We start from the raw sequence: 57671 nt of genomic DNA on the forward strand, positions 1-57671 counted from the left end.
GCGTATCGCCCCCAACAACAGTATAAGCTAAGCCTGTTGCTACACCAATTTGGTTCTCTTTTTCTGCTTGACCATGGTGGAATCGGTGTTTTCCTAATAGGTCTTCTAGATTTTTCGCTGTAATGACAACACGTTTTTTGTCACCTGATACTATTTGTTTTGCCGCTTTACGGCACAATGAAGCAACTTGACGTTCTAAATTACGTACACCCGCTTCTCGCGTATAATAACGAATTAAGTCAAGTACTGCATCATCTCGGATTTGCAGCTGTGCTTTTGCTAAACCGTTTTCTTCCATTTGCTTTGGTATTAAGTGATTCTTTGCGATTTCTTGTTTTTCTACTTCTGTATAACCAGCAATCGAAATAATTTCCATTCGATCACGTAATGGCCCAGGAATTGTACTTAAATCATTTGCGGTTGCAATGAACATAACATTCGATAGGTCATATGTTTCTTCGATATAGTGATCACTAAATGTACTATTTTGATTAGGATCCAATACTTCTAACATAGCTGCTGCTGGATCACCACGGAAATCATTCGACATTTTATCAATTTCATCCAATAAGAAGACAGGATTAATCGTACCTGCTTTTTTCATACCTTGTATAATTCGTCCAGGCATTGCACCGACATACGTTCTTCGATGGCCACGAATTTCGGACTCATCGCGAACACCACCTAATGAGATTCGGACAAATTTTCGATTTAGTGATTCAGCAATCGATTTTGCTAAAGATGTTTTACCTACTCCCGGAGGTCCTGCTAGGCACAGTATTGGTCCACGAAGTGAATTTGTTAATTGTTGGACAGAGAGGTATTCTAAAATACGTTCTTTTACCTCTTCTAAACCTTCGTGATCTCGATTTAATATCTTTTCTGCAACATGGATATCACGACGATCTTCAGTAGCTGTTTTCCACGGAAGAGAAATAAGCCAATCTAAATAGTTTCGAATCACACCGCTCTCTGCAGAAGCAGCTGGAATTTTGTCATAACGACCTAATTCCTTTAAGGCAACATTCATTGTATCCTCTGGCATTTCAGAAGCTTCAATACGTTTTTTAAGTTCTTCAACTTCTGCTTGTTTTCCTTCGCGGTCTCCAAGTTCATCTTGGATTGCTTTCATCTGCTCACGTAAGTAGAATTCTTTTTGCGTTTTTTCCATCGCACGCTTAACTTTGGTATTAATCTTCTGTTCAAGATTTAATACTTCTTGTTCATCATGCAATCGTTGAATTAAGATATTGATTCTTTCTTTTACATCTATCATGCGAAGAATTTCTTGTTTTCCTTGCATTTTTAATGGTAAATATGATGCAATAGTATCTGCGAAACGACCAGGCTCTTCAATATCTGCTACTGTTTCATAAGAATCGTTAGAAATTTTACTAGATGCTTTTGAATATTTTTCAAAATGAGATAATAATGTACGCATCAATGCTTCTGTTTCAATATCAACTTCTTTTGAATCAATTAAATTTTCCAGATCCACCGACATATAGTCTTCATGATCTATACATTTCTTAATTCTTGCTCGGTTGAGACCTTCCACGAGCACTCGTAATGTTCCATTAGGTAATTTCAACATTTGCTTCACATAAGCAACAGTTCCCACTTCATATAAATCATCTTGCACCGGATTTTCGACACTCATGACTTTTTGTGTCACAAGAAATATCAAATTATCATCTGCCATCGCTTTTTCCAATGCTTCAATAGAGCGTTCACGACCTACATCAATATGTAATAATATCGTTGGATAAACGAGTAACCCTCTAAGTGGTAAAAGTGGTATGTCTTTCGTTCTAGTTACTTCTGCCATACGGGTGATCACCTCCGACTGATTGTGTGAAATTTCATCTTTTTATTGAATATCCTAGGAGCTTTTTTAACTACGCTATAAGTATGTTACAGAATACTCTTTTCATGCACAATAATAAGTTTTAAAAAAAGCTGACCATCGAGCAAGTGCTGATTGGCACTTGATCGAAGCCAGCTTTTCAATCAGATTTTATGCAGACGTTTTTTCGTTATCTGGATCTAACTCTGTCCCATCCTTTAAAAGGAGTTTCGGACGAGCTTTATCTGTAACGGTTTCTTTCGTAATAATACATTTCACGATATCATCACGAGAAGGTAATTCGAACATTACATCTAACATAATATTTTCGATAATTGAACGTAAGCCACGTGCACCAGTTTTACGTTCAATAGCTTCTTTCGCGATTTCATATAATGCGTCTTTTTCAAATTCAAGTTCTACATTATCTAGTTCTAACATCTTTTGATATTGCTTAGATAATGCATTTTTTGGTTCTGTTAAAATTTGAACAAGTGCATCTTCATCCAGTTGCTCTAAACTAGCCAATACTGGTAAACGACCGATAAATTCAGGGATTAAACCGAATTTAAGCAAATCTTCAGGGATTAAGTGCTTCATCATATCTTTGTCATTAGTATTATGTTTTTTAACATCAGAACCAAATCCAATTACTTTTTCACCCATACGGCGTTTGATAATTGACTCAATTCCATCAAAAGCACCACCTACGATGAATAGAATATTCGTCGTATCTATTTGAATGAACTCTTGATGAGGGTGTTTACGACCGCCTTGAGGAGGCACGCTTGCTGTTGTACCTTCAAGGATTTTCAGTAATGCTTGTTGAACACCTTCACCTGACACATCACGTGTAATAGATGGGTTTTCTGATTTACGTGCCACTTTATCGATTTCATCGATATAGATAATTCCTTTTTCAGCACGTTCAATATCATAATCAGCAGATTGAATTAGTTTAAGAAGGATATTTTCAACATCTTCACCTACATAGCCAGCTTCTGTTAAAGAAGTAGCGTCAGCAATCGCAAATGGTACGTTGATAATACGCGCTAGGGTTTGAGCTAATAATGTTTTACCACTACCAGTTGGTCCGATTAACACGATATTAGATTTAGATAGCTCTACGTCATCCACTTTACTGTTAGAATTAATACGTTTGTAGTGATTGTAAACAGCTACAGATAATGCTTTTTTGGCACGTTCTTGTCCGATGACATAATCATCCAAAATATCTAGTATTTCTTTTGGCTTTGGTATGTCTTTTAGCTCAACTTCTTCTTCAGTACCAAGTTCTTCAACAACAATTTCAGAACAAAGATCGATACATTCATCGCAAATATATACGCCTGGTCCTGCAACTAGTTTACGGACTTGTTCTTGTGGTTTACCACAGAATGAGCATTTTAAATTGCCTTTTTCATCATTAAATTTGAACAATTATTTCACCCCTATTCAAGCAACAATGTTACAAGATTCTTTCTATATTATCAAATATAATGATTTCATGTAACAATTTCACTCTTTAATATGTATTATTCTAAATTTTCTAATTTTATGTTAAGAAAACAAGGTACGGATTTAAAACCCGTACCTTGTTCAGGTTTACTAATTGAACTGTATTATTCAGTTACTTTAGCGTTTTCAACTAATAATTCAACTGTTTTACGAATTTTCACGTCATGTTCAAGAACAGATGTACCACCTAGAACTGATTTGATTTGTTCTGCATCCATTTTGAATTGTTCAGACATTTTTTCTAATTCAGCGTTGATGTCTTCTTCAGTTACTTCTACTTTTTCTGCTTCAGCAATTGCTTCAAGAACTAAAGATACGCGTACGCGGCTTTCAGCATCGCCTTTCATTTGTGCACGAAGAGCTGCTTCATCTTGACCTGAGAATTGGTAGTAAAGGTCAAGGTTCATGCCTTGCATTTGTAAGCTTTGATCGTATTCTTGTAACATACGGTTGATTTCTGTTTCAACCATTGCTTCTGGAATATCAATTGTTGCGTTTTCAGCAGCTTTTTCAACTAAGTCGTCGCGTAAAGCTGTTTCAGCAGCGCTTTCTTTTTCAGTAGCAGTTTTTTCTTTTAGTTTAGTGCGAAGTTCAGCTAAAGTTTCAACTTCTGAATCGATTTCTGAAGCGAAATCATCATCTAATTCTGGAAGTTCTTTTGATTTAATTTCTTTTAAAGTTACTTTGAAAGTAGCTTCTTTACCAGCTAATTCAGCAGCATGGTATTCTGCAGGGAATGTTACAACTACATCTTTAGATTCGCCAGCTTTTACGCCTACTAATTGTTCTTCGAATCCTGGGATGAATGAACCTGAACCGATTTCAAGTGAGTAGTCGTCACCTTTTCCGCCTTCGAATGCTACACCATCTTGGAAGCCTTCGAAATCGATTACAGCAGTGTCGCCTTCTTCTACAGCGCCATCTTCTTTAACAACTAATTCTGCAAGACGAGTTTGTTGGTCTTTTAATTGTTGTTCGATTTCTTCATCAGTAACTGAAGTTTCTTGTTTAGTTACTTCTAATCCTTTGTAGTCGCCAAGAGTTACTTCTGGTTTAACAGTTACTTTAGCAGTGAATTTGAAGTCTTTGTTTTTGCCTAGGTCTTCCATTTCGAAATCGATTTCTGGTTGATCTACAGGTTCAATTCCTGATTCATCGATTGCTAAAGGATAGTTTTCGTTCACTAAAAATTCTAAAGCATCTTGGAATAATGATTCTACTCCAAATTTCTTTTCGAACATTGGACGAGGCATTTTACCTTTACGGAAGCCTGGTACGTTAATTTGTTTTACAACTTTTTGGAAAGCTTTGTCTAAAGCTTCGTTTACTTTTTCTGCAGGTACTTCTACTGTTAATAATCCAAAGTTACCTTCTTGTTTTTCCCATTTTACTGACATTTATAATACCTCCAAAATTAATTTCAAATGTTGGACAATTCATTCGTTAATACGACTTTCACAACTGTTTTAGTATATCATAGATAACTATAGTTTCAACTGATTTCATACATCAAACAGCTCAGACTGCTCTTCTAGCAGGTTTAATAAGTCCATAAAATCATAATCTGTTTCTTTTACTTCACCAAACATAGCATGTACAAAATCAATATATCCTTCTACTATCTCTTCTGATTGATAATGGAACCATTCAAAAGGATACGTCACAAACATATGTCTTGCCAATAGATATTGCACCATTTCTAATGTAGATGGTTCCCGTTCTAATGCACTTTCAACAAGTTTTAAAACTTTCTTTGCGACAGGCATCTCGTCAGGAAACTGTAGTTGTGATGGATTGACAGTACTCACTTCATCAAACTTTTTCACTTGCACTTCAAGATCTATTTCTTGCTGTACGAGTAAGTACAATGCAAAACTTTGAATCATTGGATGAGCTCGTTCATCTTCAATAATAGCAACCATTTGCTCTTTTAATGGACGAATATTCACTTCACGAACAGCTTGCAACTGTTGCATTTGCAGTAAATTCGTTTGAGAAAAAAATTGATCTGCTTCGAATTGTTCGTAAGCTATCTCAATCTCAATCACCACTCCATCCGCTTGTACTTCATCTTGCTTATCAGCAATCATTGCATTTAAGTTTTTGATATGAATAAATTTATCCTGAGATTCAAGTGGAATAACGTCTTCTTCAAGCAAAGAGTCAATTAATGTCTCCACTTGCTTAAATTCCTTCAATTCCATCAAAACTGTCAAATAAAGTTCCATGGTTTCTATGTATAACTGTGGACCAATGGCTAGCAATTTCTCGCAAATAACTTTCGCTTCTTGAAAATTGCGTATTTCATACAAAGCGAAGGCATAAACACTTAATAGGCTTTCATCACCTTCAGTATATTGCAATGCCTCACGCAACGAAACAACAGCTTTATCATATTGATAATTCTCAGCATATCGCTGTCCTTCTGCAATTAGCCTTTCTATTGTTCCGGGGAACACAATAACATTTTGATGCTTTTGAAGTTTTCCTCTTTTTCTTCGCAATTGTGTTCACTCTCCCTAAAATCATCATAGCATATTTTCATTTAGAGCTAAAACAATTTCACACGACAAAACTAATTGTTTTTTAATGTTCTAAAAAATTGCTAGTCTTTATTATTATGGTTGAAAGTGATATCGTTTATGCCATCTAAAATAAGTTTTATTTTCAGGGTATAATTCTATTTTCTGACCATCTTTCAATTGATATTTGCTATATTCTTCTGGAGTTATTCTTTGTGAAATATGCAATCTCCCTCTACCATCAAAAGTGATTAAACCTTCTTCATATAAAACTGCATGATTTGCACAAAGCAAAATGCCATTAAATGGATCTTTGTTCTCTTCTAATATACTTTCTTTCATCGATTTTGCATGTGTTGCGTGCATCATTTTCAGATGATGAATTCCACAAATCGAGCAAGTTCCATTCCATAATTTTAATTGTTGCTCCAAAAATACGGATTGATTGTGTTGCAAAACATTTTTCACATGATCTTCTAATCGATCTAAGAGAGTAAACAGAGGATTCGTTTGTTGAACTGCATCAATTGATAACGATAGTTGTTCTTCACCCGTATTTATTTCGTTTAACGAACGGATTAATTTTGAAAATAGTAATGCCATTTCCTCGTGACAAGGATACAAATAACCACCATTGCCACTACCATCTTCTTGAAATGGAGCATATTTTGCTGGAAGTAAAGGTTTAATGTCTTTCCAAAAATCACGGATGATTAGTGGTACTTCTAGCGGGTAATATTTTGTGTGAACGACATGACCTTTCTCTTCTGTTTGGAGACGGAAAAGAATCGGTTTTACTCCCTCTTCACAGTCACTTTGAGCAATACTGATGGCAACAATTGCCCCTTTTACATAATGAAAAATGCAATCTCCTTTTTTCACTTGTCGCATTCTTGCCCAAAAATGAGGTTCAAGCCCCGCCCTATCATAAATAGGAGACCAAATTACCTCTAAACCTCTATCTTCTTCATAGGTTTCCCCTTGCATAACGATATAGCTGCTCATCGAAAACCCTCCTCACATACGAATATTATCTATTCCTATTATAACGATAAGAAATTCGTTTAGGAAAAGATCTGACACCTACTGTTATCCCAACAGAAAAAGCTAGCCCAAAAGTTAACCTTCTGGAATGGCCTCTTCCTGTATTTGTTGTGCCAAAGAATAAATCCATACACCATCTATTTTTTCCTTTATCACTAATTGATTGTCTTCTAAGTAGTCGAGGTAGCCAATTATTTCTGACATAACAAGAGAAAACTCTGTATTATATTTTGACTTATAATATTGCTTTGCTAATGAGCTAGCTGTTTGTGATTGTTTAGCTAATAACGCCAACATTCTTTCAGCTTTGCGATTCATCGATTCAAGTTTTTGGTTAATCAATTGCTTATGATTTTCTATTATATTTCGATGCCCTGGAAAGACAAGCAATGCATCAATTTCTGCACATTTAGTTAATGATTGACGTTGTTGGACTACTGATTTTAAGCGAACGCCATTTTGATCAGGATCTATAATTGCATTTGTTGAAGATTCTTTTAAAACCAAATCTCCAGTAAACAGCCATTTTCTTTCTTTATCGTACAAACTAATAGAATCTGGTGAATGACCGGGTGTTTCAATGACTTCCAAACCACTAACAATATCTCCTGCTTGAATTGGAATATAGTTTGCCATTAATCTTTTTTCATCTAGTTCTTTTAATGTCTGTCTTAGTTTTTCTAATCGGGGCTGTGCATCTTGAAGACAATCCATTTCAGCATAAAGATCATTGAAGAACTGATAACGCATATGAAAGAAATCTGCATCCATTGCTAATCTTGAAATGGCAAGTGGATGTGCATAAATTGGGATATCTTTCACAGCTAATATTCGCTTTAGCAGCCCGACATGATCTTCATGATGATGAGTTAATATGATGCGGTCGATGTCAGATAACTTGTACCCACGTTCTGCTAATACTATATTAAAAAAATCCCAACAGCCTTCATGATTGATACCAGCGTCAATTAGAGATAATGATTCTCCGTCATTGATGATAAAAAAGTTGAACGTTCCTAGAGGTCCATAAGATGTTGGGAATATAATTGGATATACTTGATGCTCTTGACTAGAAATTATTTGCAAAACATTTCACTTCCTTATTATGAAGTCAGATAATACATCTTCCCTAAGAATTTTAGCATTATTCGAACCAGCTTATTGGCCAACACGTTCGGATACTGACTAAATACGGTCGACTTGATTGGACTTGCGATTTGTCGTTGAACCATCCAAATAATTACCTTGCGATCAGCGTGTTTAAAGATGCTTTTAATGGTACCTATCAGGTGCAATAGGTTGGCTGTGGTGTGATGTTTATCATTTCCATTATTACACTAAACGTAACAAAGGGGAAAATATACAGTATTGGTCAGAATGGAATTTATTCTCCCCCAACTATTGCTTTTAGCGAATAAGTCAAAAACCCGGAAATTTCCTAATCAAAAGGACTCTCCGGGTTTTATATTTTAGATAAGCAATTTTTTATTTAGTCATTTTCTTTTAAATTATAATCGCGTTTATTCATACCAAATATATAGAATAGGATTGTCATAAGTGCTAAGAAGATAATCCCTACGATTAATGAAATACGTGTATCATCGTTGATCCACATGCCGACTAATACGACTAACAAGAAGATGATGGTTGCATAGTTACTTACTGGTGCGAAAGGCATTTTAAATGGATGGTTTACCATTTCTTTGGCGTGTACTTTTCTAAAACGAATTTGAGCAATCAATAATGCAAACCATGGAATCATCCCTGGAAGAACACTTGCACTATATACATATACGAAAAGTTTTGATGGTGCAATAAAGTTTAAAATAACACCGACAACTAAACCAATTAAAACAGCGATTGTACCCCAATATGGGACACCATTTTTAGATACTTTCGCGAATGCTTTAGGTGCTTGTCCGTTTATCGCTAATGTATACATCATACGTCCAGCACTGAAAATACCACTATTACATCCAGACATTGCAGCTGTAATAACGACAAAATTGATAAAGCCAGCAGCTACTGTAATACCTACTTTTGCAAACGTTACAACAAATGGACTTCCTACTTCTTTTAATTGATCCCAAGGATAAACTGTTACGATTACGAAAATAGCACCAATATAGAAGATTAAAATACGCCAAATAATTGAATTAATTGCTTTTGTGATTGATTTTTGAGGATCTTTCGCTTCACCAGCTGTTATACCGATTAATTCAACACCTTGATAAGCTGCTACCACTAGTGATAATGCAAAGAAGAATCCTTTAAAGCCACCTGCAAAGAAACCACCATGTGACCATAAGTTTGAAATTCCAATTGCGTGTCCACCATTACCAAGACCAAAGAAGATTAATCCAAATCCAGCAATAATCATTAAAATAATTGTTATAACTTTGATAAATGCAAACCAAAATTCAAATTCACCAAAAGACTTAACAGATACTAAGTTAGCAGCCCCTAAAATAATCATAACTACAATTCCGGGTGCCCATGCAGGTATATCTGGGAACCAATATTGCATATAAGAACCTACAGCAATAACTTCTGACATCCCAACGATTACCCATTGGAACCAGTTACTCCACGCAGTTAGATAACCTGCAAGTGGATGAATATATTCATGAGCAAATGTCGCAAATGAACCTGTTGTTGGTTCAAGATAAAGCATTTCTCCCATAGCACGCATAATAAAAAACACAAAAATACCGGCGATTGCATAAGCAAGCATAACCGATGGTCCAGTCCAACTAATTGTACTTGCTGAACCCATAAACAAACCTACGCCTATTGTTCCACCAAGTGCGATCATTTGAATATGTCTTGCTTCTAAACCCCTTTTCAACTCTTTGTTAGCCATAATTTCCCCTCCTAATGTTTAACACAGATGCACATGTTCGTTACTTTATATTTAACGTAAAGAAATCACAGCTTTCTAATCCTTAATTCATTGTTATAAAAAGCATAAAGGTATAAAACAAAACTATATTGTGTTGTAGAACAATTAATTTACGTCTTTAATTTTAATAAATTTTCTACAGAAATACAATTGTATTTCTCAAAAATACATAATTTTTCGCTAAAAATATAGAAAAAAACATTAATTTTATTAAAAATGAATGATTAAAATAGTTGTTTTATAATTTAATAACTGAATCGATTTCATAAATATATTTCTAAATAAACAACTCAATAATTCAGATGATATTTCATTTCCAGTATTTACTTAGTATGCCGCTCCAGACGGCGCTTTAGTGCTAAGCGATCGTTGAGCCTCCTCGGAAGCCCGTACCGTGCTTCACTGCGGGGTCTCACCTGTCTCGCTTTCCCGCAGGAGTCGCCATCTTCCGCTTCATAGACAATTTTCTAATTGATATGGCATATAAGAATGCCCATTTAATGTTCGTGTTTTTTATTAAATCTTTGAATTATGAAATTGATTTAACTTTAATAATATTTTATAAAAAATAAATTCACAGAATTAATCCCCGAGAATAAATACCATATTTCAGGGAACAACTATTAAAAGCAATTACTACATATTTCGTATCTTCGAAAGAGGTGAAAAGATGGAATTATTCCCGATAATCCATACAAACTTCTGGGATGCTGTTATAGCGATACCCGTTATCATGATTCTTACTCAAATATTAAAAATCATTTTTCATATTCCTAAAAAGTACGTTCCAACAATCCCCTTGATACTTGGATTATTGATTTCCGTCTTTATCAGTCATCGCCAGAATCTAATTGCAGGTTTATTCATGGGATGGTTTTATGGCTATGCAGCAATTGGAAATTACGCAGCACTCAAAACAACGATTATTGCTTATCTACAAACTAAAAAGAAAAAGAGAATGGCTGAGTAAAATAGATCTATCTTTACATTCTCTACTATTATTTTACAAATTAGTTCTTTTAATTTTACAACGCTTCTTTCATGAATTAAGCTTTTATTGAGAAACTGCTATTTATGTTCTAAAGTAGCAATTCAAGGAGGAACTTTTAATGCATAACATCCAAGATATTATGGAAGCTAGAGATTTTATTTTAAGTAAGACGGATCAATCTCCTAAAGTAGGTTTGATACTAGGATCTGGACTTGGAAATCTAGCTGATGAAATTGAAAATCCAACCAGCATCCCCTATAGCGAAATACCACACTTTGCAAAATCTAGTGCTATTGGACATGCTAATGAACTTGTCATTGGTACTTTAAACGGGAAGACAGTAGCAGCAATGAAAGGTCGCTTCCACTATTATGAAGGTTTCACTTTAGATGAAGTAACTTTCCCTGTTCGTGTCATGAAAGCACTTGGCATTGAAAATTTAATCGTTACTAACGCTTGTGGCGCTGTTAATACATCATTCGCACCTGGGGATTTAATGTTAATCACAGACCATATTAATTTAGTAGCTTCAAATCCTTTAATCGGTCCAAATAACGATGAATTAGGAACACGTTTCCCTGATTTATCTGAAGTTTATAACAAAGAGTTACGTAATTTAGCATTAAATGTAGGGAAGAAGCAAGATATTTCATTACAGCAAGGTGTTTATGCTTGGTGGAGCGGTCCTACTTATGAAACACCTGCTGAAGTTCGTATGATTCGTACTTTAGGAGCTGACGCTGTCGGAATGTCAACAGTACCAGAAGCCATCGTTGCAACCCACGCAAGCATGAAAGTACTCGGTATTTCTTGCTTAACTAATATGGCATGTGGAATCCTTGACCAACCTCTAAATCATGAAGAAGTCATTGAAGTGGCTGGTCAAGTGAATAAGAAATTTGTTGATTTGATTAAGGGGATTTTAGAAGAGTTGTAATAATACGAAATGTGAAATACCTTTGAAGCCCCTTCCTTACTTCAAGCTTCACTCAAATAAAAAAGCTTCAATCCTAACTATATTAGGATTTGAAGCTTTTTTGATATTCTAGAACAAATTTTTTATTGAGAGGCTTAATGTTATAAACCTATCAGGTATATTACCTCTATTTATTTAATAAAAGACTTAAAATCTGACCATGAAAATAGACGTGGTAAGTTGACATCTTGATTATATGATTGATTTATGACAACAGTTTTTGTATGGACGTCTTGAATCGTTAACAGTACTGCTGGTTTGTCATCGAAGTAGTAATCAAGCTGTAGTGATTTGATTGTATCGATTTTTTCATTGTCTTGCATACCACAATAAAATTGTTCATCTTTTACAGGGAAACCCTTTTCTTTCATCCATTCACGTGTTCTTTCACAATATTGTTTCGGACGAGAAGTGATGAAATAGATTTCGTGACCGTCTGCTTCTAACTGCTGCAGTGTTTCTAATGCAAATTCAAAAACTGGGCAATCTGTGAAGTAAATGTCGTCTAAAGAGGAGGACCACATATGACTCCCTTGTTCTGCTGTCAATCCGAATGCTTCGTGAATTTCTACTGTTTTTAATGCACGAAATACTTCAATGCCTACTTCTTTTACTAGTTTTTTATTGTACAGATGAAAGGCATGTTCGCGTAAATTAATTAATGTATCATCAATATCAAATCCAAATTTCAAAAGTGTTCCTCCTAAGATTATAGAGATCACTGAAATACTGTGTTTATACAAATTTTTACATTTCTAATCTGCTAATACTTGAAGTGGAATTAGCTCCGCTTTCCGAGGGCGAACTGACGAGCCTCCGCGTTTCTGCGGGGTCTCGTCTAGTCCGTTTTCCCACAGGAGTCTCCGCTAATTCCACTTCAACAAAGATAGGAATACAAAATTTTATAAAATTATGGTTCCATTTAGCTTTTCAGGTGTCCTTATGATAAAACAGCAAAGTTCTCTAAAAATGTTTGTTCCATTTCAATTTGAGAAGCTAATAGTTTTTTGGCTTCTTTTTTACGTTCTGTAATAAAGTTTGTAAAATCAATCTGTGAGATATTCTCTTTGTGCAATAAGTCAGCTAATCCATCGGCATCCTTTAATGCACAGTTTAGTCCATATCCACCTGTAGGGGTCATTGTATGCACTGCATCACCAATACATAGTAAACCTTTTTTCCCCCACTCTTCACTGATACTACTAAACACATCGAGAAGCACAAAATCATGCCAAGATTGAATATTGTCGCGAACCGTTTCTTCTAGCTCAGGAAATGCTTCAATCAATTTATCAATAAACGGCGAAATCGGTTCTTTATGCAGCTTTGGATATGAACCTTCTTTTATATTCCACCCTATTTGAATAAAATCATTCGCTTGTGAATAGACAGCCAATTGAAGGCCATCAATAGAAGCATTTTTAATCGACGGTGACCAATTTGCGGGTGCTGGAATTCTAGCCCATAGTAAATCAAAGCCATGCTTACGAGTTACTGAATCTAAACCAGCTTTTTTACGAACAGTTGAGTAACGACCGTCTGCTCCGACGATTAAGTCCGATTCAACAACTTGCACTTCTTCACCATGCTTTGTTTTTACTGCTATATAGCGGCCAGATTCATCTTGTACTAAATCACTTACTGTTGTATTTAGCCACATATGAAAGTTTGGCAGTTTTTGTGCTTCATTTAAAATGGCTGTTAACAAATTTGCTTGCGGTACGTGCATACTAAGATGCCCGATTGCAGGATCTGGTTCAATCGTTTTAAAAAGCTCTCCATTATGCCAATACTCAATGTGCTCCATTCGTAAAAGACCTAGTTCTTCCACTCCATCAAATAAATGGCGCTTCTTTAAAATCGCTTCGCCATTTTCGTTGACATGCTCTCCTCGAAAAAATTTGCCAATATTCTCTGAACGTTCAATTAACAGTACAGATATATCTTTCTTCGCTAATAAATAGGCAAGTAATGTACCACTAGGACCTGCGCCTACTACACATACATCTACTTTCAACTTACTCACCCTTTGGATAGGCAATGATTCGGAGATCTTCACCAAATTTTTCAAATGAATCAAATGTTAAGTGAGAGGCTGCATCCATCATGTCCACATCTTCTCCTCGAACAGGAGAAATCGAATGTTCGCCACCTAAAATTTTCGGTGCAACATAAATAATATATTTATCAATCAGTTTGCTACGTACAAACGATGCATGAATAGCACCGCCACCTTCTACTAAAATATCCGTAATCCCTTCTTGATATAGAGCCTCTAATGTCACATTTAAATCGATTCCTTGCTTATTAGTAGGAACATAAAGTAATTGAACACCTTTTGCTTCGTATTCGGCTGCTTTTGTACGTTCAACAGCTTTATCTGTCACAATGATTGTCTTTGCTTCAATTGTATTCATTACATTCGCATCAAGTGGTATACGTAACTTACTATCAATAATAATACGAATTGGATTTTTGCCACCTTGAGGTAATCGAGTTGTTAATGATGGATTATCTGCTAGTACTGTTCCAACCCCAACTAGGATTCCATCCACTTCATGACGAATTTCATGCACATTCGTACGAGCCGCTTCCCCAGTTATCCACTTTGAATGACCAGTATGAGTTGCGATTTTACCATCTAATGTCATCGCAAATTTTGAAATGACAAATGGTCGTTTTGATATCATGTTGTGTATGAAGCGTTCATTTAAACGTTTTGCTTCTTCTTCCAATACACCAACTTCTACTTCAATACCTGCATCACGAAGAAGCTTAATACCACGTCCTGCAACTTGCGGATTCGGATCTTGCATTGCCACAACAACACGTCTTATTTTTGCTTCTATAACACGATTTGCGCAAGGGGGTGTTTTGCCGTAATGTGAACATGGTTCAAGTGTTACATATAATGTTGCGCCTTCTGCATGTTCTCCAGCCATATTAAAGGCATGTACTTCCGCATGTGGTTCTCCAGCTTTACGGTGAAGTCCAGTACCAACAATCACACCATCTTTAACAATGACCGCTCCTACAAGTGGATTCGGATTTGTATTTCCTTTAGCACTAGCTGCTAGATCTAACGCTAAACGCATGTACTCTTGATCTGTTTTCATGTTGCGTAGCTCCTTACTGTACCGTTACTTTTTGTTGTGCAATGTGACCTGATTTATTTATTTTTGTTTGTAAATAAAATTTATTGGTTTCTGTTAATCCACCCCAAAGAGGGATATGTCCATCTGCCAATAATCCATGTTCTTTCAATGCTTTTAATTTTTTGGGATTGTTTGTAATGAGTGTTACAGGTTTTTGGCGTAACGTTTCTAAAACACGAATAGCGTCTTCATAATTACGTGTATCATCTTCAAAGCCAAGTGCATGATTCGCTTCAACTGTATCAAAACCTTGTTCTTGTAATAAATAAGCTAACGATTTTGAAAACAACCCAATCCCACGGCCTTCATGATTCGCTAAATAAAATATAGCCCCACAGCCATGCTCTTTAATCATTTTCATCGACTCATGTAGTTGGTATCCACAATCACAACGTTGACTTCCAAAAATATCGCCAGTATGACAAATACTGTGCATACGTATAAGTGCTTCCTCACCATTTTCAAAATCACCATATGCAAGGACTGATGATTGTTGCCCAAAAGCTAAATTTGATGAAGCAAGTGAATCAATTACTTCTTCTTTTGATAACTTTGCATCCACAACATGCCATGAATACCACTGAAAAGTCGCCTCAAAATCACCTTGTTTTACTGGCAGATTTACAGGCCCTACAATACATATATTTTCTATTTCTGAACGCTTCGTAAATTGCATTTTATCTTGTAAAAAATCTATTGTTTTTTGTAATGTTGTCATATTCTCACCTAGTTTTTCCTATTTGTTTATCACTTACTATTCGTAAGCAAGTATATAATTATAACCTATTAGTAGTCAAATAATATATCTTATTGAACACACTAGTAAACTAAGAATTAAAGTTTTAAGATATATTCTTTGTTCTATTAGTATTCTACAATTGTTTGGGCTAGTTGTTTATTGTTTTGGTTTAATAAATTTATTTATTATAGAATGAAGAGTTCATGAAGGGCAAAAAAAGAAGCGAATGCTTAAATTGCATTCCCTTTTTGGTATGCCCCTGAAGCACTTAACATTAATACAAATCAGTTAATCCCCTTAACTTCTATTTTGACACGTTCAATAGTTAACAACTAATCATTCCTTTCTAAATTAATACAATAAAAAAACACCCTCTAATGAGAGTGCTGATTCTTACTATTCTTCCTCGTTTCTAATTGTAATTCCTGCCATATCGTTAATTTTTCTGTTAAAAGAGTTTAGACAAGGTATTTACATTTACTTAATAATTAGTAGGAAATAATCATAGTACAATACTCAATTTATTTTTTTATATCCTCCTATTTTTTTGTTACCGCACATTTCTCAGAATCGTTTTTCAAAAGTTCAACAAATACTTCCGAAAGTAACTCTGGGGGATATGGTTTAGTAAAGTATTTAACAATTTCATACTTATCCACTTTTTCTTTTGGCTCATCTAATGCAGAAGATATAACAATAGGGATACCACTTGTTTGTTTTGTTTCTTTTAGTTGGTGAACCAAATACCATCCATCTACGTCATCGGTAAGTACAAGGTCAATTACTATTCCAACTAAAGGTATTTTAAGCGCTTTTTCAAAAGCTCGTTCGGGATCATAATGATGAATAACTGTAAAACCTTTACTTTTTAGCTCTTCTGATAAAAGCAAAGCTAAACTCCAATCATCTTCTACGATCATTACATTTAAACCTTGCTCCCCTTCAAGAAAATCCTCAGGTTGTCCAATATTTTCAACCATCAATTTCCTACCTTCAACTGGCAATGTAAAATACACGGTTGTTCCTTTACCTTCTTCTGATTCTAACCAAATTTCCCCACCATGTTTTGTAATAATTTCTCGACAAATTGAAAGTCCTAATCCAGTACCACCTATTTTTCTTCTAGAACTATTATCAATCCTCTTAAACTTCTGAAATAACTGAGGAATACTCTGTTTAGGAATACCTATTCCATCATCTTTAATACTCACTTGGAGTAAGTTACTAGTATTTTCAAGAGTAATTGTTACATTCCCTCCATTCGGAGAGAATTTTATGGCATTGTCAATTAAGTTAATAAATACTTGAATTAACCTTTCTTGATCAGCTTTAACCTGGATATCAATTGCCTTATCAATTAAATGTACATTATGATTTTTCTCTTGACGATAGCGATTCAATAGCTCAAAAACAATTTCATTAAGCAATAGCGATTGCATATTATATTGTTGTTTGCCTGATTCCATACGCTGTAAATCTAGAAAATCATTGATAAGATTTTTTAAACGGATCGCTTCTTTATTAATTGTTTCAATGTATTTTTGTTGTCTCTCAGGTTTTAATTTTTTCGTTAAAAGTAATTCAGTAAATCCAAGTACACTAGATAATGGAGTACGTAGCTCATGGCTCACGGTACTAACTAATTCTGATTTCATTTGGTCAATTTCATATTCTTTTGTTATATCCCTATGAACAAATATTGTTCCTACTTTTTCAGAGCCTTCATATATGCTTGTAGCATATACTTCCACGAAAACTTCGATTTCTTTTGAAATAGAATAACGAAATTTTCGAGTATCTTTAAAACTTTCTCTAACGGCTGTATCAAAAAATTCTATTAATTCTTCAGGATTTATGCAAATGTTTCGGAAATGATTTAAACAAGATTTTTTTGATATGTTTTTCCCTTCAAGTTTTTTTTCACATTGAACTATTTTACACAACGCAACATTCATTAAGACTACATCACCTGTTGCAGAAACTAATTGAATTCCTTCATTTACATTATCAATAATATTTTGATTTAATTGTCTTGACCTTTCTACTTCTTCATACATCAGGATGCGCTCGAACGCTATAGAAACACGGTTCAATAACCCATTTAAACTGTCAATTTCTTGATTGGAATATGAATATCCTTCTCGTGTAGCAATCATCACAGCTACTAAGTGTCCCTCGGAATTTAAGATGGAGGAATATAGATCATAGCAATAATAAGGTTCTTGAGCAATGCCATGTGCATTTGGTAGCACTTTACGTTTAATAATAAATGATTTTTCTTCTTCTAATCGTACACGTTTATCAATATCAATATTTTCAACAAGTATTATAGCTGATTCCTTGGATAAACCTTTCGTAGCATATACATTACCTTCTAACCAATATAAAACACTCATATCCAATTTATAAATGTCATTTAAATAATTATGTAGTTTTTCAATTAAATTTTGTTTATCTAATGTAAATGTTAATACATGATTAAGTTGATTAGATTTTTCTAACTGACTTACTGAGTTTTGCAATTGCCATTGATGTTCCTGTAGTTCATCCTGTTGAGCTAAAAGCTCTTCATTTTGCGTAGTTAATGCTTCTTCTTTTTCTTGAATAGATTGGATCATTCTATAATAAGAATTAGCTAATACCCCAAATTCGTCTTCTCTCGAAACAAGACTCCCAAGTTCAAATGGCTTTCCATGAGCAAATGCATTAGTAGCTGATGTCAATTGTTCAATTGGGCGAATTATATTATTAAGCACTCGTCTCATTATTAAACCTATAAATAATATAATTATACCGCTGAGTATTAAAGAAATTAATGTAAACTCTTGCTCCCGTACTATTGTTTCTTTAAAAAGTTGATTCAATTCTCCATCCGTTTTTTTCTGGTATGATTTTGTATAATCTAAAAATTTATTAACCAATTCATTAGTTCCATTACTCGAAAGTTTTCTTAAAGATTTATAATCATTCTCTTTTACATACCCAATTGCTTTAGGTAAAATAATTTCCTTATAGTTTTTATTAAAATCGATTAATTCTTTGTATAATTCCTTTTCTTCTTTTGAAAGTGGTAGTTGAGAAAACTGATTCAAGAGAACCTCAAAATTTTTTAAATCCTTTTTAAGTAAATTTAGCTCTTGGTTATTTTGAAAAGCATAATACCCTCTAGCTCTGAAAAATATCCCATTAAAATTTTCTTGTAATTCATCTACCAATTCAGCTTTTTTAAATAGAAGCTCACGTTCATTTTGCAATTTTTTATTTTGTTCATTAACATATAGAAAGAAAGAGAGCATACCAGTTAAAAAAGTGGCTGTTAAAATTAATAGCATTTTTAAAAATTTACTACGAATGCCTTTCTTTAATAGAGGAAATAAATTAAACACTTAATATTTCCTCCACCAAATTTAATAGCTCAACTGGACTAAAAGGTTTAGACATAAAGTAATTTACACCCTTTTGGAATACTAATTGACGGTCAGATTCTTGTGCTTTAGCTGTAAGCATAAGTATAGGTAAATGTATATCTTTGGGTAACTGTTCTATCACTTCAATTCCAGACAAATTGGGCATCATATAATCTAAAATCATTAAATCGTATGATTGTTCACTAACTTTTTTTAAAGCTCTTTCCCCATCCTCTGCTTCATCAATTTCACAGTTTAAGACTTCTAATGTATCACAAATAAGCATTCTTAATATTTCTTCATCATCAACAACTAAAATACGTTTCATAATATGCCTCCTAAATAAACAAACGATTAATAAGACTTAATATCCTATTTGACACCTCTTTAATATCAAAAGGTTTTACAATATAATCATTAGCACCGTTTTCTAAAGCTTGTAAAACATATTCATCTTCTTTACGGCCTGTTAGCATAGAAATAATTACATCACTTGTGGAGTAATCTTGTCTTATAATTTTCAGTAACTCAATACCATCCATTTTTGGCATCACGATATCTAGTAAAATAATATATTTGCAATCTGGTGAATACCAATTTGAATTTAGGAAACTAATGGCATCATTAAATGCCATTACGTCAATATCGAACTTTTCACCTATCTCCCAGCTCTTAAAGTAATTCGTTATTAGGTTTCTAATAATATAAACATCGTCTATCACAATAATTTTTATTTTTACATTTTTTCTCACAATCTCTTCTAAACTATCAAACATAACTATTTGATTTCTTCCGGATTGCTTAGCATTGTACAGGGCCTGATCAGCCTCTTCCAGAATTTTCTTAGGATGAAGATTTTTCGTAGTGGATTCAACAACACCAGCTGAGAAAGTCACTTGAAATCTATTTTCATTCGCATTAAAAAATTTCTTCTCCATAGCTTTACGTAGTCTCTCCATTAATACATATGCCTCTTCTACTGAAGTTTGAGGCATAATAAGAACAAATTCTTCACCACCGTATCTACAAAAGAAATCTTGCTCACGTTTTAAACTAGATACTAAATTAGCAAATCCTTTTAAAACCTCATCTCCAATTAAATGACCATATGTATCATTTACTTTCTTAAAATAGTCTAAATCCGCTAACGCGATAGAAAATGATTCTCTATTTCGTTCAAACTGTTTAATTAATTTTTCAATTTGGCTATCCATAAATTTACGGTTATATATTTGGGTTAGCTCATCTTTAATAATTGAATTCTCTAATTCTTTTTTATATGATAAACGATTATTAATATAAGAAATTAATAATTCTTCATCTATAGGTTTTGGAATAAAATCTAATGCACCCATATCATACGCACGAACTCTATTTTCTCTACAATCATTGCTACTAATAACAGTTACAATCATACTATCTTTTTTTATGTTTTTTAAATTTTTAATAATAGAAAAACCGCTTGTGTCTGGTAACATAATATCCACAAATACAATAGTAGGCTTTAAATCATATATCAACTCTAACCCACGTTTTCCATTGTTTGCAGCAATTACTGTAAATCCTTTTTTCTCTAATATATTCTTTATGTAGGAAATAAACTCGATATCATTATCAATTATTAATATAAATTCTTGCTCAGAAGGTATGCTATTTTGAGATTTTAAAACTACTTCCTCTATTTCTTGAATATTAATGTTTTTTTGATAAAAATTAATACCATCAATAAAAGGAAAAAGATAGCTTTTCCATTCAACTTTCGACCACTTTTTATCACTATTTTCTTTTAATTTTTCAATTTTATCACTAGCAATCATAGATAATTCATCTAGCCCAATGGAACCTGCTGTGCCCTTTAAACTATGTAAAAAAAAGTATATATCTTTTTCTGGAATTGAATCTTGTTTGTCCCAATTCTCAAGATTATCAAATATTCGTTTGTACATCATTTGTTGATATTGTTCGTTTCCCATATTTATTCTCCCCAATCATTAAATACATATATAAGCAGTATAACCTAATTCCTCAAATATCTATGGGTATATTTTATGAATTTTTTTCATAGTGATGCTATTAATGTTAATTGATTAGGAAATATTACTCTGTTTATTAATTATATCCTTAAACGAAATAGGATAAAATAATCTATATAATGTCATTTAGTTTGATTAATAACAATCATTAAAGGCAAGTTCGATAGTAAAGCCATTTTCTTTTTTCTGTTGAATTGGTATAGACAAGATATTTACATCTAGATTCAAATCAAATATGCCCTTTCTTTTAGTCATGAAAAAAACACCCCCACCTATAAGAGTTATTCCAAATCAGTCAAGTGACCGAAACTTGAAAATACACTTATAAATAGAAGTGCTTATTTATCAATCTTTCACGATACGTTACTGTATGTCCCAGGAGGGATTCGAACCCCCGACCGTTAGGAACATACGTTATATCTAATCCGCTCTGTTTGGCGATATTTGAAACGGTCTTTGAATCGTACTTTGACCGCTACTTTTCGCTTCCTTATCGTTAAGTATATTACACCAAAAAATAAAGCGCAATAATTTTCAGATAAATAACGCTAAATTAGCATATGGCATATTTTCGACTATATCTTGTTTAATTGCTAGCATCATTGCGCGAATACCTTGTTCACGCTTAATTTGCTTATTTTCTTCTGTAAACTCCGCTCGATAACATTGATAGTAGGCTAATTCTCGAATTTTAAAACCATCTTCGGCAAACCCTGGGATAAATTTTCTTATATATCTTGCATCGTTTTCTACTGCATCTGCTGTTAGCCCATTAAGAGCTCCTACTTCCGCATATGTCATTCTACCAACTCCATTAATAATTTCCCATAGCGCTATGGTTACAAAAAGAACCGGTCATATTTCACACTATATATTATTTCCCTATTCTTTTCAATACGTTTTTCTATTCGCTCAAAACCCTTTATACAATAACGTTTAATCGTTATTAAACCATGGAATACGTTAATTATTTCCCGTCGTATTTTCGTCATTTCTTCGTCATAAATAACCGGAATTTTTACGGTAAAGCCATCCACCTTGTCCGTATAATTTTACGGTATTTTTACGGAATCAATCTTATGTTCCCGGCAATTTCCGGTAATAATACGGAAGATTTACCGGTAAAGCAAATTTACTTGTCCGTACCGCATACCGTACTGACGGACTGTAGACCGGTTAAATTTGCGGAAATTATCCGTACCATAGGCCGACTTTTATTTTTAAGTCCGTACTACAGACCGTATAACACCCTGATGTTCAGAAATTGCTTAGATTGAGAATTGGCCTGAAAAGCGCACCTGAAACCGGCGGGGTTGGGGCAAAATAAAAAAGCGCAGGCTATCGTTTGCCTCACGCTTCTTCATTAACGATCTTATACACTGTTGCTCGACCAATTCCAAACTCTTTCGCGATGTCCGTTGCACTTTCTCCTGCGTCATACAACGCCTTAACTTGACGTTTAGTCTTTGCATCTATCGAAGGTCGACCGCCTTTTCTTCCTTTTGCTCGTGCAGCTTCAAGTCCGGCTTTAGTACGTTGCTGAATGATGTCACGCTCAAACTCAGCAAAAACTGCTAGCATTCCAAACATTGCTTTCCCTGTCGGTGTTGTCGTATCAAAGGCGTCATTAATTGATACTAGGCTAACATCCCGATTCTTTAACTCTTCTGTTAGCGTATAAAGCTCCTTAGTGCTACGGGCTAACCTGTCCAGTTTATATACTGCAAATATATCTCCTTTTGTTGCGGCCTTCATAGCGTTCTTTAATTCCTGACGTTCCTTTCGGCTACTCTCTTTTTCCGTGTACAATACTAACTCTGCGCCATGATCGGCTGCATACTTCTCTAGCTCCTGGACTTGCATATCTAAGTTCTGTTCTTCCGTTGATACACGCGCATATCCGATAACTCTCATAGATTAATCGCTCCATTCCGTCTACAGTCTACTTCCCATACGTTTTATGTACTTTTAATTATAGACGGGTTTATAGACAAAATCAAGCTTTTTAGTACGGTAGAAATACGATAGATTAGGCGGTTCATAAACCGTCTATTATACGGTGGTTTTATGTACACACAAAAAAACACGCCTGGAAAAGCGTGCTCTTTTTCGGTATTGGCTACTTAAATAAGTTTTTTAAAAATCGCTTAAGGCTCTTCTTAAATAATGGGTACTTATTGAAAACGTTTATGGAAGCAACCATAAATTTTTCAGTTTTATTTAAAATAAATGTACCTGCGCTTATTAATAGTCCAATAGTTACCAAGTAATATAAAATATTGTGTATCATTTAGCTCCTTTTCCAGGGAAGCTGTATGATACTTGCATCTATTAAATTATAGAATGATTCTCAATATTTAGCAAATTATAAGAATATTAACTAACCCCCTGAGTTTCAGTAGCCCCCCCGGATTCGAGCCGTCGAGTAGGTGAAATAACGTCAAGTATTGCGCCTTTACTTACGTAATCTTACGCTACATTTTCGAGTTTCTTCTATATAATATCGTCGTATTCTCGCTATGTAATGTTGAGCCGAATCCAAAACGTTTCAAGGGCGCGTCCATAGAAGGCGTCGAGTAGGTGAAACGCTTTATTTCGTGACACTTTCGGACACCATCCGCTATGACTTTCTACTATTATATATTCCGTCATACCTTCGCTGTCACATCGTAAGGATAAAAATAAAACACCTGCCGTTTGGCAGATGTAATTTATTTACTTAATAATTTTGGAAGCAAGTTGTCCACCAATTCTTTAACATCTTCTCTAGCATCATCTTCCAATCTACTTTCTTCCTCACTCGCCGCTTCTTGTGCAAGTGAATCTCTTTCATCAACATCCACAGTCATTTCATCATTTTCAAAGTGTTTCAGTTTAAAATCATCAAAGTTGAAGCTAGATAGTTCTTCGATAGGACTACTATCTTCAGTTATTTCTAAAATTTCATCAATTAATTCTGATTTTAAAACCTCATTCATTTCATCTAATTGACCTCTAAGTTCCTCGATGTTATCTGGTGTAATTTTAGGGTTAAACCCCTTTCCTGTAGGAAAATCTTCTACTTCATAATAAACATCTTCTTTAATTTTGTTGATAACTTCTTCAAGTTTTTCGAATTGTTTTATCATGTTTATTCCTCCATTATGAAAATAAATAAGCACACCATAAATAGGTACTATAATTCATTATACAACCAATAAATTACATAATACAACGTATTTAATATCAAAAAAATAACAGATATAGCCGCCAAGTCAGCGACTACACCCGTTTGTATTACCGTTGTTTCAATCTCTCACGAATAGCCTCGATATCTATTCCGCTTGCATCCGTCTTGCTCTCTACTTCGACCTTATCCGCAAGCAATCCGTGCGCTTGTAAGAAAGTACGTAACATTGCTGCGTTACCATCTCGAATGATAATGTCCGGTATAGCCTCCATCACCTCAGGCAAGCGGTCAACTGTATTAGAGACGATCACACGCTTAAGCTCTTTATTAAAGGTGTCATTCCTCCGCCATCTGTGCAATGTGCGTACATCTACGCCCACGTGATCCGCTATTTGCTCATAAGTAAAGCCACCACGTTTAGGAGTTGCTAAATACGTAATGGCCGCAATTTGTTTCTCATTAAGTTGTTTCGTCATTTTATCGTTCTCCCTTCAATTTTAAGCACACAAAAAGAGCCCGCGTAATTGCGAACTCTTTCGTTATGCCTCCTTAATATTGAGCGATTTCACTAGCTATTACTGTCGCAATTTTACGTATGTCAGCCTCTTCTCGCACGTTAAATGTCGAACCGCTAAAGCTAATGCTAAACTCGTTTTTGTGATTGTTTACTGTCGTTCCACCCGTAGTCTCACGTCTTAGTGTACCGTTATATCGGTCGTTCTCGACTTTCGTTAGGACGCGCTCACCAGAGTGTAATCTTGCAACGTAGTTGTCGTATGGCACGCGAGCTAGTCCGCTTTTATGTCCAGGGAGGTTAAGTCCGCCATAATTCTGCGGTGCATAATTCGCAAGCGAGCCGATCTCCGCGTTCTTTTTCGGAAGTTTCTTGGCTGGCGCTGTTTGCGTACTTCCCCAGTCAACTTTCGCAACTACCGGAATATTGACGCCAGGTATCTTGTTAATTACTTCGATCATCTGGTTAATACCGCCAATTACGGAGTTAACCGTCTCAGCCGCAGAACGCTTCATAGCGCCCCAAACGTTTTCCCATACGGATTTCGTAGAGTCCCAGTTCTTCGCGAGATCGACCGCAGCTCCGATTAGGATTCCGAGAGGTCCCAGTATGATGCGGATAGCGTCCTCGCCTCCGCCGATTGCCTTCCAAAATCGCTTAGTAGCTGCGGTTACTGTATCCCAGTTACGGTATAAGACCACGCCTATTCCGACGAGTCCTGTGATTGCTGTAACGACTAAGCCGATTGGGTTCGCTTTCAATGCTAAGTTGAATACAGCTTGGGCTCCGGCCGCTGCTGTTGTTGCCGTTCTAAACGTTGTAATAGCTTTTGTAACTCCCATAATCACTGGCGCTATTGCCATTGCCGTTTTGAATGTGACGATTGAAGCTGTAAGTCCGATAAAAGTTTCTTTTATTCCTGACCAATTATCAATCGTGAATGTAGCGACATTCTTGGCAACATTGCCAACTTTTTCAATTGCGTCGACGGTTGGTTGAATGTTCATGTTCGAAATACTATTTGCTACCTCAGTAACTGCCGGAGCAAATTTATCACCGACGTTAATCATAAAGGTTTCGATTGCACCGGATGCTTGTTCGAGTGCACCACCGATTCCAGCTTTCATGTTCTTTCCAGCTTTTGCTGCAGCACCGTCAGAGTTTTCGAGCGCTTTCTGTAGTTTCGCTAATTTCGCTGGACCAGCGTCTACTAGTGATAAGAATGTTGACACAGATTCCTGACCTACTGCAGCTTTCATAAATGTAACCTTATCAGCCTTAGACATGTCTTTTGTGGAGTCTTTAAGTGATTTAATAATATCGACCATACTCTTAACATTACCGTTTGCATCCGTCGCACTAAAGCCGACTTTATCTAAAGCCTTCTTCGCTGTGCCTAGTGGACCTGTCAGGCTAGATAGCCCTTGTCGTAATGAAGTACCGGCAGTACTACCGTCAATTCCGGCGTTAGTAACTAAGCCTACAGCTGCTGAAACTTCTTCTAGCGACATGCCTAACGCTTTGGCTGGTGCTCCTGCGTATTTGAATGCATATTGCATATCGGTAATACCTGCGGCTGTTTTGTTCGCAGCCATCGCCAATACGTCCGCAACATGTGACGATTCTTGTGCTTTCATCTTCCAAATGTTTAGCGCACTCGCTACTGTATCAGACGTTAACGCCAAATTTTCGCCGGATGCTTCTGATGCTGAGATGATTCCTGGCATAGCACCCATAACTTGTTGTGCATTAAAACCCTTAGCTGCCAATTCGGTCATAGCGGTTGCTACCTCAGATGCCGATTTACTTGTATTTGCTCCAAGCTGCTTAGCTGCCTCACTCATTTTGTTGAGTTCGTCTGTATTTGCACCTGCTATAGCTCCAGCTTTTCTCATAGCTGAATCAAAGTCCGCCATTGTTTTAACTGACGCTGTAAGGCCAGCAGTAAGTCCAGTAAAGCCAGCGATGCCGGCGATTTTAGCGCCGAATGAGCTGAAAGAAGATGAAGTTTTATCCGCATATATTCGCGTGCTGTCTAGTTGTCGATTTATGCGCGTCAGTTTTCCGGACATGTTATCGTTAAGTGATAAACTAGCGACTAAATCTATTGCCAATTGAGTTCCTCCTTTTTTACATAATAAAAAGCCGTCATTGTAGCGTTCATCTCTCTAACTACAAGCGGACGGCTCTGCATTCATTTATAAAATTTTCGTATCTCTTTCTGAGCTTGTTGCATGTAACCTTGCGCTTTTAGCGTTTGCCAAACGGATTGTTTTTTCTGTGCTTTCTTTAATGCCTTTGCAGCCCGTAATACTAATACAGCTGCGATATAGAGCTCATTTCCTCGTTTTATCGTTTCGACCGCGGGCATAGCGTCAACCATTCGCCTTAAAGCTAGCTCGTCTTTAAGCTCCCCTTCGAGCACAGGTAAGAATGTTTGTTGCAATACGTTGATTTTCTGTAGGTCGTCTAGTGTCGTCATGCTTTCGTCACTCCTTCGTTTAATTAATCAAAATAAAAAGAGCCCCCCATTTAGAGCTCCGTTTTACAAATCTCGCGCTGTTACTGTATACCGATCAACTTGCGGAGTCGGTGCGTTAGCTAATTCGTTAGCTTTGAGTAGTTTTTCTTTCATCAAGACGTATTGCTCTGCATAGAAACTATCTGCGCTTGATTGTCCTATATCGAACAACTTTGAAAGATTTTGCATATTAGGCGTTAAGTCAGCATAATGTGAACGATTTGTTTTAATAAGTTCCATCGTTGCTTTATCTGCGTCGGAATTACCTAATGCCACAAATATTTCATTACTGTCTTTCTGTGCTTTTACAACTACCGCATCGTCACCCTTAATTAATAAGTTTCCTTCACGTGTGAGTTGAGTTTCTAATGTCATCCAATCGTCTCCATTTCTTTTGTTTTTTTAAGGGGATAACGGGCCTCGTAGGTAAAGCCCGCCTGTTTTGCGCTGTCATCTCGACTGTGCAATGGTTTATTATTCCGTTGTTTCTGCTGATTCTTGTTGCGCAAAATATGCATCAGGATCGTTTATATACTTGATATTGCCACCACCTAGTAATCCCAGTGCACTTTGATATGCGGGACTGTAATCTTTAAAGAACTCATATGATTCTGCGTCTTTATATCCATCTAAAAAGTCTTGTGCCATTCGTTTATCTTCATCTAGTGCTCGCTTGCTAATTTGTTCATATACGGTTGAAAGCGCAAGTCGTGATTGACTGTCGCCATTAGCAAGAGCTAGGCTTGTTAGATTCGTAAACTCTCGATAAACTGCGTCAGCATGATACGTGTCATTATACTTCGCTAAGAAAGCATTTAATTTCGAGGCTACTGCTGTGCCATCCTTAGAAAATGCTAGCGCTACTTTTAGCTTATCTAGGTCCATCTCAAATAATTTAGCGTCATAAACTCCGATATGCTCAGGTCGTTTCATTGGATCGACTAGCGTCTTTTTCGCAAGATCCCGACCTTCGTTAACGCCTTTCATGTATTGAGTTTTTAATTCACGTACATTTTCGTATAATTGATGCGAATAATCCCTTTGAGCTTCTTCGAATTTAATTTTGCGGCCATCAGTGCTTAGCATCTTATCTTGTCGGATTTCTTTAAAGTGAGGCTCTGCTGCTGCCTTTAAGCTGAGCGCGATTTGAGTCGGCTGTCTAGTTAAGTCTTGTAATGCTTCGTTTTTCTCTTTTAATTGCTGTGCGATTGTTTTTGTCATGTTTAATAATCCCCTTTAATATAAGATTTTGTAGTTTTGTTCTTCTGCTATTCTTGTTACTGTTTGACGAAGTCAACTATCGTCATAACCGACTTTATCAGCATTGGTGGCACGATTTTTCCTGCTCATATTCCAGCTCCTTTCCTTTTTCTGCTTTAAATTTTGTTAATTTTCTACTTAGACCTGATTTATCGAAGTCATTATTGGTATTTACTGCGTCATTTTCCGAGATTTCTACGAATTTAATGTCATTTTCATAGAGTAAAAAATAGTCTTCACGCGCATCTTTCAAAATTCTATTAAGTTGATCTACAATCTCGTCATAAAACCCATACAACTCCCAGAAACCTTGACTTCGATTATTCTTTTCTGCTTGTACGACCATGTAAAAGATATTAGTTTCTTCATCTACACGCGTTAAAACGTGATATATTAGTGGCGCCACATCTGTTTTGTAGCGTTCTAAAGACTTTCCGTTGATTGTTATAAACGTGTGAGCAAATTTACTTAACCGCATTTCTAGCTCTGCAATACCACCAGAGCCTAGCAAAATCGTTTCACCTTCGCTGTTTTTGACTGTATAGCGTTCACCGAACATTGTTCCAATAGCTTGTCCATTCGGGAAGAACGGGACCACTACGCCATCTTGAGTGGTACGCTCTAAGTACGTACCTACCGTACCGCCGCGCGATACTTCTTCAACTTGATACGTGCAATAAAAAGTCACGACGTACACTCCTTTCTTAGTTACATATACAGTTATAAATCGCATTAAAATAAGCCGTCAGTGCGTTTCCGTGTAAAAAGATGACTTAGTTATCATGAAACTTTTAATACGGCTAATATCGCTATATTTAATTGAAATTGTTACCCGTAGAAACCGGCGTCTAACTTCCTTTCTACACTTGCTACACCCCTAAACTGCGTCTTAGGTATCCGAAATTGGACGCCAACCACCTTTTGCCTCCGCGTATCATAGTATTCGCACATAACTTCGAATCCCTTTCGGCGTTTTAGCTTGTGTAATTGGTAGCCACTACTCACGTAAAGATAGATGAAGTTGCCAGCCATCCATGACTCATGCTCTCTATACACGCGCTTTCAATTCCTCTGCCTCAAGTCTAAAACCTTCACTCCATTGCACGATTTCTTCCTCTGTTGGTTCATGACTTAAAGCTCTCCCAGCAAAGTAGCGTACGAACTTTCCCCATAAATCTGGCGTGAATTTATCACTCCTCTGGTAAAAATCGTATACGTGAGAGTTTGACTTTGACGTGTTGCAAGCTCTGCAACTAACAACCATGTTTAATGCACTGTTACTAGACCACCACTGGCCGAGTGAATAGACGTGATCGACTACGCGAATATCATCGCTCAACTCACATCCGCAATAAGTGCAATGTGTACCTGACTCTACCTCGCGTAGTTGTTCTAGTGTCAACGAACCTTTACCTTTGCTACGGTAGAAATGCTTTCTCAAGCGCTCTTTGCGGTAGCCGTCGCCTGTTTTACGGCGTGTACTTCGGCAAGTTTTGCACTCCCCTTCGCGACCGTCTGACCTTTTAGGACGGATTGGAAAATCCTCTAGTGGTTTAATTTCCTCGCAAGTTATACATTGTTTTGTTTGTTCCATCATCATCGCTCCAATTCGCTTGATTTCCTTAAATTTTCATGATAAAATTCAAAATAGGGATATTATAACCATTTTTATAGTAGAACCTGAAATAAAAAAGTTGACGATTTTTTCGCCCTTACTTATATAGGTTTTTTTGTCTTATAAATCGCTCCATTACGCCGTTTCTCTCTCAATTCTTTTGTTACGTTTCATGTTTTCCAGCTCGCAGCATGAAAATCTACTTCCTCCAGTTCCGCGTTGTTGGTCGCATACCTTCGTCTTGCTTTTTAACTTCCGTAAATCCCTCGCGTATGACGCATTTCTGCAAATATCACATTCATACACACGCTTGACGTCTAGAGCTTTGATTTTGCGTAATGCAAATTCGTAGCTGTAGCCTTGTTCTTCGAAAGTAGCAGCATAAAAGTTAGCATTCCGTTTCACATGGCGGATCTGTTTGCGATATTCATAAACTTTGCGAGGCACATCTTCGAAAATGATTTTTTCATCGATTGTGGATATTGCAACATCTTCTGCGCTAAGGCTCGATATAGCCTCATCTTCTACTACGCAACCAGGCGAAATCTTTGACGCTTGCCCTTCTTCGTTATCCGGGATCTCTTGTTGAAATATAAGCGTCCTTTCAACCTTCGCTTTCTGTACGTCTTTTTTAAGTGCACGGTCTGCGGATAATATCGGAAATTCTTCGAGCTTTTCCGTTGCTTGCTTTGGTGCGAGTAGAAAATCCGCTAGTATTTCAAGCGCAGAACACGTTTTAGCGTAAGGACTAATATGGTTAAGGGGATGCTTCATAAACGGCTTAGACGGGATAATTTTATCGAAATGCTTACCCATGAAGTCGGTTACGAGCGCTTTTCTCTCGTCTTGCGTCAAGTCTTTGCGGTAATGAGTGTAAAAAAGTGCTAGTAGGTCTTTGCGTGCGGCAATCTCGGCTTTGGTAATCATCGTATATTCACGCTCCAATTTTTATTTTTGAGGTTGGCGGTCGCGGCGGGTATCGTGTCGCTTCCCTTTCTTTTATTCTTTGATTAGCGATCAATAATGTATATATTCGCGGTGTCTTAGATTCGAAAGAATCTGCGTTGAATATAACGTATATGTCTTAGCGTTCTAACTTCCGCATTATTTCATTCGAATGTATTAACGCTTAATCTTTAACTAATCCAAACATTTTGCTTTGCAAAATTTTGAGATGTTTTAATCTTTTAATAGCGTTAAATAATCCGAAATCATTAGCATTAATTATGGCGCAGGAATATTTTCTCTTTTACCGTTTCTCTTTTACGCTTTCTCTTTTTAAAGACACCATAAGGACTGTTTGCGAACGTACCATAAGGCATGTACCGAAGGCACCCATAAGGCATGTATGCGTCATATCAACGTTTGTGAGCCCTTTCGAACTCCACTAAGAGCCGTTCCATATTTGGGACTATCCGCTCACCATCCTCATTAATTACATACCCGTCATTACTTACAGCTGGACACCATGAAGGATAATACCAAAGTTGCCTACGCATATTTACGACCTTTTCTTTGACTTCGAATAGCAAGCCGTTTTCTAGCAGAACCTCACGCAAGAATTTCATTCGTTTGACGCTAATACCGGTCAATTCGTTAATTTTATCCATTGACAGGAAACATGCTCCAAAGCGCTCTCGCAGCAATCCGTATTTATCCGATGCTATGCCATCAACATTCATAAGTAGCGTTATATATAAGATAGATGCATCGCCGAGCTTTGCCTTCGGACTGTGTTGTTTAAAATCATTTATAATTCGTGGAAACACAATCCGAAAGACATCACGATTAATAGTTTCGTAGTTTTCTGCAACTAGCAGAGCTTTCTTATTGCTAGGTAATAACTTCGGTTGATCTAACGTCATTCCACCTAACCCCTTCCAGTTATATTGGTTTATTTAACGTGTATTCAGCTAACGCCTGTCCGAGCGCTTTCGTGCGTTCATATTGCCAAAACTGGCGCATTGTGCGTTCGTTTAAGCCTGTGCATATGTACCGGAAACCCTGCGCAGATAATCTGCGGTAAAGTTCCGGAGAGTAGCAGTAGTAATAGTTCATTAAGTATGACCCCCTTTCCTAAAGCAAAATAGTTTTGTTCATTTTCTTTTCATTTATCGCTCGTAATTCATCGACTGGCACCGTGTCAAAATACTCGCGTGCTGCAACCTTAAGTTCAATAAAGTCCAAATCTGATAATGACGATATAGCATGTCTGCGTATATTTTTTGAAATAATCGCATCATAGTCGTAATCTTGATACGGATAATGCATAATCCATTCTTCAACGGTCTTAAACATATTCGATTCGACATCTTTGCCCATGAGTATTAAGATATCAATCCAATCGTCATCCACTTCTACATATAAATCCGCTAAATCATTTCGAACCTCTGCAACAAAATCCGTAATATTCCTTGCGTTATCGAAGCAGCGTAAATATTCTAGTAATTGTTCTGGTATCATTTTTATAGCCTCCCGTAAGTTAATTGCTGTTTTAAACTTTCTACTTTATAAAGACACTAAGGTGATCTTAATTGGACCACGTTTTAAAATTTTCTATTCCTGCACCTCCTACACACTAATACGTAATAACTTTTCGCCAAACACACTTTTTCACAAATTATTTAACCTCCTATTCTCTAGAACGATGTAAATTTTCGTTTCGCACACTTTTTAGCAAAGTTTTTAACCTCTTACTTACACATATACCGAAATTTAAAAACTGTGCATTTTTCATAAACTACTTTTTGTGCTTCACACTTTACATAGGCAGTAAAGCTATCTTAATTGGACCATGAATCTAAAACTTTTCTTGTCATACACTTACTAATTCAAGAAAACTATTCACCTCGCACAACTTTTCGTAAATTTTTTCTACCTTTAATCGCCTTACACTTACTAATACCGTATAACTTTTCGTTTCGTACACTTTCTATAAAAATTACAGAGAGAATTTGATAACTTTTTTCGCCTTACACTTACTAGTACCGTATAAATCTTCGCCAAACACACTTTTTCACAAATTTTTATCCAAAACAAAAAGCGTCAGCCGCTAAGCCTTCGCTTTTCTTTGTGTATTCTCGTTATTTAAAGCTTTCAGCGTCTTTCGTGCCTCCAGCCATGTAATTATAGGATCAGCAGTTTGGCGCCTACTGAATTGCGTTTGATTCGTTATTGCCGTAACGATCAATTAGATACTTACCATCGTATCGACTACCTACTTCGCTTTGAATTACTGCAATAATCCTCCGCACGACTGGCGATTGCCATCCGTTTGCTCCACTAGAATCCGTCTAGTGACGCCCGTTTATCTTAAATAAGCTCACGTTTATCTCTTTTCGCTTCCCCACGTAAGATGCGCCATGTACATCCGCAAAGTTCATCTTAATTTATGGTTGTTGCTAATATTGCTAAAAGTTCGATTGGTTCGCATACGTCCAATTCCTCAAATAGTACCTCAGCGTCCTTAGACCACTTAAATTCAACCAATGAATCACCTATTAACAACGCAGCCTCATCGTTTTTATAGACCATTAGGTCGACTCCTTGAATGATATTCGTCACATTAATTGCTACATTTTCTGCTATGATTGTTTGCATGTTCATTCCTCCTATAATTCCGATTTTCGGAATCACTATATACAAGTGATCACCGTTTCTTACTTTGTGACTTAATTATAATTCTGATTTTCGGAATTGTCAACAGTTAGAATTCTGATTTGCGGAATTATTTTTTATAACATAAAATAAATATAAATAAACCGGAGGTGCTTAAAATGCCAAGAAACTTACAAGCTGACTATTATATTCACATAAAATTAGGTGATGTTTTAAAATCGATGGACATAGAGCAGAAAGAAATAGCTGAACGTATTGGCACCACTCCACGCAATATCAGTGAGATGGTAAATAATAAAACACGCAATATTCCAAGCGAAGCACTCGCTATGATTGCAAATGAATTAGGGATCACTGATCTTAACGAGTTACTCGAAATTCGATCTAAAAAATAATTCAAACATACTCTTTACCATAAAAATCTAACTTAAAAAAGGGCATAAATTAAGGGAGTGAAGACAAATGGGAATATATAATCAAAATATTTCTTTTTGGCATGAAGACTTAAAAAAGCTTGCTATCAATTTAGTAATAGATGAAAATTTATGGGCTTACGATGAACAAAATGGGATTTTTAATCATGGAAAAGACATGGAAGAGCTTAATATACCGCAGAAGTTTAAAATTATTAGTAATGTAGGGCTGGAAATACTAACTAAATCCGTTTGTATTAAAAGAAATATTGATATTTTTAAAGAGCAAAGTTATAGTGTGAAACAATATTCTCCCTTTGGAGTTGCAGGTGTGATTGCTCCCCAAAATCCTTGGCTAGAATCAATTATTCAAAAATATAAATACACCCACATGGGAGAGATTAATACAGTTGAATTTTTCCACTGTCTGAATAAACTAAAGAAAAATTTAGAGCAAACGGAAGGAAATAAAAAATATAACAATCTAATAGATGAAGTTGATAGATGGAGAAAGTTTCATAGGAACACAGAAGTACATCTTTCCCTTCCTTTAATGTTTACTAGTGAGTATGAAACTCGATTAAGAAAATTATATAATGCGTTATTAGAAATCTATAAACTCTAAATAACTTCATAATATTGAACTAGATTCAAGCTTGACTAGCGAACCACCATTCAGCAGAATAGCTGCGCAGACAGGAAATAGGCGCAAAGTTGTTACCTACTGTCGCGAGTTACATAGCGTAACAAGCAACAATAAGTAACTACACGATCATTCAGCGTCATAGTGCTTGACGAGGTTTCTAGTCGGCTTGTTTTGTAGAAGGCTTTCACCTTTCGAACCCTCACGCAATTATCGTCCTGCGTGCGCGGTAGTCATAATAAAATCCGCGTGAGTGCGATTACCCTAGCCGTAACTAGCCGATAATCCTCCGTACCGTTAAATTGGGCGTACTCCCCGTTCATCGCAACCCGAAACAAGCAACGGGATTGACTAGCGATATATTCCGTAGTTTGCGTTGTGACGGACCGCACTGACCATTTTTGTTTTGATTCGAGTTATTGGGCTACCTCGAAAGAATATCTCCTAAAAAAGACAATAGGAAACTAGGCCTTTGCATTTTTACTTTTTTTAAAGTAAAATGAAGGCATATAAAATACTCATATTCAGTTTTCATGTGGTGTGTAAGCTAATTGAGTATCTAAGGACTTACGTTGTGAGCGTAAGTCTTTTTATTTACCTAAATTCCCGTAGCCTGTCCGCAACTTCTTCCTCATCTAAATGCAAATAGCGTGTAGTAACTCCAAAATCGCTATGTCCTAACGCTTTCGAAACCAGCGCAATATCTCCATGTGATTTGCTATAAATATCTTTCGCAAAGCCCCGACGAAGTGCATGCGGATTTATATGTTCTAAGCCGTAACGCCGCTTATAAAGATTCAAGCGTTTAGAGATGTTATTACTTGATTGCGAGGTTGCTATCTTCGTACCTTGTTGCGTAATAAATATTAAATAGTTTCGCGTCCCCTTTTCTTTACGGATGATTCGATTTTGCTCTATGAGTGCGTATAGTATTTGAGCTAGTCTCTCACTAAACGGCAAAATCAACGATTTACGATTCTTCATAATCGAACCATCTAATCTCAATACTTTTGCGTCCAAGTCAACGTGTTGCTCTTGCAAATTTGTAGCTGTCGCTAAACGTATTCCAGTTTCATACATAAGCAAGACTGCTGCTGCATCGCGTAATTGCACGAAGTCAGATAAGTCTAATATGCGTAGTAGCGCAAATACTTCTTCTTCCGTCGCCCCTTCTTTTATTGGCGTATCAACTCGAATAGAAATATGGCGCCAAAAGCGATCAATAAACCAACCGTTATCGAAGCACCTTTCTAGGAAAGCACGCAAACATTTTAAACGGATTAATTTAGTCTGTGGCTTAACGCTCATCGATGCCAGCCATTCGTATATAGCGCCTGAATCAAATTCTTTCATATATTTCGTGCCTGTCTTTTTGGAGAAATCGGTCACATACGTTTCATAATCGCTAATGGTCCGAGGTCTTAATCCGGCTACTTCCATTTGACTAACGACTATTTCGAGCGCTTTTTCTACTGTAAAATTTTCGCGATGATTCGGCTGTTTATTTTCTTCTGCAAATATTCCGGCTAAATCCGCCGATACACGTAAGCCATTTCGTTTTTTAGACAACAAAAAAACCTCCTGTCGATTAAGACCGGAAGTCGAAAGTTTGCGGAAATTTGACCGTTACTTTGACCGATACCTTAATCGCCAAGAGGCGTTGATATAGCGGGCTTTAACGCCCTATTTATTATGTCCCAGGAGGGATTCGAACCCCCGACCGACGGCTTAGAAGGCCGTTGCTCTATCCAGCTGAGCTACTGAGACAGGATGTCTTACTGATGTAATATCAGTAGGACAATATTTATTATAGCACCATTGGTAAAAATGTCAACACTATTTTATCAATATAATAAAGTTTTTTCTGCAATTACATTTTTTTCTTCTGTATAGAAAATAATATGCCAGCCATTCTCTATATTTTCAATGATTGCATAACTTTTTTCTTTACGACCTCTTGGCAGTAAGAGGCTTCCTGGATTGACATATAATATCCCATCAACTAGCTCTACACCTAGAACATGAGAATGTCCAAATAGCACAACATCTGCTTGTACTTCTCTTGCTCTATAGGAAAGTGCTGTTAAATTGGATTTTACGTTAAATAGGTGGCCATGGGTCATGAAAATTCTTTTGCCGTCAATTTCCTCCACTACTTCAGTTGGGAAGTTGACATCATGATCACAGTTTCCTCTTACTTTATATATTCCTTGAAGTTCAGATGCTGTAAATGGAAGTTCACTGTCTCCACAATGAAAAATAGCATCTACGCTTGGATTTTGTTCCATTACCCGGGTTATAACTGCTGCATCACTATGTGTATCGCTCATTACAAGTATTTTCAACGGATTACCTCCTATTTAAACCAAGATGGTAATTCTTCTGCTAATTTGCGAATGGCATTCCCACGGTGAGAGATAGAGCCTTTTTCCTCAGCAGTCATTTCAGCCATTGTTCGTTTCATTGATGGTACATAGAAAATCGGATCATATCCGAAACCGTTATCTCCATGTTTTTCTGTAAGAATGGTACCTTCGCATGTACCAAACACGCTTTCTGTTTTATGTGCTGGACCAGTAATAGCTAGGCAGCAGCAGAAGCGAGCTGTACGTTTTTCTTCAGGTACACCTTCTAAGTTTTTTAATACTTTAATAATATTCGCCTCATCATCGTGATCTCCTGCATATCTTGCAGAATACACGCCTGGTTCTCCGTTTAATGCATCTATTTGAAGTCCACTATCATCAGCAATGACAAATGCATTTAATCGATTTGCAACGGCTTCAGCCTTCAATATTGCATTTTCTTCAAATGTTGTACCTGTTTCTTCAATATCCATATCAGGTGCTACATCAAATAATGTTAAGACTTCATAACCTAGTGGTGCAAAAATAGCCTCGAAGTCTTTTGCTTTTCCTTTGTTTTTTGTGGCGATTACAACTTGTTTCACTTAAAACCCCTCCTAATTATAGTTACTATTTTAACATTTTATACAAACAAAACTAAGCCCGAAATATTAAATTTCGGGCTTAATACTATAGTTTTATTCGTTTGGCATGCACTTCATTTAAAGGTAACCAATTACTTGCGATTGATTGAAAAATAGGCACTGATCCTGATGTGTAAAAAAGGTATTCGGGAGGATTTTGATCTGTTCTAGAGATATTCTGGAACTGTAAAATTTCCTTCACGTGCTTCGCTGTTTCCTCTGCAGAAGAGACAACATGAACTTTATCGCCCACTACTTCTTCAATCAGTCCTTGAATAATTGGGTAATGTGTACATCCTAAAATCATTGTATCAAACTTCTCGTTTTTCAAAGGTGCTAGTGTTTCTTCTACTAGTTTTTTAGCAAACTTGCCTTCGTACTCACCGCTCTCAACTAGAGGTACTAATCTCGGGCATGCGAGTGCTGTTACGTTACTAGAAGAATATAATGAATAAAGTGCATTCTCATATGCACCACTTTTGACTGTTCCTTGTGTAGCAATTACTGCAATATCATGTGATTTCGTTGCTTTTATGGCAGCTTGAGCACCAGCATTGATAACACCTACTACAGGAAATTTACAATGCTTTTGCAGCCCATCTAGAGCTACAGCTGTAATGGTATTACAAGCAATCACGAGCATTTTAATATTCATTTTTGCTAGTTGATCGACTATTTGCCAAGTAAATTGAATCACCTGTTCCTTAGAACGGGGACCATATGGGCAACGAGCAGTGTCGCCTAAATAGGTTATCGATTCATTTGGTAAATAGCGAAGCATTTCCTTCACAACGGTTAGCCCACCGACTCCTGAATCAATTACTCCAATGGGAGCATTCACTTTAACCGCCTCTATCCTGGTTCATTTCTTTGTATAGTTTGCTTAGTAATATTGATAGAGTTTGAACTTCTTCGCTTTGGAAATCCTTTACGATATCTGCCAAATAATTTTGGCGTTGTTCAATAACTTCTTCAATAATGCGTTCTCCTTCTTTAAGCAAATGGATACGAACGACACGACGATCTTGATTATCTCGAATACGTTGTAACAAATCGTTTCTTTCCATACGATCAACTAAATCTGTTGTCGTACTGAACGCTAAATACATTTTATTCGAAAGATCACCAATTGTCATGTCCCCTAACTCATGAAGCCATTGTAGAGCGATGAACTGCGGTGGTGTAATTGTATAATTACTAAGAATTTCTCTGCCTTTTTGTTTGATTAGAGCTGCAATATGACGAAGCTCTTTTTCTAAAAATGCTATTTGTTCAATATCGTGTGTGTTATTCAAATGCTCCTGGTTTGACATGTAGCTTTCTCCACTCCTCAAAAGGATTACTTATTCCTATTGTGAAGTGTTTTTTTAAAAATGGCAAGTGTACTTTTTACTCTAAAGTAAACTCCCCCAATCGGATTAACTCGAGCATTGCTTGCGCGCGACTAGATACGCCCAATTTCTGAATAGTATTCGAAATGTGATTACGAACAGTTTTTTCGCTTATACCTAGCTCCTTAGCAATTTCCTTTGTCGTATAATCCTTCATTAATAAAAGAAATATTTCGTGTTCTCTTTTCGTTAAAATTGAATGATGAAAACGACTCATTTACGTGCGCCCCTCCAATCCCCTCACACTGTAAAGTATGTAAGGAGGCGGATTGCGGTGACGGCATTTGCCCTATCTCTTTTAGAGATTTATGTTCCTAAATAACTCAATTTATACTTGTTTTAATTGTTCTGCATCCCAAGGCACTGATTTACCTGTTTTAGAGTTCATTAGAACAACCGTACCTCTACCCGTAAAGCATACTTCATCTCGATCATTTACCCCTAAATAGTGCAGATCAATCGAAGAGTTACCAATGGTAGAAATTTTAACATACACTTTTAACTTTTCTTCAAAGAAAACTTGCTTCACATAATCACATTGTATGTCAGCGACTACTGGAATGTCATTTGTTCCACTTTCTACCCATTTTTGCATTAACCCCAAATTATTGAAAAATTCAGTTCTTGCCTGTTCAAAATAAATTAAAGGTACTGTATTATTCAAATGTCCAAACATATCCGTTTCAGAAAATCTCACTTGAATTGGTACATAAAAAGAAAATTCTTGCTTCCACTCTTCAAAATTGTTTATATAATTTTTTTGCATCCCGATTTCCCCTTTACTTTAAAATGAATAGTCATTCATTTTAATTATAACAGAAACTGGATACTAAATGCCATCAGCTACAACCGCCTATTTAACCTCAGAAGTAGGCGCCGGAGTGGCTTCTTATAGTTGTTTAATTCTTACCGAGCAAACACCCTTCATTGTTTAACTATATTATTTCAAGGAGCACATTTTTTTAAGTTCATTAGTAAACATATTCATTTATTATTTTCTTTAAGCGACCTATGTTTTCAGATGATACATTTTCTGATAACCTTGCACCAACAATAATTGGAGCCCATTGAAAAACTTCCTCTCGTGAAAGCTTAGATTTTTGGCAATAAGCGCCTAAATATAGCTCAGCTAACTCAAGTGATGATTGTGAAATCAATAAATATGATCGATATACATCTGCTCGAATATCACCTGCACTGGAATCAACCCAATCAATAATTGTCACTTTATCATTATTCAAAATCAAATTAAAAGGATGGTAATCCCCGTGGCATAGTCTCGATTCGAAATTCATCGAATCTAATCTTTTTAATATTTCACTCTTTTGAAATTCATTTAAAATTCTTCCAGAGATAATTTGACGTTTTAATTTTTCGGACATTGATTCAAGTAAACCTGACTCAACAACGATATTATGCATGTTCATTTGTGCATTGGCAAAAATATTGAAATATCGCTCAGCTAATTCCATGTTATTTAATATAAGCTCTCCTACTGTCTGTCCTTTTATATATTCCATTACTATTGCTTGTCTCCCATTAAATTCTGTAATTTCATGTATTTTCGGAACATCTAGTCCACAAGAATAAGCAAACTCCTGTTTCTTTGCTTCGTATAAAGATTCTGTGTATGGTAAATATTCCTTTAATAGTTTTACAATTTTATTATCAAATCGATATATCTCTGCAGTATTACCCTTTGAAATTGGATTACCTAGATTCACTTTTTTCCTCCATATAATTTAATAAGACCAATACTAATAAATTCGGAGAAATATTATGATATCCTTCTACCACAAACCTGCTTACGAAAGTTAAATAAGATTTAAACAACTTTATTGTCACTAGCCAATAAAACCAAAGAAAGACAAAAAAAAACAAACAAAAAACTCCGTACCAAAATAGTACGGAGTTTCATATTATACAGATTACTAGTCAACCATGTGGTCAGAACCAAAGAAGTTCTTGAACATTTGAACTGATGTAGCACGGTTTAATGATGCGATAGAAGTTGTCAAAGGAATACCTTTTGGACAAGCAGCTACACAGTTTTGTGAGTTACCACAGTTTGCAAGACCGCCTTCACCCATAATTGCGTTTAAGCGTTCGTCTTTGTTCATAGCACCTGTTGGGTGTGAGTTAAATAGACGTACTTGAGAAAGTGGAGCTGGTCCGATGAAGTCTGAATGACTGTTTACATTCGGACAAGATTCTAAACATACACCACAAGTCATACATTTAGATAACTCATAAGCCCATTCACGTTTGCGTTCTGGCATACGTGGACCTTCACCTAAATCGTAAGAACCATCGATTGGAACCCATGCTTTAACTTTTTTCAATGAGTCAAACATGCGGCTACGATCGATTTGTAAGTCACGAATAACAGGGAAAGTACTCATTGGTTGAATTTTCAATGGTTGAGTCAATTGATCAACTAATGATGAACATGATTGACGAGGACGACCATTGATTACCATTGAACATGCACCACAAACTTCTTCTAAACAGTTCATGTCCCATGCAACTGGTGTAGTATTTTTACCTTCTACAGTTACTGGATTTTCACGAACTGCCATCAGTACAGAAATTACGTTCATGTTTGGACGATATGGAACTCTGAATTTTTCCCAATAAGGGTTAGAGTTCGCATCATCTTGACGTTGAATTTCAACTTCAACATATTTTTGCGCTTCGTTTCCCATAATTAGTGAGCTCCTTTCGAATAGTCACGTTTACGAGGTTTGATAAGTGAAATATCAACTTCTTCGTAGCTAATTTTAGGATCAAATGAAGGTGTAAATTCAGCAATTGTAGTTTTAAGGAATTTTTCATCGTTACGTTCTGGGAAGTCTGGTTTATAGTGAGCTCCACGAGATTCATCACGAAGTAAAGCACCTTTAGTAATAACATTTGCTAAAGCAAGCATGTTTTTCAATTGACGAGTGAATTGAACACCTTGGTTTGACCATTTAGATGTATCGTTAATATTAATATTGTTCCAACGTTCTTTTAATTCTTGTAATTTCACAAGAGTTTGTTCAAGTCTATCATTGTAACGAACAACAGTAACATTGTTAGTCATAACTTCACCAAGTTCTTTGTGAAGTAAATATGCATTTTCAGTACCATCTAAGCGTAAAACTTCATCCCATTTACCTTGTTCTTCTTTAACAGCATTATCGTAAATAGAAGATGGAAGATCTTCAACATGCTTGTCTAAACCATGAATGTATTCAATAGCTTTAGGACCTGCTATAGAACCACCGTAAATAGCTGAAAGTAATGAGTTTGCTCCAAGACGGTTACCACCATGTTGAGAGTAATCACATTCACCAGCAGCAAATACACCAGGAATTGAAGTATGTTGATCGTAGTCAACCCATAGACCACCCATTGAGTAGTGAACCGCTGGGAAGATTTTCATTGGTACTTTATGAGGATCATCACCAACGAATTTTTGGTAGATTTCAATAATACCACCAAGTTTAACGTCAAGTTCGTGTGGATCTTTATGAGAAAGGTCCAAGTACACAACGTTTTCGCCGTTGACACCTAATTTTTGATTAATACATACATCAAAGATTTCACGTGTAGCAATATCACGAGGTACTAAGTTACCATATGCAGGATACTTTTCTTCTAAGAAGTACCAAGGTTTACCGTCTTTATATGTCCAGATACGGCCACCTTCACCACGAGCAGATTCTGACATTAAACGTAATTTGTCATCGCCAGGGATTGCTGTTGGGTGAATTTGAATCATTTCACCATTTGCATATTTAGCACCTTGTTGGTACACGATTGATGCAGCAGAACCAGTGTTGATCATTGAGTTTGTAGATTTACCGAAGATAATACCAGGACCACCACTAGCCATGATTACAGCGTCAGAACGGAATGCTCTGATTTCGTGAGTTGTAAGGTCTTGTGCTTTAATACCTTTACATACGCCTTCATCATCAAGAACTAAGCCTAGGAATTCCCAGCCTTCGTATTTTGTAACTAATCCTTCAACTTCCCAACGACGTACTTGTTCGTCAAGAGCGTATAGAAGTTGTTGACCAGTAGTCGCACCAGCGAATGCTGTACGGTGATGTTGAGTACCACCGAAACGACGGAAATCAAGTAGACCTTCTGGTGTACGGTTGAACATAACACCCATACGGTCAAATAAATGAATGATACCAGGTGCAGCATCACACATTGCTTTAACTGGTGGTTGGTTTGCTAAGAAATCCCCACCATAAACTGTATCGTCAAAGTGGATCCATGGAGAATCCCCTTCACCTTTTGTATTTACGGCACCGTTAATTCCGCCTTGCGCACATACAGAGTGTGAGCGTTTTACCGGAACTAATGAGAATAATTCTACTTCTGTGCCCATTTCAGCAGCTTTCATAGTAGCCATTAAGCCAGCTAAACCGCCACCAACGACTATCAATTTGCTTTTAGCCATGTTTTTTTCTCACTCCTCGTTCAATTTGTAATCAAGCGCTTACAAAGTCTATTCAAGACTTATTAAATAAATGCAAGTAGAGCGCCAATACCGATTACAGATAACACTACAAAGAAAATCATAGTGATGTAAGTTGCAACTTTTTGAGATTTTGGAGATTGTGTGATTCCCCAGCTTACTAAGAATGACCAAATACCGTTAGCCAAATGGAAAGTAGCTGAAATAATACCTAATGCATAGAATGCAACCATGATTGGGTTTGATAAAACTTGAACCATCATGTCATAGTCAACTTCTGTACCAAGTGCCTTTTGGATACGTGTTTGGAAAATATGCCATGCAAGGAAAATTACAAGGAATACACCAGTGAAACGTTGTAAAACGAACATCCAGTTACGGAATGTGCCAAAACGTTGTGTATTTGGTTGAGCAGTAAATGCAATGTACACACCATAAAATGCATGGAACATTAAAGGAATGTAAATTACGAACCATTCAAGGAACCATAAAAATGGTAGATTTCCCATAAATTCACTTGCTTTGTTAAATGATTCTGCACCGTGTGTTGCTTGGAAGTTGATTAACAAGTGTTGCGTCACGAACAACCCTACTGGAATAATTCCAAGAAGAGAATGCAGACGACGCCAATAAAACTCTCGATCTTTCGACAAGACTGTTACCCCCCTAAGTACTTGGAAACAAGTGTGTCAATTTTTTGCCATGCTTTTGTAACTTAGCATCTATTGACTGCTTGCTTCATAATGGTACAATATTATGACAAGTTTATTGTACTCTCATCCCTCAATAGCGTCAAGGTGACAGAGACTATTTCTTGAAGTTGTCCTAACCTCTATTATTCTCGAAAAGATACATATTTTCTCCTTTAAATCCATTACTTCTTTTCTGGACATAATTTAGACAAAAATATTATGAAAGAAGGATTTTCATGTCCACTCAACAAAAAAATGAAATTACTCAATTCGGTTATGAATTAATTCGAGATCACGTACTTTCTTCTATATTAGGAAAAAATGAAGAAGATATATTATATTGGTGCGGTAAGGAGTTAGCACGTAAATTTCCACTATTTGAATTCGAAGAAGCAATACCTTTCTTTAAAGAAGCTGGCTGGGGTGATTTAACCATCGAAAAAGTTTCTGCAAGTGAAGCTTTTTGTAGTTTAACTGGTGATCCTGAAGTACTTAAATTTGATCAGCGATGCTTTCGCTTAGAAGCGGGCTTTTTAGCTCAGCACCAACAAAAATGCTGTGGTTTCCTAACTGAGTGTTATGAAGAAACGAAACCAAAACAATCACAAGTTAAATTCCATATTAAATGGGATTTAAAAGATAAACTTGAAGGCTAACCTACTAGAACATCGTCTCTCACCTGTGATAACTGGTGAGAGTTTTTTTATAACTGAAAAATAAGAATGGCTTTGAAAATAATTTATTTCAATCAAATGAATCAATTTCAAAATTCGATTATATCTTATGGAATATTTTAATGTAGCGAAAGACGGCGACTCCTGCGGGAAAAGCAAGCCAATCAAGACCCCGCACGAACGTAGTGAGGAGGAGGCTTGATGCTTGCCCGCGGAAAGCGTCCGTCTGTAGCGGAAATGATGGGCTTATCATTAATACTAACTAAGCATATAATGTTCGTATTTTTTGACTATAAAAGCATTTATGAAATTGATTCAAATTGCAGATATAAAAAAGGATTCCCCATAAGTATAATTCTACTCATGAGAAATCCTTTCTACTCTATTCAATCATTGTATAATCATTACCCAAAGGAATAACTATTTCTCAAAACTTATATCGATTAATGCGTAATAACTTCTTGAACAGAGAGATCAAATTCATCATGTAATGCATTCGCTGCTTTAAGCATATCTTCCTGCGGTACAACCACGGATACTTTTATTTCAGAAGTACTGACCATTTTAACTGGAATACCTTCCCGATATAAACGATCAAACATAGTAGCCGCAACACCTGGATTTGAAACCATTCCAGATCCTACAATTGAAACTTTTGACAATTCTGCTTCATGATCTACATGATGATAACCAAGTGTATCTTTATGTTCGGAAAGAACTTGTAAAGCATCATTAAGATTTTCTTTTTTTACTGAGAAAGAAACGGATGGCTCTGTTCCTTCAATAATCGTTTGGACAATAATATCCACATTGACATGATTTTTTGCTAATGTTGTAAAAATATTTGCTAATGAGCCATTATAGGCTTCTTCATAATAAACTGTTAAACGAATAATCTCTGATTCAAACGCGACACCACGTACAACTAAATCTTTTTCCACTTCAATTTCCTCCTTCAAGATGGTACCTTCTACATCCTCATAGCTCGAACGAACTGACATCGGGATGTTATGATTTTTTGCGACCTCTACAGATCGTGGGTGCAAGACGCCGGCTCCGAGATTAGCTAATTCAAGCATTTCATCATATGACATTTGCTGTAGCTTTCTTGCGCCTTTTACATAACGAGGATCACTTGTATAAACACCATCTACGTCGGTATATATATCACAACGTTCAGCATTCAACGCTACAGCAAGAGCAACAGCTGTTGTATCTGAACCGCCGCGACCAAGTGTTGTAATGTTACCTTCATCATCAATTCCTTGGAATCCAGCGACGACACACACCTTACCGGCATCCAAAGCTTCTTTTACCGCTTTTGGTGCAATATCCTCTATGCGCGCATTACTTGGTACATGTTCTGTGACAATTCCTGCTTGCCAACCAGTAAATGATTGCGCCTCAATTCCTAGCTTATGCAAAGCCATTGATAACAATGAAATCGTTACTTGCTCCCCAGTTGTCAATAAGACATCCATTTCCCTCTTTGAAGGTGATTCGGAAATTTCGTGTGCCATATCTACAAGTTGATCTGTTGTTTTACCCATTGCAGATACGACAACGACAAGATTATAACCATTTTGTTTCTCACGCTGAATGCGTTGCGCTACATGCATGATTCTTTCTGTTGTTGCGACGGAAGTTCCTCCAAATTTAACGACTAAAGTACTCATCAAAACGCTCCCCTACTTAATAGTATGTGGGCGATTTTCACAATGATTTCTAATGAAAAAAGAGCAGCACTTCACACAGATGGTGAATGGGCTGCTCTTAGCATGCACGTTCAAAAGAACATTCATGTGAGATAGCCCTCCAGAATCAAAGTCAATTCTGACAATTCTACATTTCTTCAATGTAGAACCAGCAGCAAGATGGAAATAGCATTCTTGCAACTTCGGCGACCTCCCCTTTCACCGACTTTCAATGGACCTATTCGTCCTCCAGTCGAGTACTCTTGAAACCCGCGCCTCTATCATCACTAAATCAGTGATTTTTAATTGGTGTCATAAAGATACCATATGTTTTAATATCTAGCAATCATTTTTTCGAAAAATAGTCAATTATCGCACTAATTAGTTTTTTAGGAACACCCGCATCTTGCAACTCTTCAAAAGTTGCTTCTTTAATCTTCTTGATTGAACCAAAATGTTTTAATAATTGTTGTTTTCTTTTAGGACCCACTCCTGGAATTTCATCCAATACAGAAGTGATCGCATTTTTTTCATGTAATTGTCTATGAAATGTAATTGCAAAGCGGTGAACTTCATCTTGAACCCGTTGCAATAGATAAAAAGCTTCACTCGTACGTTTTAATGGAATAATTTCAGGAGGATTTCCATACAAAAGTTGTGACGTTTGGTGCTTATCATCCTTTGCTAATCCTGCAATTGGAATATCGAGTCCAAGCTCATCCTCTAAAATTTCTCTCGCTACTTCCATTTGCCCTTTCCCACCATCTGTAACTAGTAAATCAGGTAGAGGAAGTCCTTCTTTTAATACACGTGTGTATCGACGACGAATAACTTCACGCATTGCGCCATAGTCATCATGAGCACCTGCATTTTGAATTTTAAATTTTCGATATTCCTTTTTACTTGGTTTTCCATCTATAAAAACGACCATTGCTGAAACAGTGTCTGCTCCAAAGATATGGGAGTTATCAAAGGCTTCAATACGAAGCGGTGTAGTGATATTCATCGCATCGCCTAGTTCTTCGCACGCTCCGATTGTTCTTTTCTCTTGTCTTTCGATTAATTGGAATTTCTCAGTAATCGCAATTTGTGCATTCTTTGAAGCTAAATCTAGTAATTCCTTTTTTCTACCTTTTTGTGGTTTTACTACTTTTATTTCTAAAACTTGTTGAAGCATATCTCCATCAATTTCTTGGGGAATAAGGATTTCCTTTGGCTTTATATGGTCAGCTTTTTCATAGAACTGGCCAACATAAGTTAAAAATTCTTCTTCAGGCTCACCGTAAGAAGGGAAAAGGGATACGTCTCGCTCTATTAATTTCCCTTGCCTTACAAAGAAAACTTGAACACACATCCAACCTTTATCTACTGTATAGCCAAAGACATCACGATTGGTAAAATCAGTTGTAGTGATTTTTTGTTTTTCCATCACTGTATCAATATGTGCAATTTGGTCTCTGTACTCTTTAGCACGTTCAAAATCTAACTGTTCAGAGGCAGCCAGCATTTTCTGCTGTAATTCCTCTTTTACAGCTGCATGTCCACCATTTAGGAAACTTGTGATTTCCTGTACCATTTCGTCAAAAGTCTCTTTTTCAATATCTTTTACACATGGCGCTAAACATTGCCCTAGGTGATAATACAAGCAAACACGATTTGGTAGTGTCTGACATTTACGTAAAGGATATAATCGATCCAGTAATTTTTTTGTTTCATTGGCTGCATACACATTAGGATATGGGCCAAAATATTTCCCCTTGTCTTTTTTTACTTTACGAACCGTAAGTAATCTCGGGTACTTTTCATTTGTAATCTTTATATAAGGATATGATTTATCATCCTTCAACATAATATTGTATTTTGGATCATGTAACTTAATCAGATTTAGCTCTAGTAAAAAAGCTTCTATATTTGAGGATGTTACGATGTATTCGAAATCTTCTATTTCACTAACAAGACGTTGTGTTTTACCGTTATGCGATCCTGTAAAATAGGAGCGAACACGATTTTTTAATACTTTTGCTTTTCCAACGTAAATAATTGTACCTTGACGATCTTTCATCAAATAACAACCTGGTTGATCAGGTAGAATTGCTAATTTTTGTTTTATTAAGTCATTCATCAAATCACCTCTAAAAAAAACCGGGCACCTTGTAGGGACCCGGTTTCGTTTATGAACCCAAAATAATTAAGCGTGTTTTTGGATGAATTCAGCTAATGCTTCTTTTGGTTGGAAACCAACAGTTTTATCAACTTGTTCTCCATCTTTGAACAATAACAAAGTTGGGATTGACATAATACCGAATTGGCTAGCTGTTTCTTGGTTTTGGTCAACATCAACTTTGACGATGTTTACTTTACCAGCTAATTCTTGATCTAATTCTTCTAGAACTGGAGCAATCATTTTACATGGTCCACACCAAGTTGCCCAGAAATCTACTAATACTAATCCGTTTGCAATATCATTTGAAAAAGTTGCATCTGTTGAATGTACAATTGCCATTTTACATTTCCTCCTTAAACTCTATGTATCGGTAGTGTAGCATAAAAAAAAATGTCAAGCGACTGTTCTGCTCACTTTACCGCTATTTTAACATAATATTAGATTTCAATTGAAACAAAAAGCTCTGCAATTAGCAGAGCTTTCTTTATTTTCTTAAGATTTAACTGCTACATTTTTAAATTCTTCGATTAACATAGGGACAACTTCAAATAAGTCTCCTACGATTCCATAATCTGCTACTTTGAAAATATTAGCTTCAGGATCTTTGTTAATTGCTACTATAATCTTAGAATTGGACATACCAGCTAAATGTTGGATTGCGCCTGAAATACCGCAAGCAATATATAAATCTGGTGTTACAACTTTACCAGTTTGTCCGATTTGTAGTGAATAATCACAATAATCAGCATCGCAAGCACCACGTGAAGCACCAACAGCGCCACCTAAAAGATTAGCTAGCTCTTGTAACGGTGCAAAACCTTCAGCACTCTTCACACCACGTCCGCCAGATACTACTACTTTAGCTTCTGATAAGTCTACACCTTCTGTTGCCTTACGAACTACTTCTTTAATAACTGTACGTAAATTCGTAATCTCTACAGACTGACTAGAAACTTCACCTGAGCGAGATTCATCTTTTTCAAGTGGAGGTACATTATTTGGACGAATTGTGATAAACACAATGCCTTCTTTAACTTTTACTTTCTCAAATGCTTTTCCTGAGTAAATTGGACGGATAAATAGTGCATCGTCCCCTTCACCCTCGATCGCAGTAACATCTGAGATTAAACCACTTTGTAATTTACTAGCAATCTTAGGCGACAAGTCTTTACCCATTGCTGTATGACCAAATACGATAGCATCTGGATTCTCTGCATCTGCAACAGCTTTGAATGCTTGGCTAAAACCATCAGAAGTATATTGTTTTAAATGTGGATGTTCTACAGTCACTATGCGGTCTGCACCATATTGAATTAGCTCAGCGCTTAATGTTTCAACAGCATCACCAATTAGAACGCCAACTACTTCACCATCTCCAGCAATTGTTTTTGCTGCTGCAATTGCTTCAAACGAAACATTTCTTAAAGTTCCTTCACGTACTTCACCTAATACTAATACTTTTTTTGTCATGTGATTCCCTCCTCAGCAATGTAAATCAGCTTAAATAACTTTCGCTTCTGAATGTAGTAATTGAACAAGTTCTTTAACTTGATCTTGTAATTCACCTTGTAGAACACGACCAGCTTCTTTTTGTGCTGGCAAGAAAATTTCTACTGTTTCTGTTTTCGCTTCTACATCATCTTCGTCAATATCTAGATCATCTAATTCTAGTTCTTCTAATGGTTTTTTCTTCGCTTTCATAATTCCAGGTAAAGAAGGATAACGTGGTTCATTTAATCCTTGTTGTGCTGTAACTAATAGAGGTAGAGACGCTTCAAGTACTTCTGAGTCCCCTTCTACATCACGCACGATTTTCACTGTATCTCCATCAATTTCAAGCTTTGTAATGGTTGTTACGTAATTTATATCTAGTAATTCAGCAACTCGTGGACCAACTTGACCTGAACCTCCGTCAATTGCTACATTACCACCTAAAATCAAATCTGCATCTTTATCTTTCAAGTATTCGGCTAAAATATATGCTACAGAATATTGATCTAACTCTTCAACATCATCTTCTGCATTGATTAGTACTGCTTTATCGGCACCCATTGCTAATGCTGTGCGAAGTTGTTTCTCAGCGTCTTCACCGCCAATTGTTACAACTGTCACTTCGCCACCTTGTGCATCACGAATTTGAATGGCTTCTTCAATTGCATATTCATCATATGGATTGATGATAAATTCAGCACCATCTTCTTGAATAACGCCACCATTTAATACGATTTTCTCTTCAGTGTCAAAAGTTCGTTTAACTAATACATAAATGTTCATATTATTAACCTCCTAATACTTTTATTTTCCTTTGAAAACAGGCTCTCTTTTTTCGATAAATGCAGCGATTCCTTCTTTAGCATCTTCTGAAACAAAAACAGTTCCGAAACTTTCTGCTTCAGCTGAAATACCATCATAGAAAGAAGAAGTTTTAGAAAATTGCAACATTTCAATTGCTGTTTTTATTGCAATCGGGCTTTTCTTCGCAATTTTCTTGGCAGTTTTTAACGACTCCTCTAATAAGACTTCCTCAGGTACTACACGATTTGCAAGGCCCCATTTTACTGCATCTACTCCCGAAATAGGTTCACTTGTGAACATCATTTCAGCAGCTTTTGCAGCACCAACATAGCGTGGGAGTCGTTGTGTACCACCAAAACCAGGAATTAAGCCAAGTTGTAATTCTGGTAAACCTAATTTTGCTGTTTCACTCACATAACGGAAGTGACAGCTCATAGCAAGCTCAAGTCCACCACCAAGAGCTGCACCATGGATCGCAGCAATTACTGGTTTTGAAAACTTCTCAAGTCTTTCGAAAACAACTTGTCCATTAGTTGACAATTTTTCGAACTCATTGCTTGATGATACTTCAGTAAATTCTTTAATATCCGCTCCAGCAGAAAAGAATCTACCTTCACCATGAAGCAATACAACGCGTATATCTGCATCATCTTCAACAGCATCTAGTAGCAGATTTACCTCTTCAATTAATGCACGAGATAGCGCATTGGCAGGTGGACGATTAATCGTTGCGACCGCTACCCCTTCGTCCACTATATAATTTAGATATTCCATTCCCCATATCCTCCCTTGTAAAAAAATATGTATGTGGCAAAGTTGTGAAACTTTGCTACTTTGCTACCCCTTTAACCTTTTTGAATCCCTTTTAACAAAATCTGATGAACGCGTGGTGCCATTGTAACTAAATCATATTTTTGCTCTTTCATTACCCACGTTGTTGATACTTCATCAATCGTTCCAAAGATTACTTGTCTTACAAGACGAATATCAATGTCTTGCATAAACTCACCAGCTTCAATACCCATTTTTAAAATCTCATCAAGTAATTTTAGATATTCTTTTAATATGCTGTTGATTTTCAATCGAAGATCTTTATTCGATTGACGAAGTTCTAATTGAGTAACGATTGCTAAATGATGATCTTCTGAGAGTACTTTAAAATGCCCCTCAACCATTCGGCAAAGCATTTCTGAAGCTGAAGAACTCTCTTTCATTATATCTTGTAAATTATCTACAAATAAAGACATTTTTTCCTCGAATACTGAAATTAATATATCTTCTTTGTTTTTAAAATATAAATAAATGGTTCCATCAGCGACGCCGGCTTGTTTTGCAATTTTGGAAACTTGTGCTTGGTGATAACCATTATCCGCAATTACGATGACAGCAGCGTCAATTATTTGTCTATATTTTGGTTTGTCTTTCTTCAATACGATCACCACCGGTTTATTATGAAAATATGAATGACTATTCATTCATATTTTCATAATATATTTTCAACCGTTGATTGTCAAGTAAGGGTTTATCTTTTTCATATTGTTTGTTCTAGCTTAGTCTTTTCCTCTTCAACTAATGTTCTTCGTAATATTTTACCTACAGCTGTTTTTGGTAATTCAGTACGAAAATCATATATGCGCGGTACCTTATATACTGCCAAATTTGCTCTACAATACTCGTTTAATTCCTCTTCTGATACTTGATATCCATCTTTTATAACTATATAAGCTTTTACAGTCTCCCCACGATAAGGATCTGGCACACCAGCAACTACGCATTCCTGAATAGCTTCATGCTCATATAAAACTTCTTCTACTTCTCTGGGATAGATATTAAAGCCACCTGCAATAATAATATCCTTTTTACGATCGACTACAAAGAAATAGCCTTCTTCGTTCATATAGCCTAAATCTCCAGTTAATAACCAGCCGTCTCTTAATGTCATCTCGGTTTCTTCAGGACGATTCCAATAACCTTTCATTACTTGCGGCCCTTTCACAGCAATTTCACCAATTTCGCCAATTGGTAACGGTTCTGTCGAATCTGTCTTGAAAATAGCAGCGTCTGTATCAGGCCAAGGAACACCGATTGACCCTTTCACTCGTTCCCCATGCCAGATAAAATTTGAATGTGTTACCGGTGAAGATTCGGTTAAACCATATCCTTCAACGAGCTTTCCTCCAGTCACTTTTTCAAACCTTTCTTGTACTTCAACTGGTAAAGGAGCCGAGCCACTTATACACGCTTTTATCGAAGAAAGATCGTACCTTTTAATTTCAGGATGATTCAACAAACCAATGTACAACGTTGGAGCGCCTGGAAATAATGTCGTCTTATGCTTTTGAATCATTTTTAACGCATCAGTTGCATCGAATTTAGGCATTAGCACCATCTTATCTCCTCGCATTACTGAAAGTAGTAATACGGTTGTCATTCCATATACATGGAAAAACGGCAATACTCCCATGATAACTTCTTTCCCAGGTATACACTCAGACATCCACGCACTACACATTTGTACGTTTGCGACTAAGTTTTTATGAGTTAGCATGACACCTTTTGGAAATCCAGTTGTACCCCCTGTATATTGTAGCAACGCTATGTCCTCTTCAAAATTTGAAGTGGATTTGATTACATTAACTTCACCAATCTTCATAATTTCTGTGAAAAGATGATTAGAACCACTGTGCTCAACTGTCACTTTAAAACCATATTCCTTTTTTTGCACAAACGGATACAGTAGATTCTTTGGAAATGGTAAAAAATCTTTAATACCTGTAATAATGATATTCTCTAAATCTGTATTCTTCCAAACTTTCATAATTCTTGGGTAAAGGATATCCAATGTGACGATTACTTTTGCACCTGCATCCTTTAGCTGATACTCTACTTCGCGCTCTGTATAGAGTGGATTCGTCTGAACAACTATACCACCCGCATATAATACCCCATAATATGCAATAACACTTTGCGGACAATTCGGTAGCATAAGCGCTACTCGATCATCCTTTTTAATCCCTATTTTCAGTAAATAATTTGCAAATTTTAATGAGGAATCATATAACTCTTTATACGTAATATCTTTACCTAGAAAATGAATCGCAATTTTTTTAGGAGTTTTCTCTACAGCCCTCGTCAAATATTCTTGTAATGGAATTTCTTCGTATTCCATTGTTGTAGGAATATTAGGCGGATAGTTCTTTAACCAAATCTTTTCAGTCAATCGAAACGCCCCCCTTTTTTACGAATTGTTAGAATATTTCTAAGTTTAATTATAAGTAATAATGAGTGCGCTTTCAATTAGTAATTATTATATTTGCGATTTTTCTAGATATAAATCAACTATTCGAGCATTATTTCACTTTTGCTATTTCAACATTTAACAGAGGTTGCATTCTATAGTTAAAGTAGATTGTATGGTTTGTTCACCCAAATTCAGTTGATTGGAGAGGAAGTGACAACTCCTGTGGGAAAAGGAGAACACTGAAAAAGTGTAGTAACACAAAAATTTATAATATATATATGCTATTGAATGAAGTGGAATTATCTCCGCTTTCCGTGGGCGAACTGACGAGCCTCCTCGTGCGCTTCGCTTCCTGCGGGGTCTCGTCTAGTCCGTTTTCCCACAGGAGTCTACGCTATTTCCACTTCAACTAAGATGGCTATACAAGATTTTCATCATAAAAATCTAACTTTTTTTACTTTTTGAGTTGCCTCAAAAGCGGCTCGGTCCTACCCAGGGAAAGCATCCTCCCGGAGTGGAAATCAACGGTCTTATTTATCTATGTCTATTGTAAAAGAAAAAACTGCAGTCATACTCAAAATTCATCGAGTTTGACTACAGCATGGGATTAGACATAAACCTAATCTTTAATCGTTATTCAGCTTCAGAATTAAACTGTTACTGCTTTTAATCTAATGCATCATTAAATATATAATGCCTGTTATGACGAAGAGACCACAAACAACCATCAACACTTTTGCTAAAGTTTCCATACTTACTCTCCTAAACTGCTAAGAAATACTTGCTCCTATTACAAATGATAGACCAACTGAAATCGTAAGGGAAATAAAACCCACGGATCTGTTATCCTTTTCAATTTCATGGTCTATATTAAATGTAGGTGTCAAAAATTCAAAGAGAATATAAGCAAAAATTAGTAATATAAATCCAAACAATCCCCATCCAATCATTTCGATTAGTGAATTATGACGTTCAATGGAATAGCGAAAAATATTACAAACCCCTAATATTTTACCGCCAGTTGCTAAGGAGACTGCGACATTGCCATTCTTTATTTCTTGCCAGTTTTTATATTTGGTAACAAGTTCAAATATTACCATGGCCATAACAAGACAAAGTACGACTACACTAAAGTAGCCTGTTGTTTCAACAATAGGATGATGCCAAAAGCTACTCAGCAACATACAATCTCCACCCCTTTATTCATTCTCTATTTTAAATCAACAACGGTCACGCCATATCCACCTTCACCAGCCTCGCCGAAGCGGTATGATTTTACGCGTTTATGACGTTTAAGTAGTGACTGAATACCTTGTCGGAGTGCACCTGTTCCTTTACCGTGAATAATGGATACTCGGTTATAGTTTGATAATAATGCGTCATCCAAGTATTTTTCGGTAAGAATCATTGCGTCTTCATAGCGTTCACCACGTAAATCTAATTCAAGTTTAACATATGAATCTCGATTACGTACGTTCCCTACCGAAACCGTCTCTTTTACTTTCTCAGGTTTTACATATTCTAAGTCTGATTCATCAAGTTTCATTTTCAAAATACCGATTTGAACAATCCATTCTTGGTCAGACACTTTTTCAAGCAATGTTCCTTTTTGACCATAGCTTAATACTTTGACTTCATCACCTTTTTGAAGGTTAACAGCGCGCGCATTTGCTTGACGTTGTTTTTTCAAAATGCGATTTTCAGCAGGAGCAGCTTCTTCGAGTCGTTTACGTGCTTCAATAATTTCATGTTCTTTTACAACTTTGTTTGCATTTAAACGCATTTTATGAAGCTCTTCAATGACTTCTTCGGCCTCTCTTTTTGCATCGTCAACAATTTTACGTGCTTTTTCTTTGGCCTTTTTCGCTAACTCGTCCTTGTTTTCTTCATAGTCTTTTAATTTTGCATCAAGCTCTGCTTGGAGTTTTTCTGCTTCTTCAAGAAGTTGATGTGAACGTTCTGCATCTGCTTCGGAATTACGACGACTTTCTTCAAGTGATGCAATCATTGATTCAACTTCATGACGATCTGTGCCAGTAAATGATTTTGCACTGTTAATAATATGTTCCGGTAAACCTAGGCGTGTAGAAATTTCAAAGGCATTACTACGTCCAGGAACACCAATTAATAATCGATAAGTTGGACTTAATGTTTCAACATCAAATTCAACACTTGCATTGACTACGCCTTGACGGTTATAGCCATATGCTTTTAGCTCAGGATAGTGGGTTGTCGCCATGACGCGAGCACCTCTGCCATGTACTTCATCTAAAATAGAGATGGCAAGCGCAGCACCTTCTTGAGGGTCTGTTCCAGCACCTAGCTCATCAAATAAGACAAGTGACTGTTCATCAAATTGTTGTAGGATATCTACAATATTCACCATATGACTAGAGAATGTACTTAAACTTTGTTCGATTGATTGCTCATCACCAATATCCGCAAATAGTTGCGTAAAGACTGAAAGTTCTGAGCCATCTAGAGCAGGTATTGGAATACCCGCTTGTGCCATTAAAGTACATAAGCCAACTGTCTTTAATGTGACTGTTTTACCACCTGTATTAGGACCAGTAATAACGATTGCTGTAATATCACGGCCAAATTCAATATCGTTTGCTACTGCTGTATCGATTGGTAATAGGGGGTGACGTGCTTTTCCTAAATTAATATAACCTTCATCATTCATTATTGGCATTGTACATTTATTGGCTTGACCATATTTTGCTTTTGCTAAAATAATATCAATTTCTCCTAGTAATTGAACTAGTGAAAATAGTGAATGTGCCACTTCTTGCACTAAAGCTGAAAGATGAAGCAATATTTTTTGGATTTCCACTTTTTCCTTTGCTCTTAAACGGTGAATTTCGTTATTCGCTTGTACTACAGCATCTGGTTCAATATACAGTGTTTGACCTGAAGCAGATTGATCATGCACGATACCACCGTAATGACCACGGTATTCTTGTTTTACCGGAATAACAAAACGATCGTTACGAATCGTAATAATAGAATCTGATAGCATTTTGGAAGCATTGCTACCACGTGTTAGACTTGCTAACTTTTCACGTACACGCCCTTCTTGTGCTCGAAGTTGTTGACGGATTGAACGCAATTCAGAACTTGCTGAATCCATTACACTTGCATTTTCATCGATACAAGAATTGATTT

General features: G+C 36.4%; 54 protein-coding genes, 1 tRNA gene and 1 riboswitch (2 of these 56 running past the window's edge). Of the genes, 5 read left to right on the forward strand and 50 right to left on the reverse strand.

Annotated features, from left to right (window positions below; genetic code table 11):
- The 7 genes from lon to ACIQ4I_RS10315 all read right to left on the reverse strand — a co-directional run.
- Nucleotides 1-1828 carry the 5' portion of an endopeptidase La gene (gene lon / locus ACIQ4I_RS10285; RefSeq protein WP_403095888.1) on the reverse strand. Its footprint begins 500 nt before the window's first position, so only the first 1828 of its 2328 coding nucleotides appear in the window; its start codon is at nt 1826-1828; its stop codon lies beyond the left edge, outside the window.
- Nucleotides 1829-2017: 189 nt separating this feature from the next.
- Nucleotides 2018-3286, reverse strand: a complete 1269-nt coding sequence (gene clpX, locus ACIQ4I_RS10290) for an ATP-dependent protease ATP-binding subunit ClpX (protein ID WP_403095889.1) — start codon at nt 3284-3286, stop codon at nt 2018-2020.
- 182 nt (nt 3287-3468) lie between these two features.
- Complete coding sequence (tig, locus tag ACIQ4I_RS10295) at nt 3469-4761, reverse strand: trigger factor (RefSeq protein WP_403095890.1); 1293 nt, start codon at nt 4759-4761, stop codon at nt 3469-3471.
- A 105-nt stretch (nt 4762-4866) separates the two neighbouring features.
- Nucleotides 4867-5868, reverse strand: coding sequence for a hypothetical protein (locus ACIQ4I_RS10300; RefSeq protein WP_403095891.1), 1002 nt, complete (start codon nt 5866-5868; stop codon nt 4867-4869).
- A gap of 114 nt (nt 5869-5982) precedes the next feature.
- Complete coding sequence (locus ACIQ4I_RS10305) at nt 5983-6891, reverse strand: HNH endonuclease (RefSeq protein WP_403095892.1); 909 nt, start codon at nt 6889-6891, stop codon at nt 5983-5985.
- 114 nt (nt 6892-7005) lie between these two features.
- Nucleotides 7006-8016, reverse strand: a complete 1011-nt coding sequence (locus ACIQ4I_RS10310) for an MBL fold metallo-hydrolase (protein ID WP_403095893.1) — start codon at nt 8014-8016, stop codon at nt 7006-7008.
- A 403-nt stretch (nt 8017-8419) separates the two neighbouring features.
- Nucleotides 8420-9793, reverse strand: coding sequence for an amino acid permease (locus tag ACIQ4I_RS10315; protein WP_403095894.1), 1374 nt, complete (start codon nt 9791-9793; stop codon nt 8420-8422).
- A gap of 709 nt (nt 9794-10502) precedes the next feature.
- Here ACIQ4I_RS10315 and ACIQ4I_RS10320 point away from each other — a divergent pair.
- Nucleotides 10503-10802 (forward strand): hypothetical protein, encoded by a 300-nt coding sequence (locus ACIQ4I_RS10320; RefSeq protein ID WP_403095895.1) that lies wholly within the window; start codon nt 10503-10505, stop codon nt 10800-10802.
- Between the two features lie 139 nt (nt 10803-10941).
- Nucleotides 10942-11760, forward strand: coding sequence for a purine-nucleoside phosphorylase (locus ACIQ4I_RS10325; protein WP_403095896.1), 819 nt, complete (start codon nt 10942-10944; stop codon nt 11758-11760).
- Nucleotides 11761-11930: 170 nt separating this feature from the next.
- Here ACIQ4I_RS10325 and ACIQ4I_RS10330 read toward each other — a convergent pair whose 3' ends face one another.
- The 21 genes from ACIQ4I_RS10330 to ACIQ4I_RS10430 form a co-directional block, all read right to left on the reverse strand.
- Nucleotides 11931-12491 (reverse strand): 5' nucleotidase, NT5C type, encoded by a 561-nt coding sequence (locus tag ACIQ4I_RS10330; RefSeq protein WP_403095897.1) that lies wholly within the window; start codon nt 12489-12491, stop codon nt 11931-11933.
- A gap of 248 nt (nt 12492-12739) precedes the next feature.
- Nucleotides 12740-13816: an FAD-dependent monooxygenase gene (locus ACIQ4I_RS10335; RefSeq protein ID WP_403095898.1), complete on the reverse strand. Its 1077-nt coding sequence runs from the start codon at nt 13814-13816 to the stop codon at nt 12740-12742.
- 1 nt (nt 13817) lies between these two features.
- Nucleotides 13818-14915, reverse strand: a complete 1098-nt coding sequence (ribD, locus tag ACIQ4I_RS10340) for a bifunctional diaminohydroxyphosphoribosylaminopyrimidine deaminase/5-amino-6-(5-phosphoribosylamino)uracil reductase RibD (RefSeq protein ID WP_403095899.1) — start codon at nt 14913-14915, stop codon at nt 13818-13820.
- Between the two features lie 13 nt (nt 14916-14928).
- Complete coding sequence (locus ACIQ4I_RS10345) at nt 14929-15672, reverse strand: GTP cyclohydrolase II (protein ID WP_403095900.1); 744 nt, start codon at nt 15670-15672, stop codon at nt 14929-14931.
- 560 nt (nt 15673-16232) lie between these two features.
- Nucleotides 16233-19079 (reverse strand): ATP-binding protein, encoded by a 2847-nt coding sequence (locus ACIQ4I_RS10350; protein WP_403095901.1) that lies wholly within the window; start codon nt 19077-19079, stop codon nt 16233-16235.
- On the reverse strand, nt 19072-19428 hold the full coding sequence (locus tag ACIQ4I_RS10355; RefSeq protein ID WP_403095902.1) for a response regulator transcription factor: 357 nt from the start codon (nt 19426-19428) through the stop codon (nt 19072-19074). The genes ACIQ4I_RS10350 and ACIQ4I_RS10355 overlap by 8 nt, the downstream gene beginning before the upstream one ends.
- Nucleotides 19429-19438: 10 nt before the next feature.
- On the reverse strand, nt 19439-21073 hold the full coding sequence (locus tag ACIQ4I_RS10360; protein WP_403095903.1) for a diguanylate cyclase: 1635 nt from the start codon (nt 21071-21073) through the stop codon (nt 19439-19441).
- A 594-nt stretch (nt 21074-21667) separates the two neighbouring features.
- Nucleotides 21668-21934 carry a hypothetical protein gene (locus ACIQ4I_RS10365; RefSeq protein ID WP_403095904.1) on the reverse strand — a complete coding sequence of 89 codons (267 nt, stop codon included), beginning with the start codon at nt 21932-21934 and terminating at the stop codon, nt 21668-21670.
- Between the two features lie 549 nt (nt 21935-22483).
- Nucleotides 22484-23047: a recombinase family protein gene (locus ACIQ4I_RS10370; RefSeq protein WP_403095905.1), complete on the reverse strand. Its 564-nt coding sequence runs from the start codon at nt 23045-23047 to the stop codon at nt 22484-22486.
- Nucleotides 23048-23844: 797 nt separating this feature from the next.
- Entirely contained in the window at nt 23845-24261 is a 417-nt protein-coding gene (locus ACIQ4I_RS10375; protein ID WP_403095906.1) for a hypothetical protein, read from the reverse strand.
- Nucleotides 24262-24409: 148 nt separating this feature from the next.
- Nucleotides 24410-24778, reverse strand: a complete 369-nt coding sequence (locus ACIQ4I_RS10380; RefSeq protein ID WP_403095907.1) for a phBC6A51 family helix-turn-helix protein — start codon at nt 24776-24778, stop codon at nt 24410-24412.
- Between the two features lie 73 nt (nt 24779-24851).
- Nucleotides 24852-26888, reverse strand: coding sequence for a phage tail tape measure protein (locus tag ACIQ4I_RS10385; protein ID WP_403096132.1), 2037 nt, complete (start codon nt 26886-26888; stop codon nt 24852-24854).
- A 122-nt stretch (nt 26889-27010) separates the two neighbouring features.
- On the reverse strand, nt 27011-27298 hold the full coding sequence (locus ACIQ4I_RS10390) for a hypothetical protein (protein ID WP_403095908.1): 288 nt from the start codon (nt 27296-27298) through the stop codon (nt 27011-27013).
- 63 nt (nt 27299-27361) lie between these two features.
- A complete protein-coding gene (locus ACIQ4I_RS10395) occupies nt 27362-27712 on the reverse strand; it encodes a hypothetical protein (protein WP_403095909.1) in 351 nt (116 codons plus the stop codon).
- Nucleotides 27713-27811: 99 nt separating this feature from the next.
- Entirely contained in the window at nt 27812-28558 is a 747-nt protein-coding gene (locus ACIQ4I_RS10400; RefSeq protein WP_403095910.1) for a hypothetical protein, read from the reverse strand.
- A 97-nt stretch (nt 28559-28655) separates the two neighbouring features.
- Nucleotides 28656-29285, reverse strand: a complete 630-nt coding sequence (locus ACIQ4I_RS10405; RefSeq protein WP_403095911.1) for a hypothetical protein — start codon at nt 29283-29285, stop codon at nt 28656-28658.
- A gap of 360 nt (nt 29286-29645) precedes the next feature.
- The gene (locus ACIQ4I_RS10410) at nt 29646-30191 is read right to left on the reverse strand and encodes an HNH endonuclease (RefSeq protein WP_403095912.1); all 546 of its coding nucleotides are present in this window, start codon (nt 30189-30191) and stop codon (nt 29646-29648) included.
- A 156-nt stretch (nt 30192-30347) separates the two neighbouring features.
- Complete coding sequence (locus ACIQ4I_RS10415; protein WP_403095913.1) at nt 30348-31139, reverse strand: hypothetical protein; 792 nt, start codon at nt 31137-31139, stop codon at nt 30348-30350.
- 431 nt (nt 31140-31570) lie between these two features.
- Nucleotides 31571-32077, reverse strand: coding sequence for a hypothetical protein (locus tag ACIQ4I_RS10420; RefSeq protein ID WP_403095914.1), 507 nt, complete (start codon nt 32075-32077; stop codon nt 31571-31573).
- A gap of 211 nt (nt 32078-32288) precedes the next feature.
- The gene (locus ACIQ4I_RS10425; protein WP_403095915.1) at nt 32289-32675 is read right to left on the reverse strand and encodes a hypothetical protein; all 387 of its coding nucleotides are present in this window, start codon (nt 32673-32675) and stop codon (nt 32289-32291) included.
- A 921-nt stretch (nt 32676-33596) separates the two neighbouring features.
- Nucleotides 33597-33812 (reverse strand): hypothetical protein, encoded by a 216-nt coding sequence (locus ACIQ4I_RS10430; RefSeq protein WP_403095916.1) that lies wholly within the window; start codon nt 33810-33812, stop codon nt 33597-33599.
- 176 nt (nt 33813-33988) lie between these two features.
- Between ACIQ4I_RS10430 and ACIQ4I_RS10435 the strand changes: the two genes are divergently transcribed.
- Both ACIQ4I_RS10435 and ACIQ4I_RS10440 read left to right on the forward strand, forming a co-directional pair.
- Nucleotides 33989-34225 carry a helix-turn-helix domain-containing protein gene (locus ACIQ4I_RS10435; protein ID WP_403095917.1) on the forward strand — a complete coding sequence of 79 codons (237 nt, stop codon included), beginning with the start codon at nt 33989-33991 and terminating at the stop codon, nt 34223-34225.
- A 67-nt stretch (nt 34226-34292) separates the two neighbouring features.
- Complete coding sequence (locus ACIQ4I_RS10440; RefSeq protein WP_403095918.1) at nt 34293-34868, forward strand: hypothetical protein; 576 nt, start codon at nt 34293-34295, stop codon at nt 34866-34868.
- Between the two features lie 612 nt (nt 34869-35480).
- On the opposite strand, the gene ACIQ4I_RS10445 is transcribed toward ACIQ4I_RS10440, so the two are convergent.
- The 12 genes from ACIQ4I_RS10445 to ACIQ4I_RS10500 all read right to left on the reverse strand — a co-directional run bounded on the left by ACIQ4I_RS10445 (nt 35481) and on the right by ACIQ4I_RS10500 (nt 44396).
- A complete protein-coding gene (locus ACIQ4I_RS10445; protein ID WP_403095919.1) occupies nt 35481-36455 on the reverse strand; it encodes a tyrosine-type recombinase/integrase in 975 nt (324 codons plus the stop codon).
- Between the two features lie 124 nt (nt 36456-36579).
- Nucleotides 36580-36653: transfer RNA gene (locus tag ACIQ4I_RS10450), tRNA-Arg, on the reverse strand.
- Between the two features lie 77 nt (nt 36654-36730).
- A complete protein-coding gene (locus tag ACIQ4I_RS10455; RefSeq protein ID WP_403095920.1) occupies nt 36731-37231 on the reverse strand; it encodes a metallophosphoesterase in 501 nt (166 codons plus the stop codon).
- An 11-nt stretch (nt 37232-37242) separates the two neighbouring features.
- Nucleotides 37243-37836: an XTP/dITP diphosphatase gene (locus ACIQ4I_RS10460; RefSeq protein WP_403095921.1), complete on the reverse strand. Its 594-nt coding sequence runs from the start codon at nt 37834-37836 to the stop codon at nt 37243-37245.
- Nucleotides 37837-37921: 85 nt separating this feature from the next.
- Nucleotides 37922-38716: a glutamate racemase gene (gene racE, locus ACIQ4I_RS10465; RefSeq protein WP_403095922.1), complete on the reverse strand. Its 795-nt coding sequence runs from the start codon at nt 38714-38716 to the stop codon at nt 37922-37924.
- A gap of 1 nt (nt 38717) precedes the next feature.
- Nucleotides 38718-39188 carry a MarR family winged helix-turn-helix transcriptional regulator gene (locus tag ACIQ4I_RS10470; protein WP_403095923.1) on the reverse strand — a complete coding sequence of 157 codons (471 nt, stop codon included), beginning with the start codon at nt 39186-39188 and terminating at the stop codon, nt 38718-38720.
- Between the two features lie 76 nt (nt 39189-39264).
- On the reverse strand, nt 39265-39483 hold the full coding sequence (locus ACIQ4I_RS10475) for a helix-turn-helix domain-containing protein (RefSeq protein WP_119415556.1): 219 nt from the start codon (nt 39481-39483) through the stop codon (nt 39265-39267).
- 111 nt (nt 39484-39594) lie between these two features.
- Nucleotides 39595-40032 carry an acyl-CoA thioesterase gene (locus ACIQ4I_RS10480; protein WP_403095924.1) on the reverse strand — a complete coding sequence of 146 codons (438 nt, stop codon included), beginning with the start codon at nt 40030-40032 and terminating at the stop codon, nt 39595-39597.
- 205 nt (nt 40033-40237) lie between these two features.
- Nucleotides 40238-40990 carry an aminoglycoside phosphotransferase family protein gene (locus ACIQ4I_RS10485; RefSeq protein ID WP_403095925.1) on the reverse strand — a complete coding sequence of 251 codons (753 nt, stop codon included), beginning with the start codon at nt 40988-40990 and terminating at the stop codon, nt 40238-40240.
- A gap of 207 nt (nt 40991-41197) precedes the next feature.
- Nucleotides 41198-41971 (reverse strand): succinate dehydrogenase iron-sulfur subunit, encoded by a 774-nt coding sequence (gene sdhB / locus ACIQ4I_RS10490; protein WP_403095926.1) that lies wholly within the window; start codon nt 41969-41971, stop codon nt 41198-41200.
- 2 nt (nt 41972-41973) lie between these two features.
- The gene (gene sdhA / locus ACIQ4I_RS10495) at nt 41974-43725 is read right to left on the reverse strand and encodes a succinate dehydrogenase flavoprotein subunit (RefSeq protein WP_403095927.1); all 1752 of its coding nucleotides are present in this window, start codon (nt 43723-43725) and stop codon (nt 41974-41976) included.
- A 62-nt stretch (nt 43726-43787) separates the two neighbouring features.
- The gene (locus tag ACIQ4I_RS10500) at nt 43788-44396 is read right to left on the reverse strand and encodes a succinate dehydrogenase cytochrome b558 subunit (protein ID WP_403095928.1); all 609 of its coding nucleotides are present in this window, start codon (nt 44394-44396) and stop codon (nt 43788-43790) included.
- 275 nt (nt 44397-44671) lie between these two features.
- On the opposite strand from ACIQ4I_RS10500, the gene ACIQ4I_RS10505 reads away from it, so the two are divergent.
- A complete protein-coding gene (locus ACIQ4I_RS10505; RefSeq protein WP_403095929.1) occupies nt 44672-45091 on the forward strand; it encodes a DUF2507 domain-containing protein in 420 nt (139 codons plus the stop codon).
- Nucleotides 45092-45552: 461 nt separating this feature from the next.
- Here the strand turns inward: ACIQ4I_RS10505 and ACIQ4I_RS10510 are convergent, their stop codons facing one another.
- The 10 genes from ACIQ4I_RS10510 to ACIQ4I_RS10555 form a co-directional block, all read right to left on the reverse strand.
- Nucleotides 45553-46785, reverse strand: coding sequence for an aspartate kinase (locus ACIQ4I_RS10510; RefSeq protein WP_403095930.1), 1233 nt, complete (start codon nt 46783-46785; stop codon nt 45553-45555).
- Nucleotides 46786-46909: 124 nt separating this feature from the next.
- Nucleotides 46910-47092: riboswitch (Lysine riboswitch) on the reverse strand.
- 57 nt (nt 47093-47149) lie between these two features.
- The gene (gene uvrC / locus ACIQ4I_RS10515) at nt 47150-48925 is read right to left on the reverse strand and encodes an excinuclease ABC subunit UvrC (protein ID WP_403095931.1); all 1776 of its coding nucleotides are present in this window, start codon (nt 48923-48925) and stop codon (nt 47150-47152) included.
- A gap of 66 nt (nt 48926-48991) precedes the next feature.
- A complete protein-coding gene (gene trxA, locus ACIQ4I_RS10520) occupies nt 48992-49306 on the reverse strand; it encodes a thioredoxin (protein ID WP_102691131.1) in 315 nt (104 codons plus the stop codon).
- 153 nt (nt 49307-49459) lie between these two features.
- The gene (locus ACIQ4I_RS10525; RefSeq protein WP_403095932.1) at nt 49460-50437 is read right to left on the reverse strand and encodes an electron transfer flavoprotein subunit alpha/FixB family protein; all 978 of its coding nucleotides are present in this window, start codon (nt 50435-50437) and stop codon (nt 49460-49462) included.
- Nucleotides 50438-50467: 30 nt separating this feature from the next.
- Entirely contained in the window at nt 50468-51241 is a 774-nt protein-coding gene (locus tag ACIQ4I_RS10530) for an electron transfer flavoprotein subunit beta/FixA family protein (RefSeq protein WP_397539544.1), read from the reverse strand.
- A gap of 21 nt (nt 51242-51262) precedes the next feature.
- Nucleotides 51263-52036 carry an enoyl-CoA hydratase gene (locus ACIQ4I_RS10535; protein ID WP_403095933.1) on the reverse strand — a complete coding sequence of 258 codons (774 nt, stop codon included), beginning with the start codon at nt 52034-52036 and terminating at the stop codon, nt 51263-51265.
- Nucleotides 52037-52107: 71 nt separating this feature from the next.
- Nucleotides 52108-52692, reverse strand: coding sequence for a fatty acid metabolism transcriptional regulator FadR (locus ACIQ4I_RS10540; RefSeq protein WP_403095934.1), 585 nt, complete (start codon nt 52690-52692; stop codon nt 52108-52110).
- A 101-nt stretch (nt 52693-52793) separates the two neighbouring features.
- On the reverse strand, nt 52794-54482 hold the full coding sequence (locus ACIQ4I_RS10545) for an AMP-binding protein (protein WP_403095935.1): 1689 nt from the start codon (nt 54480-54482) through the stop codon (nt 52794-52796).
- Nucleotides 54483-55273: 791 nt separating this feature from the next.
- Nucleotides 55274-55687 (reverse strand): DUF350 domain-containing protein, encoded by a 414-nt coding sequence (locus ACIQ4I_RS10550; protein ID WP_403095936.1) that lies wholly within the window; start codon nt 55685-55687, stop codon nt 55274-55276.
- Nucleotides 55688-55713: 26 nt separating this feature from the next.
- On the reverse strand, nt 55714-57671 hold the 3' portion of the coding sequence (locus ACIQ4I_RS10555) for an endonuclease MutS2 (RefSeq protein ID WP_403095937.1). The gene runs 409 nt beyond the window's last position; only the last 1958 of its 2367 coding nucleotides appear in the window; its start codon lies off the right edge, out of view; its stop codon occupies nt 55714-55716.

The sequence above is a fragment of the Rummeliibacillus sp. NPDC094406 genome (assembly GCF_044763875.1).
GTDB lineage: Bacteria > Bacillota > Bacilli > Bacillales_A > Planococcaceae > Rummeliibacillus.

What these genes read in the sequence shown, in the direction of transcription:
- ACIQ4I_RS10530 (WP_397539544.1), bottom strand. Translation starts at nt 51,241, where the DNA reads ATGAACATTTATGTATTAGTTAAACGAACTTTTGACACTGAAGAGAAA.
- ACIQ4I_RS10505 (WP_403095929.1), top strand. Translation starts at nt 44,672, where the DNA reads ATGTCCACTCAACAAAAAAATGAAATTACTCAATTCGGTTATGAATTA.
- ACIQ4I_RS10435 (WP_403095917.1), top strand. Translation starts at nt 33,989, where the DNA reads ATGCCAAGAAACTTACAAGCTGACTATTATATTCACATAAAATTAGGT.
- ACIQ4I_RS10420 (WP_403095914.1), bottom strand. Translation starts at nt 32,077, where the DNA reads ATGACGTTAGATCAACCGAAGTTATTACCTAGCAATAAGAAAGCTCTG.
- ACIQ4I_RS10395 (WP_403095909.1), bottom strand. Translation starts at nt 27,712, where the DNA reads ATGACATTAGAAACTCAACTCACACGTGAAGGAAACTTATTAATTAAG.
- ribD (WP_403095899.1), bottom strand. Translation starts at nt 14,915, where the DNA reads ATGAAAACAGATCAAGAGTACATGCGTTTAGCGTTAGATCTAGCAGCT.
- ACIQ4I_RS10415 (WP_403095913.1), bottom strand. Translation starts at nt 31,139, where the DNA reads ATGATTACCAAAGCCGAGATTGCCGCACGCAAAGACCTACTAGCACTT.
- ACIQ4I_RS10325 (WP_403095896.1), top strand. Translation starts at nt 10,942, where the DNA reads ATGCATAACATCCAAGATATTATGGAAGCTAGAGATTTTATTTTAAGT.
- tig (WP_403095890.1), bottom strand. Translation starts at nt 4,761, where the DNA reads ATGTCAGTAAAATGGGAAAAACAAGAAGGTAACTTTGGATTATTAACA.
- ACIQ4I_RS10475 (WP_119415556.1), bottom strand. Translation starts at nt 39,483, where the DNA reads ATGAGTCGTTTTCATCATTCAATTTTAACGAAAAGAGAACACGAAATA.
- sdhA (WP_403095927.1), bottom strand. Translation starts at nt 43,725, where the DNA reads ATGGCTAAAAGCAAATTGATAGTCGTTGGTGGCGGTTTAGCTGGCTTA.
- ACIQ4I_RS10365 (WP_403095904.1), bottom strand. Translation starts at nt 21,934, where the DNA reads ATGACATATGCGGAAGTAGGAGCTCTTAATGGGCTAACAGCAGATGCA.
- ACIQ4I_RS10375 (WP_403095906.1), bottom strand. Translation starts at nt 24,261, where the DNA reads ATGATAAAACAATTCGAAAAACTTGAAGAAGTTATCAACAAAATTAAA.
- sdhB (WP_403095926.1), bottom strand. Translation starts at nt 41,971, where the DNA reads ATGGGAAACGAAGCGCAAAAATATGTTGAAGTTGAAATTCAACGTCAA.
- uvrC (WP_403095931.1), bottom strand. Translation starts at nt 48,925, where the DNA reads ATGAATGACTTAATAAAACAAAAATTAGCAATTCTACCTGATCAACCA.
- ACIQ4I_RS10535 (WP_403095933.1), bottom strand. Translation starts at nt 52,036, where the DNA reads ATGGAATATCTAAATTATATAGTGGACGAAGGGGTAGCGGTCGCAACG.
- ACIQ4I_RS10510 (WP_403095930.1), bottom strand. Translation starts at nt 46,785, where the DNA reads ATGAGTACTTTAGTCGTTAAATTTGGAGGAACTTCCGTCGCAACAACA.
- ACIQ4I_RS10370 (WP_403095905.1), bottom strand. Translation starts at nt 23,047, where the DNA reads ATGAGAGTTATCGGATATGCGCGTGTATCAACGGAAGAACAGAACTTA.
- ACIQ4I_RS10360 (WP_403095903.1), bottom strand. Translation starts at nt 21,073, where the DNA reads ATGGGAAACGAACAATATCAACAAATGATGTACAAACGAATATTTGAT.
- ACIQ4I_RS10430 (WP_403095916.1), bottom strand. Translation starts at nt 33,812, where the DNA reads ATGCAAACAATCATAGCAGAAAATGTAGCAATTAATGTGACGAATATC.
- ACIQ4I_RS10315 (WP_403095894.1), bottom strand. Translation starts at nt 9,793, where the DNA reads ATGGCTAACAAAGAGTTGAAAAGGGGTTTAGAAGCAAGACATATTCAA.
- ACIQ4I_RS10320 (WP_403095895.1), top strand. Translation starts at nt 10,503, where the DNA reads ATGGAATTATTCCCGATAATCCATACAAACTTCTGGGATGCTGTTATA.
- trxA (WP_102691131.1), bottom strand. Translation starts at nt 49,306, where the DNA reads ATGGCAATTGTACATTCAACAGATGCAACTTTTTCAAATGATATTGCA.
- ACIQ4I_RS10305 (WP_403095892.1), bottom strand. Translation starts at nt 6,891, where the DNA reads ATGAGCAGCTATATCGTTATGCAAGGGGAAACCTATGAAGAAGATAGA.
- ACIQ4I_RS10480 (WP_403095924.1), bottom strand. Translation starts at nt 40,032, where the DNA reads ATGCAAAAAAATTATATAAACAATTTTGAAGAGTGGAAGCAAGAATTT.
- ACIQ4I_RS10390 (WP_403095908.1), bottom strand. Translation starts at nt 27,298, where the DNA reads ATGACGACACTAGACGACCTACAGAAAATCAACGTATTGCAACAAACA.
- ACIQ4I_RS10440 (WP_403095918.1), top strand. Translation starts at nt 34,293, where the DNA reads ATGGGAATATATAATCAAAATATTTCTTTTTGGCATGAAGACTTAAAA.
- ACIQ4I_RS10400 (WP_403095910.1), bottom strand. Translation starts at nt 28,558, where the DNA reads ATGACAAAAACAATCGCACAGCAATTAAAAGAGAAAAACGAAGCATTA.
- ACIQ4I_RS10470 (WP_403095923.1), bottom strand. Translation starts at nt 39,188, where the DNA reads ATGTCAAACCAGGAGCATTTGAATAACACACACGATATTGAACAAATA.
- ACIQ4I_RS10345 (WP_403095900.1), bottom strand. Translation starts at nt 15,672, where the DNA reads ATGACAACATTACAAAAAACAATAGATTTTTTACAAGATAAAATGCAA.
- ACIQ4I_RS10380 (WP_403095907.1), bottom strand. Translation starts at nt 24,778, where the DNA reads ATGACGAAACAACTTAATGAGAAACAAATTGCGGCCATTACGTATTTA.
- ACIQ4I_RS10385 (WP_403096132.1), bottom strand. Translation starts at nt 26,888, where the DNA reads ATGTCCGGAAAACTGACGCGCATAAATCGACAACTAGACAGCACGCGA.
- ACIQ4I_RS10425 (WP_403095915.1), bottom strand. Translation starts at nt 32,675, where the DNA reads ATGATACCAGAACAATTACTAGAATATTTACGCTGCTTCGATAACGCA.
- ACIQ4I_RS10410 (WP_403095912.1), bottom strand. Translation starts at nt 30,191, where the DNA reads ATGGAACAAACAAAACAATGTATAACTTGCGAGGAAATTAAACCACTA.
- ACIQ4I_RS10355 (WP_403095902.1), bottom strand. Translation starts at nt 19,428, where the DNA reads ATGAAACGTATTTTAGTTGTTGATGATGAAGAAATATTAAGAATGCTT.
- ACIQ4I_RS10525 (WP_403095932.1), bottom strand. Translation starts at nt 50,437, where the DNA reads ATGACAAAAAAAGTATTAGTATTAGGTGAAGTACGTGAAGGAACTTTA.
- ACIQ4I_RS10550 (WP_403095936.1), bottom strand. Translation starts at nt 55,687, where the DNA reads ATGTTGCTGAGTAGCTTTTGGCATCATCCTATTGTTGAAACAACAGGC.